General features: G+C 44.0%; 42 protein-coding genes. 21 read left to right on the plus strand and 21 right to left on the minus strand.

Annotated elements, in window-relative coordinates; all coding sequences use genetic code 11:
- Window positions 1-160: 160 nt before the first annotated feature.
- The 6 genes from HQR03_RS11765 (at window position 161) to HQR03_RS11790 (ending at window position 6,922) form a co-directional block, all read left to right on the plus strand.
- Window positions 161-817 carry a 2Fe-2S iron-sulfur cluster-binding protein gene (locus HQR03_RS11765; RefSeq protein WP_173240294.1) on the plus strand — a complete coding sequence of 219 codons (657 nt, stop codon included), beginning with the start codon at window positions 161-163 and terminating at the stop codon, window positions 815-817.
- Complete coding sequence (locus HQR03_RS11770; protein WP_173240295.1) at window positions 814-1,806, plus strand: FAD binding domain-containing protein; 993 nt, start codon at window positions 814-816, stop codon at window positions 1,804-1,806. The genes HQR03_RS11765 and HQR03_RS11770 overlap by 4 nt, the downstream gene beginning before the upstream one ends.
- Window positions 1,807-1,808: 2 nt before the next feature.
- Window positions 1,809-4,232, plus strand: a complete 2,424-nt coding sequence (locus HQR03_RS11775) for a xanthine dehydrogenase family protein molybdopterin-binding subunit (RefSeq protein ID WP_173240296.1) — start codon at window positions 1,809-1,811, stop codon at window positions 4,230-4,232.
- A gap of 93 nt (window positions 4,233-4,325) precedes the next feature.
- Window positions 4,326-5,645, plus strand: coding sequence for an XdhC family protein (locus HQR03_RS11780; RefSeq protein WP_173240297.1), 1,320 nt, complete (start codon window positions 4,326-4,328; stop codon window positions 5,643-5,645).
- Window positions 5,642-6,331 carry an NTP transferase domain-containing protein gene (locus HQR03_RS11785; protein WP_173240298.1) on the plus strand — a complete coding sequence of 230 codons (690 nt, stop codon included), beginning with the start codon at window positions 5,642-5,644 and terminating at the stop codon, window positions 6,329-6,331. The genes HQR03_RS11780 and HQR03_RS11785 overlap by 4 nt, the downstream gene beginning before the upstream one ends.
- 18 nt (window positions 6,332-6,349) lie before the next feature.
- Window positions 6,350-6,922, plus strand: a complete 573-nt coding sequence (locus HQR03_RS11790) for a GNAT family N-acetyltransferase (protein ID WP_173240299.1) — start codon at window positions 6,350-6,352, stop codon at window positions 6,920-6,922.
- 28 nt (window positions 6,923-6,950) lie between these two features.
- On the opposite strand, the gene HQR03_RS11795 is transcribed toward HQR03_RS11790, so the two are convergent.
- The 6 genes from HQR03_RS11795 to HQR03_RS11820 form a co-directional block, all read right to left on the minus strand.
- Window positions 6,951-7,622 carry a class I SAM-dependent methyltransferase gene (locus HQR03_RS11795; protein WP_173240300.1) on the minus strand — a complete coding sequence of 224 codons (672 nt, stop codon included), beginning with the start codon at window positions 7,620-7,622 and terminating at the stop codon, window positions 6,951-6,953.
- Between the two features lie 557 nt (window positions 7,623-8,179).
- Window positions 8,180-8,794, minus strand: a complete 615-nt coding sequence (locus HQR03_RS11800) for a hypothetical protein (protein WP_025650759.1) — start codon at window positions 8,792-8,794, stop codon at window positions 8,180-8,182.
- 40 nt (window positions 8,795-8,834) lie between these two features.
- On the minus strand, window positions 8,835-9,464 hold the full coding sequence (locus HQR03_RS11805; protein ID WP_025650758.1) for a hypothetical protein: 630 nt from the start codon (window positions 9,462-9,464) through the stop codon (window positions 8,835-8,837).
- A gap of 284 nt (window positions 9,465-9,748) precedes the next feature.
- Complete coding sequence (locus HQR03_RS11810) at window positions 9,749-10,504, minus strand: phosphate/phosphite/phosphonate ABC transporter substrate-binding protein (protein ID WP_025650757.1); 756 nt, start codon at window positions 10,502-10,504, stop codon at window positions 9,749-9,751.
- A gap of 3 nt (window positions 10,505-10,507) precedes the next feature.
- The gene (locus HQR03_RS11815; RefSeq protein WP_173240301.1) at window positions 10,508-11,002 is read right to left on the minus strand and encodes a PAS domain-containing protein; all 495 of its coding nucleotides are present in this window, start codon (window positions 11,000-11,002) and stop codon (window positions 10,508-10,510) included.
- 295 nt (window positions 11,003-11,297) lie between these two features.
- Window positions 11,298-11,660, minus strand: coding sequence for a roadblock/LC7 domain-containing protein (locus tag HQR03_RS11820; RefSeq protein WP_010201036.1), 363 nt, complete (start codon window positions 11,658-11,660; stop codon window positions 11,298-11,300).
- A gap of 665 nt (window positions 11,661-12,325) precedes the next feature.
- Here HQR03_RS11820 and gdhA point away from each other — a divergent pair.
- The 5 genes from gdhA (at window position 12,326) to HQR03_RS11845 (ending at window position 19,622) form a co-directional block, all read left to right on the plus strand.
- Window positions 12,326-13,672, plus strand: a complete 1,347-nt coding sequence (gene gdhA, locus HQR03_RS11825) for an NADP-specific glutamate dehydrogenase (RefSeq protein ID WP_025650755.1) — start codon at window positions 12,326-12,328, stop codon at window positions 13,670-13,672.
- Window positions 13,673-14,022: 350 nt separating this feature from the next.
- Window positions 14,023-15,915: a glycosyltransferase family 2 protein gene (locus HQR03_RS11830; RefSeq protein ID WP_173240302.1), complete on the plus strand. Its 1,893-nt coding sequence runs from the start codon at window positions 14,023-14,025 to the stop codon at window positions 15,913-15,915.
- Window positions 15,916-16,017: 102 nt separating this feature from the next.
- Window positions 16,018-17,229, plus strand: a complete 1,212-nt coding sequence (locus tag HQR03_RS11835; protein WP_173240303.1) for a glycosyltransferase — start codon at window positions 16,018-16,020, stop codon at window positions 17,227-17,229.
- Between the two features lie 113 nt (window positions 17,230-17,342).
- Window positions 17,343-18,593, plus strand: coding sequence for a hypothetical protein (locus tag HQR03_RS11840; RefSeq protein ID WP_173240304.1), 1,251 nt, complete (start codon window positions 17,343-17,345; stop codon window positions 18,591-18,593).
- 51 nt (window positions 18,594-18,644) lie between these two features.
- A complete protein-coding gene (locus HQR03_RS11845) occupies window positions 18,645-19,622 on the plus strand; it encodes a glycosyltransferase family 2 protein (RefSeq protein ID WP_173240305.1) in 978 nt (325 codons plus the stop codon).
- A gap of 177 nt (window positions 19,623-19,799) precedes the next feature.
- Here the strand turns inward: HQR03_RS11845 and HQR03_RS11850 are convergent, their stop codons facing one another.
- Window positions 19,800-20,663 (minus strand): hypothetical protein, encoded by an 864-nt coding sequence (locus HQR03_RS11850; RefSeq protein WP_173240306.1) that lies wholly within the window; start codon window positions 20,661-20,663, stop codon window positions 19,800-19,802.
- A 241-nt stretch (window positions 20,664-20,904) separates the two neighbouring features.
- On the opposite strand from HQR03_RS11850, the gene HQR03_RS11855 reads away from it, so the two are divergent.
- Complete coding sequence (locus HQR03_RS11855) at window positions 20,905-21,549, plus strand: PepSY domain-containing protein (protein ID WP_173240307.1); 645 nt, start codon at window positions 20,905-20,907, stop codon at window positions 21,547-21,549.
- 323 nt (window positions 21,550-21,872) lie between these two features.
- On the opposite strand, the gene hutI is transcribed toward HQR03_RS11855, so the two are convergent.
- From hutI to hutU, 5 genes are all read right to left on the minus strand, one after another.
- A complete protein-coding gene (hutI, locus tag HQR03_RS11860) occupies window positions 21,873-23,180 on the minus strand; it encodes an imidazolonepropionase (RefSeq protein WP_173240308.1) in 1,308 nt (435 codons plus the stop codon).
- 38 nt (window positions 23,181-23,218) lie between these two features.
- Window positions 23,219-24,283 carry a formimidoylglutamase gene (gene hutG, locus HQR03_RS11865; protein ID WP_173240309.1) on the minus strand — a complete coding sequence of 355 codons (1,065 nt, stop codon included), beginning with the start codon at window positions 24,281-24,283 and terminating at the stop codon, window positions 23,219-23,221.
- Between the two features lie 101 nt (window positions 24,284-24,384).
- Complete coding sequence (hutH, locus tag HQR03_RS11870; RefSeq protein ID WP_173240310.1) at window positions 24,385-25,947, minus strand: histidine ammonia-lyase; 1,563 nt, start codon at window positions 25,945-25,947, stop codon at window positions 24,385-24,387.
- Between the two features lie 140 nt (window positions 25,948-26,087).
- Window positions 26,088-27,479 carry a YjiH family protein gene (locus HQR03_RS11875; protein ID WP_173240311.1) on the minus strand — a complete coding sequence of 464 codons (1,392 nt, stop codon included), beginning with the start codon at window positions 27,477-27,479 and terminating at the stop codon, window positions 26,088-26,090.
- 67 nt (window positions 27,480-27,546) lie between these two features.
- Window positions 27,547-29,256, minus strand: coding sequence for a urocanate hydratase (hutU, locus tag HQR03_RS11880; protein ID WP_173240312.1), 1,710 nt, complete (start codon window positions 29,254-29,256; stop codon window positions 27,547-27,549).
- Window positions 29,257-29,560: 304 nt separating this feature from the next.
- Between hutU and HQR03_RS11885 the strand changes: the two genes are divergently transcribed.
- From HQR03_RS11885 to HQR03_RS11900, 4 genes are all read left to right on the plus strand, one after another.
- Window positions 29,561-30,325, plus strand: a complete 765-nt coding sequence (locus HQR03_RS11885) for a UTRA domain-containing protein (RefSeq protein WP_173240313.1) — start codon at window positions 29,561-29,563, stop codon at window positions 30,323-30,325.
- Between the two features lie 361 nt (window positions 30,326-30,686).
- Window positions 30,687-31,523: an amino acid ABC transporter substrate-binding protein gene (locus HQR03_RS11890; RefSeq protein WP_173240314.1), complete on the plus strand. Its 837-nt coding sequence runs from the start codon at window positions 30,687-30,689 to the stop codon at window positions 31,521-31,523.
- On the plus strand, window positions 31,523-32,260 hold the full coding sequence (locus HQR03_RS11895) for an amino acid ABC transporter permease (protein WP_272487621.1): 738 nt from the start codon (window positions 31,523-31,525) through the stop codon (window positions 32,258-32,260). Before HQR03_RS11890 ends, HQR03_RS11895 begins: the two co-directional genes overlap by 1 nt.
- Window positions 32,261-32,329: 69 nt before the next feature.
- Window positions 32,330-33,073, plus strand: coding sequence for an amino acid ABC transporter ATP-binding protein (locus tag HQR03_RS11900; RefSeq protein ID WP_173240315.1), 744 nt, complete (start codon window positions 32,330-32,332; stop codon window positions 33,071-33,073).
- Between the two features lie 113 nt (window positions 33,074-33,186).
- On the opposite strand, the gene HQR03_RS11905 is transcribed toward HQR03_RS11900, so the two are convergent.
- The 5 genes from HQR03_RS11905 to HQR03_RS11925 all read right to left on the minus strand — a co-directional run bounded on the left by HQR03_RS11905 (window position 33,187) and on the right by HQR03_RS11925 (window position 37,693).
- On the minus strand, window positions 33,187-34,140 hold the full coding sequence (locus HQR03_RS11905; RefSeq protein ID WP_173240316.1) for a DMT family transporter: 954 nt from the start codon (window positions 34,138-34,140) through the stop codon (window positions 33,187-33,189).
- Window positions 34,141-34,438: 298 nt separating this feature from the next.
- Window positions 34,439-35,173, minus strand: coding sequence for a lysozyme inhibitor LprI family protein (locus HQR03_RS11910; RefSeq protein WP_173240317.1), 735 nt, complete (start codon window positions 35,171-35,173; stop codon window positions 34,439-34,441).
- A gap of 18 nt (window positions 35,174-35,191) precedes the next feature.
- Entirely contained in the window at window positions 35,192-35,839 is a 648-nt protein-coding gene (locus tag HQR03_RS11915; RefSeq protein ID WP_173240318.1) for an anthranilate synthase component II, read from the minus strand.
- A 72-nt stretch (window positions 35,840-35,911) separates the two neighbouring features.
- Window positions 35,912-37,330 carry an anthranilate synthase component I family protein gene (locus HQR03_RS11920; protein ID WP_173240319.1) on the minus strand — a complete coding sequence of 473 codons (1,419 nt, stop codon included), beginning with the start codon at window positions 37,328-37,330 and terminating at the stop codon, window positions 35,912-35,914.
- Between the two features lie 87 nt (window positions 37,331-37,417).
- Complete coding sequence (locus HQR03_RS11925) at window positions 37,418-37,693, minus strand: Trp family transcriptional regulator (RefSeq protein ID WP_102093040.1); 276 nt, start codon at window positions 37,691-37,693, stop codon at window positions 37,418-37,420.
- Window positions 37,694-38,192: 499 nt separating this feature from the next.
- On the opposite strand from HQR03_RS11925, the gene HQR03_RS11930 reads away from it, so the two are divergent.
- Entirely contained in the window at window positions 38,193-40,280 is a 2,088-nt protein-coding gene (locus HQR03_RS11930; protein WP_173240320.1) for a TonB-dependent receptor domain-containing protein, read from the plus strand.
- A 154-nt stretch (window positions 40,281-40,434) separates the two neighbouring features.
- The gene (locus HQR03_RS11935) at window positions 40,435-41,835 is read left to right on the plus strand and encodes a PepSY-associated TM helix domain-containing protein (RefSeq protein WP_173240321.1); all 1,401 of its coding nucleotides are present in this window, start codon (window positions 40,435-40,437) and stop codon (window positions 41,833-41,835) included.
- 17 nt (window positions 41,836-41,852) lie between these two features.
- On the opposite strand, the gene HQR03_RS11940 is transcribed toward HQR03_RS11935, so the two are convergent.
- The 4 genes from HQR03_RS11940 to HQR03_RS11955 form a co-directional block, all read right to left on the minus strand.
- A complete protein-coding gene (locus tag HQR03_RS11940; RefSeq protein ID WP_173240322.1) occupies window positions 41,853-42,623 on the minus strand; it encodes an iron ABC transporter ATP-binding protein in 771 nt (256 codons plus the stop codon).
- 58 nt (window positions 42,624-42,681) lie between these two features.
- The gene (locus HQR03_RS11945) at window positions 42,682-43,767 is read right to left on the minus strand and encodes an iron chelate uptake ABC transporter family permease subunit (protein ID WP_173240323.1); all 1,086 of its coding nucleotides are present in this window, start codon (window positions 43,765-43,767) and stop codon (window positions 42,682-42,684) included.
- A 96-nt stretch (window positions 43,768-43,863) separates the two neighbouring features.
- Window positions 43,864-44,949 carry an ABC transporter permease gene (locus HQR03_RS11950; RefSeq protein WP_413775342.1) on the minus strand — a complete coding sequence of 362 codons (1,086 nt, stop codon included), beginning with the start codon at window positions 44,947-44,949 and terminating at the stop codon, window positions 43,864-43,866.
- Between the two features lie 82 nt (window positions 44,950-45,031).
- Window positions 45,032-46,084, minus strand: coding sequence for a siderophore ABC transporter substrate-binding protein (locus HQR03_RS11955; protein ID WP_173240324.1), 1,053 nt, complete (start codon window positions 46,082-46,084; stop codon window positions 45,032-45,034).
- Window positions 46,085-46,591: 507 nt separating this feature from the next.
- On the opposite strand from HQR03_RS11955, the gene HQR03_RS11960 reads away from it, so the two are divergent.
- From HQR03_RS11960 to HQR03_RS11970, 3 genes are all read left to right on the plus strand, one after another.
- Window positions 46,592-47,494 (plus strand): TonB family protein, encoded by a 903-nt coding sequence (locus HQR03_RS11960; RefSeq protein WP_173240325.1) that lies wholly within the window; start codon window positions 46,592-46,594, stop codon window positions 47,492-47,494.
- A gap of 82 nt (window positions 47,495-47,576) precedes the next feature.
- Window positions 47,577-48,260 carry a MotA/TolQ/ExbB proton channel family protein gene (locus tag HQR03_RS11965; RefSeq protein WP_173240326.1) on the plus strand — a complete coding sequence of 228 codons (684 nt, stop codon included), beginning with the start codon at window positions 47,577-47,579 and terminating at the stop codon, window positions 48,258-48,260.
- Window positions 48,261-48,335: 75 nt separating this feature from the next.
- On the plus strand, window positions 48,336-48,737 hold the full coding sequence (locus tag HQR03_RS11970; protein ID WP_173240327.1) for an ExbD/TolR family protein: 402 nt from the start codon (window positions 48,336-48,338) through the stop codon (window positions 48,735-48,737).
- Window positions 48,738-49,043 lie beyond the last annotated feature (306 nt).

Here is a 49,043-nt window from a genome sequence, read left to right on the forward strand (position 1 = left end):
AGTGTTTCATAACGTTCTGATATGTAGGAGTTGAAGTTTGAAATGCAACACGGCACATCTTACTCTTCAACTCATTCTTTTAAAACGTTGCACTTCTTATTTGAATCTAGGTTATATAAGTAACGATAATTTAATATTCATCTGCCAGCGAGAAGCCAGCATGTCTACCTTGACGTTAACGATTAATAAGCAGGATTATCAGCTTGATAATCTCGATCCGCGCACGACATTGCTCGATGTCTGCCGCCAACATTTACAAATCACCGGACCAAAAAAAGGCTGTGACCACGGTCAATGTGGCGCCTGTACCATCCTCATTAATGGTGAGCGCGTGAATTCATGTTTGACCTTAGCGGTCATGCACGATGGCGATGAGATTACGACGATTGAGGGGATTGGATTGCCTGAGTCGTTATCTGAGTTGCAACAAGCCTTTAAAGATCATGACGCTTTCCAGTGTGGTTATTGCACCCCTGGGCAAATCTGTTCAGCGACGGCATTGATAGAAGAGGTCAAACAAAACTGGCCAAGCCACGTTACTACTGACCTGCAAAATCCTGATGGCCTCCTAGTACAAGAAATCGCTGAGCGTATGAGTGGTAATGTCTGTCGCTGCTCCGCTTATCCCAATATCATCAAAGCCATCTCACAAGTACTTGAAAATGAGATGTCAGAGTCTGCTGCCCAGACCAATGACACCTCTACACAAAATTCAAGCGTAACAGGTATTTGGTCACCGCCGCCAAGCGAGGCTCAGTTCCATAAAGCCTCAGCGAATAACAAAACAATAACAGGCAAGGCAGGAGACCACTCATGAAACGTTTTGAATATAGCCGCGCTGATGCACCTAAGCAAGCAGCAACCTCTGCTAGCAGCAAAGACGCTTCTTTCATCGCAGGTGGTACTAACTTATTAGATCTCATGAAACTAGAGATCGAAACCCCAATCAAACTGGTCGATATCACTCGTTTAGAATTAGAGCAAGTAGAAACGACTGCCGATGGTGGTTTACGTATTGGTACGCTTGTGACCAATAGCGATTTGGCCGCGCATCCTGAGGTGATTGCAAACTATCCAGTATTGTCCCGAGCTATCTTGGCAGGAGCGACTGGTCAGCTACGTAACAGAGCGACAACGGGCGGCAATTTTTTGCAGCGTACTCGTTGCTATTATTTTTATCAAACAGACAGCGCTTGTAATAAACGTGAACCGGGCACAGGATGTCCTGCTATCAACGGGGAGAACCGTACCCTAGCTGTCTTAGGTACCAGTGATTCATGTATTGCTCAGCACCCATCCGATATGGCAGTGGCAATGCGCTTACTGGATGCCACGATAGAGACAGTTAAAGCAGATGGCTCGACTCGCGCTATCGATGTCAAAGATTTTTATTGTTTGCCAAAAGACACGCCGCATATCGAAAATGTGCTAGAAGCAGGCGAGCTGATTACTCATGTTGTACTACCTGCCCCTATTAAGGGCATGCATACCTATGACAAAGTGCGTGATCGCGCTTCTTACGCTTTTGCACTGGTATCTTGTGCCGCAGTCATCGATGCTGACGACAATGGCAACCTAAAGACAGTACGTTTGGCGTTCGGCGGCATCGGTACCAAGCCATGGCGTAATGAAGAGGTTGAGGCACTATTAATGGATACCGATGGCAATAGCGATGTTATCACGCAGGCCGCTGATCTATTATTGCATGATGCCAAAGGTAATGGTCAGAACGACTTTAAAATACCGTTGACGCGTCGCCTACTAAAACAAGTTATTCAGCGCGCATTAGCGGGCAAGGGAGCATAATCATGTCATTATTGGACTCAGTACTTCCAGCAGAATCGACCAAAAAAATGACCATGGATAAGCCTGTTGACACTTTGTTTGACAAAACGGCAAGCAAACTGGTTGGTAAACCCATTAACCGTGTTGATGGCTCATTAAAGGTCAGTGGTCAAGCGCCTTATTCGGCAGAGATTCATTTAGAAAACCAAGTTTATGGCGTCTTGGTTGGGGCAACTATTGCTAAAGGTGAGGTGGAAAATATCGATAGCAGTGCTCTAGACGATATTCCCGGTATCATCAAAGTGGTGACCGATCCTGAGCATTTCTTACGTAATTCACAACAAGGTGGTGAAAAAAAAGCACCCAAGCAAGGCGCGAGCGAGATTTTCTACCATGGTCAGCCGATAGCGGTGGTGATTGCTGAGACTTTTGAGGCGGCAACAGAAGGCGCAAACGCTATCAAAGTGACTTATAAAGACGAAACTGACCAAGCCGCTTTAGACTTTACCAAAGAGCTGCCCAATGCTCATGATGTTAATGAAAGAGAAGGCTCCGATAAAAATTCTGAACAAGGCGATCCAGAGCACGGGCTTGCTAATGCTGCGGTAACCGTTGATCGCGTATATCATACCCCAAGCCAAAACAGCTCGGCTATGGAGCCGCATGTGACATTGGCACATTGGGAAGATGATAAGCTCATTATGTATACCTCTAATCAGATGATAGCGTCTTGTAAACAGCAAGTCATGGACGCCTTAGACTTAAAGAAAGATCAAGTGCAACTGATTGCCTATTATGTCGGTGGCGGTTTTGGCAGTAAGCTGGGCATCGCTCCAGAGTCAATTGCGGCAGCGATTGCGGCAAAAGAGCTTGGTCGCCCTGTGCTGATTACTATGACGCGTCCGCAAGTAATGGAAGCGACGGTAAGACGTTCAAACACCCGTCAGCGTATCGCTATTGGCTGTGATGAAAATGGCATTATCGATACTATGATTCACGATACGGTGACTAGCAATCTACCTGAAGAAGGGTTTTTTGAGCCGACGGCATTGTCTACTCATTATTTATATCGTGGTGAGAACCGCCGAGTAAACTACCAAAAAGTAGATATGAACCAAGTGTTATCAGGCTCTATGCGTGCGCCGGGTGAGGCGGTGGGTTTGATTGCGGTTGAATGTGCCATGGACGAGCTAGCCTCACAGCTGGACATTGATCCAATCGAGCTGCGCCGCCGTAATGAGCCTGAAGAGGACCCTACCGAAGAGATTCCTTTCTCCACCCGTCAGCTAGTCGCTTGTATGGAGAAGGGCGCTGAACAGTTTGGTTGGGATAAGCATAATCCCAAGCCTGCCAGTCAATTAGAAGGTGACTGGTGGATAGGTACAGGCATGGCGGCGGCTGCCCGTGGTAACCAATTACAGCCATCTGAAGCACGTGCAACCCTACAGGTAGATGAGTCAAAAGCACTTGGTATCAAAGCAGTTATCGAGACAGACATGACAGACATCGGTACAGGGTCTTATACGGTGTTTTCTCAGGTAGCGGCAGACCTGTTAGGACTGCCTATCGACCATGTTGAGATGAAACTAGGTGACAGTGCATTGCCACCAGCATCAGGCTCAGGTGGCAGTTGGGGTGCTGCGAGTGCGGGTAGTGGTGTCTATCTTGCTTGTGAGCAGCTGCGTGAAATGCTAGCAGAAAAAGTTGGTCTGTATCCTGACAACATTCAGTTAGACAATGGTCAAATCAAGAAAACAGGCGAGCATGCTTTAACGGCAATGGAAGCTGCCAAAAAGAGCGGCCAATCATTTGCTGACAGCACTATTGATAAGCTATCGCAAACCACAGGGCTTTCGCTATCAGGACAGTCAGCATCACAAGAGTATGATTTTGATAATACAGAGTCTTATGCGCTTGCGGATGTGGTCGCTGACTATGATGAGCAAAAAATCACTGCCAAAGGCCAGATAAAACCGGGTAAGAACGGTAAGAGCCATCGCCAAGCCTCTTTTGGTGCGAACTTCGCTGAAGTGGCGGTTCATAAAGTCACTGGTGAGATTCGGGTGAAACGTATGACAGGTGCATTTGCCGCTGGTCGTATTCTGAACCACAAAACTGCAACGTCGCAATGCTATGGCGGTATGGTGTTCGGTATTGGCTCAGCGTTGATGGAAGAAGTGATTCATGACAAACGTGACGGTCGCCTATGCAACCATGACCTTGCTGAATACCATGTCCCCGTGAATGCCGACGTACCGCAGTTAGATGTCATTTTGGTAGAGGAAGACGATCCTTATACCAACCCGATGCATATTAAGGGAATTGGTGAAACAGCGATTTCCGGTGCTGCTGCTGCCATTGCCAATGCCATCTATAATGCGGTTGGCGTACGAGTTTACGACTTTCCGATTACGCTTGATAAATTGCTAGCTGAGATGCCAGAGTAATTTTCTATAGAAGTTGTTGTATTAAAGAAACCCGCTTAAGTAGCGGGTTTTCACAACTTGAGTATTTATAATACAAATAAAGTAAGAGGCGTTATGAATCAAATCGCTGACATTCTTAAGCTGGCAGGCGAGGCCGCTCAACAAAACGTTGATGCTGTATTGGCGACAGTGGTGCGTACTGAAGGTTCAGCGTATCGGCGTGCTGGCGCGATGATGCTGATTTGCGCGGATGGACGTTCGGTTGGTATGATTAGTGGGGGCTGCCTTGAGCCGCACATCATCAAACGCGCCTTTTGGCTCACTCGCAATGGCGCTAATGTCCAAGTTTATCAAACGGGCGATGATATTGAATACACCAAAAATGGCGAAGCGAAAGCAGCTGCTAAAGAAGAGACGTCTAGAGACGATTTTTTAAATGTTGATTTCCATGATGAGCCAGATCTTGATTTAGACGAGTTGAATTTTGGCTTAGGATGTAATGGACGGGTACATGTTTTGTTTGAGCGCTTAACGACAGCGACGGCGCTTTTGAATGTTATTGGTCAAGTTCGAGGTACGCAGCAACCCGTCACGATAGCCACATTAATTCGCTCTGCTAGTCGCCAAAAATCAAATCCTGAACTGCAAATCGGTATGCGCATTAATTTGGATAATTATACCGAGTCAGAACAAATTACGACTATAGGCGCTAATGGTATTGGCACTAGTAACAGCTTAAATCAAGCCGGGTTTGATGTTTCAAATACTCTTTTCAATACGGTCGAAAACCTAGCTCAACATGAGCTTGGTGATAAAAACGCTGAATACGTGGTCATAAAAAGTGAAGACAGTAAACATCTAACCACAGAGTGGCTGGTGCAAAGATTAGAGCCACAAATCCGTTTGCTGATTTGCGGGGCAGGCAATGATGTGATGCCGCTGGTCACCATGGCAAAATTGCAAGATTGGCATGTCACCGTTGTAGATAGTCGCGCGCAATACGCCACACGTATACGTTTCCCGCAAGCAGATGAAGTGCTGCCGTTATCGTTGGAAGATACGGATACTTTGCTAAAGCTCAGTCATAACGCTGCTGTGGCACTGATGTCACATAGCCTCAGTCAAGACCGTGCTCGCCTTGCGGTACTATTGACACGTGCCAATCACTATAAGTACCTTGGGCAATTGGGCCCGCGCTATCGTACCGAACGTTTAATTGAAGAAATCAGCGCCACTAAAGTCAATCAAGCGAATTTATCGGCTGGCATAAGTAAATTACATTATCCTATCGGCTATAAGTTAGGTGGCGATGGGCCCGAAGCTTTGGCGCTGGGTATCATGGCGCAGATAAATGCAGTCATGCACGAACAAACGCCACCAGCTAAATGTGTAGATTTAGCAAATAGCAATATAGCTATGATGAGTCAGGCATGATGACTCAAAAGCATGCTGTTATTATTTTAGCAAGTGGATTAAGCCAGCGTTTGGGTCAAGCGAAGCAACTACTCTGCAAAGATGATGAGCCATTAATCCGCTATATGACCAAGCTTGCATTAGCGACTCAGCCGCAAGCCATTATCATTGTTATTCCTGAAGATAATCCATCAATAGCCAGTGCGATTACCGAGTTAGCTACTCAGCATGCCATTGTTAACACGGTAATGAATCCAATACCCAAAATGGGTATGGCGCATAGTTTATATCTGGGTATTGAGGCGTTAGTTAATCTTGACGACAGTCTTATTAAGCGTGTTTTGATAATGGGGATTGACCAAGTACTGCTAGATGAAGAGCATTTGCTAACCTTGCTAGCAGGCACACAGATGGTGGTTGCAAGTGGCTATAGTAGTTTGAGACATTGGAGTAATGGGCAGGATTTAGATAAAACAGCCGATACTGAAACTTTTAAAAAAGATATCATCGGATTGCCTTTAGCGATTGATTACGAGTTGCTAAAACAATGGCAAGCATCGTTAACAGGAGATAAAGGGCTGCGTTACTTAATTAGAGGACTGCCTTCTAGCCAAATAAGTACCGTGAATGAGCATCAGCTCAGCTATGATATTGACACGCCTGAGCAACTGACTTATGCCAAGCAACAAGGCTGGCTTGATACATAATCACAGATAGAGGCTTCAATGACAAAGGTGATAGAAACTAAACGTCTTTATTTGAGACAGTGGCAGCCAGCTGACTTTGGGGTGTTTGCTGAAATGAATGCCGATCCAGAAGTCATGCGTTACTTCCCCAAGCTATTGTCGCCAAAATTGAGCGATGTAATAGCCAATAAATGCCAGCAGCTGATTGCAGATAATGGCTGGGGGTTTTGGGCAGTGAGTGAAAAAGACGGCCCAAAAGCGGACAATAGCTTTATTGGCATGGTGGGTTTAAATGCAGCTCATGCGGATATGTCATTTGCGCCTTGTGTGGAGATTGCTTGGCGGCTGCATAAAGACTATTGGGGACAGGGTTACGCCACTGAAGCCGCGCGTGCAGCGCTGAAATTTGCTTTTGAAGTTCTAGCACTTAACGAGGTCGTCGCTTTCACCGCAGTCATTAATAGACACTCGCAGCTTATCATGCAGCGCCTTGGCATGGCGGATACACAGGAAGATTTTTATCACCCTATGCTTGATGCTAAACACCCACTTGCCAAGCATGTGTTATACAAAATAACGCGGCAGCAATGGCAAAACACTATCGAAAATTGACTGTATTTATAATTACCATTTATAGGATTTACTTACTATTATCCCGCGAAAACGTCAAAATATGCCCTTTAAATGGCAAGTCAAGATAAGTGGTATTCTCGGGCTTGACGTGTTGACTGCTAAAACCATATTCAAGCATTTTATTGGTTAGCTTGTTTTTTCGGCCACGCCCAGGGTCTACGACGATGACCTCACATTTTGGTAACGCATGACGTTCGATAAATTCAGCCAAAATATCAATATGTTGGTCTTCATAGAGTAAATCACTACCGATAATGATATCAAACTTGCCAAGATGGCTATTGTCCTCTGACCAGTCCAAACGCTCAAAGTTAATCTCTTTATTGTTATTCAAGGTGGTATTGCGATCAAGGAAGTACTCAACTGTCGGATGATAGTCGGTCGCCGTAATGTCTGCATGCCGATGATTGAGCAGCAGGCTCGATAATGCCATGCCGCAGCCAACCTCCAAGATACGCTTGCCCGCAATATCATAATCGAGCATGTGATTGGCCAATACCAAGCTTGACGGCCAAATCACGCCAAACATCGGCCAAGAAGCCGAGCAAATACCTAGGTTAAGCGCCTCATCGTCAGGGTCGCTAAATTGTTGGTTGTCACGTAAGGTGCAAATATGGATATCGGTGTTGCCAATTTCAATCGTTTGATAACGCACGCGCACAGTGGTCAGCGAAGTCATAAACTGTCCTAAAAAATAAGCAAGAATGCAAGCTTTGGCAGAGGGTGCCACTTTCAATGAGGGGAAAAGCTGTTGGGTAGGGTTTGCAGCGTTTAAATCTTGGGGAGGTGATAAGCGTCAAGTAAAAGAATAGGTAGAAAAAATATTCTCATTTGGACGATGATAGTATGACCTAACATTTGACAAGTTGTTGTTAATTCTGAGGAGGTTATTCTTACTAATTACCGATTAGCTAACTAATTATCAAATATTTAGTAGCAATTAGCTATAGTCAAAATATTCTAAAACGTGACGGTATTGCTGATATCAATTTTTTGTAGCCTCTGTCTGCGCAGGCACAGCAAGCAAGAAAAGTTGATATCAGCAGTGCATGATGGTTCGATATTACTTTTCACTCACTATATGACACGTTGAACATAGCGCAAGCGTAGAAAAATAGCTTATATAAAAAGTGAATAGTGCTTATTACTTATTACTTATCCTAAGGCGCAGCAATAGAGGCGAGGTATCCAGCCTAATACGTTAGATTGTGACCCGCTTAAAGTCAGGCAGTCACTTTAATTCAAAAATCTTAGTCCAGACGTTTTTAATGCCCAGACCAACTCCACAAAGGCACGACTATTGGTCAGAGGCTCACCATCGATGATGAGTACATAACCTGAACCATCAATCCATAAGAATACAAAGCTGGTCTCAGGAATCAACAAGTCTACTTGCTGAAAGAACGAAATCGCTTGGCTTTCTACTGCCCAGCCGCGTTGCTTCTGGCGTAGCATAAAGCCTGAAAAGTCAGCCGCCGCCACACTTAGCATATCTGCTTCTTCTTGACTATAGCCAATCCGAGCAAGACAAAACCCTTCATCAGAGCCAATGGCTGCTCGGCGCTTACCAGATAAGCTCGCTACCACGTAGGGTAGAAATTGATCCAAGGGCAGATTGGGCGCGGGTAAAAACAGAGACAGCTTTTCAATCCAACCTTGTTCAATAAAGCTTTGTAACCACCCGTCAGAGTAGCGTGCTAGCCAGTCAGCAGCCAGTAGTGTCTGCTCATAGGATAATAAATCCTGTAAAGACAGCTGCGCATCGGTCGGCTCGTTTTGTGAAAATGCCTCAAAAATACCGGCTGGGGTTAAGGTCAGATAGGTTTTATCAGCGTTTAAGTAAGAAGACATAGCGGCTACCGTTGTTGGGAAGTTTTAAATAGGCGATAAGTTAAGTTTTGATATTCTGGCCGTTAGTTTGGTCAAGGCGTTGCTGGCAATGGTTCCAACGTTCATCAAACTGCCAATCGCTTTTGCCTAAGCGAAACCAAACTAATGAGAAGGCAAGGCGATCATGGCGCGCGATACAGTGGGCAAAGAACTCATTTTCGATTTGCTCAATCGTGCCCCAGTCTTGATTATTGCGTGCTTGCATCAGCTCAGTGGTGATGTCTTTTGCAATCTCTTTGGCATCATCGCTACTGATACGCAAACGCTTTGTCTGCTCGTTCAGCGATGGCGACACCAGCACGCTCCAACGGGTCGCCAGCATACTATTGCGCTGAATATAGCTTTTTTTATTAATACAGTCGCGAAAACCCTGCTCAACCTGCGGATACAGGCGGTCTTGAATACGAGTAAATAAATTGGTCACATCGTAAGGAATGTCATACCAGCAGCCATAAAAAAAGTCCGCCACAGCACCTTGTAGCGGTTCTTTCTCGTTTAATAACAGTGCTGCATTGATACGTTGTTCGTGAAAATACCGATTATTGGGCGCCAAGAATACCTTGCGCGAGTAAAAACGAAACACCTTGCGCGCGGCCATCTCACTTTCTTTAATAAGGTCTACATCAGACATAATGGTGTCCTTTAGGTCATCGCTCGCACTCGAGTGCCATAGGCGATAACCTAACTAAGCAAAATAAAACCAAGGTGAAGCAGAATGCTAAGCAAAACACTAGATAACATACTAGGGCGTGTCTTCAACTCATTCGATAGTCATCTAAATGGGCTAAAAATGGCTAAATCTTGCCAAACATCGTCAAATAGCTGGTTAATATCCCGATATTATCTGCGCTATTTTTTCTTGTTTGACGGCAATTTATCTCATTTTTATCACCATTTTTGAAATGAAGACATGCCCTAGTCAAGCAAGGTCTGCATCAAATCTATCATAAACTCAGCGTCTTCTTCACTCATAGGCTCAAATCCTTCAGGCATACCCAGTTCAGCCAGTGCTTCTTGACCATCGTCATCCTTATTAAAATTCAGGACGGCATCGGTGATCGCTGCGGCATCGGCAACATCGTCTTTGATTAATAAAACGTGACTGATATCTGCCAAATCACTTTCGATAAGTACCGATAGCTGGGTTTTGGTCAGACGTGAAAAGCCATGGAAAATCTCTGCCAAAAAGAACGCCGCTTGGACCTCCCCTTTAATGACTTTGCGCGCGGCGGCTTGGTAGGTTTCGGTGACATCCCAATTGAGATCCGAATCTTCTATATCAACCGCTTCGAGTAAACGTAAGCCAATCAGCTTAACATCACGGTTGTCCGCCATCGCTACTGTCGCGCCAGCACGGATATCTTCTAAACGATTGATATCGCTATTTGCCGCTGCCGCAATGACCATTTCATCCGATTTTCCGATAGGGCGGGCAATAGCACGGTAGCCTTGCTCGCGTATCAGCGCCGCTGCATCAAAGGGATTGGCGTAAATGACATGGACGTTGCCTGCTTTGATAAGGGCTTCTTGTTCAGCATACGACGTCGGTGTGTTGAGATGCATATGAATACCCGCACGCTTTTGCATAAGGGTGTTAAACATATGCCAACCGGCAAAGCGCTCAGGAGAAAAATCAGGGGCGATTAATAAGTTATACGTGGGTTCACTCATGATTTAGCCTTCCTCATTTTGTTTCATTTCAGCATACTGAGCCATTGCTGCATCAATCTTGCTGCGTGATGGCTTACGGCGGACCGAGGTATAACCCACCGTTTCGCCGTGACGAATATTAGGCACGACCGTGGCATATACCCAATAATGGCTGCCGTCTTTGCATAAGTTTTTGACGTAACCGTGCCATTTCTGCCCAGACTCAGCGGTATCCCACAAGTCTTTATAAGCCGCTTTAGGCATGTCAGGATGACGCAAAATATAGTGCTGTTTGCCGATTAACTCGTCGACATTGTAGCCACTAATCTCGACAAAGGCGTCGTTGACGTGCGTTAAAATGCCGTCCAAATCTGTACGCGAGATGATAAGCTTGCCGTCTGGGTAGGGGCGTTCAATACCAGTATCATAGACAGTACGCGATGTACCATCGTGATAAGTCAGCATGATTTGTTCTGCAGGTAACTCAGGTTTTTGTGCATCAGGGAGTGGAGAACCCATCGTAATCTCCTTTATTTAACGTTGTATTCATAAGGGTTAAAAAGCGGATTTGGTGTGTTAGCGGTCGATAATAGAATGAATGATAAGCCAGATATTTTTTATTGTTCTAATAAGTTCATCGCTCATCTCTTCTCTCATCATTGAAGCCTTTCATATAAACAGTGTGCACTACCTTAAATAGTTTTTATAAGACATAGCACCAATTTTAATTTAGAGTAGGACGGATAACTTGCTATCTCTTGTTATCTATAGCGATAACCATAACGCGGCATCGACAGTGCTTTATGCTCACCAATTAGATGAGTTTGGCTAGGGCTTCTGAGGCGCGCTTGATATCCAAGAATATCAAACCAAGCTTGGCATTGGGTTTTGCCATAATGGTCAAGACAGCCTCATCTCCTGAGGACGTCATGATGACATAGCCTTTTTCACCTTGAATCATAATGCGATCGATACTGCCGCGTGCGAGCTCACGACCTGCGCGGTCACCCAAGGATAAAAGCGCGGCTGACATGGCGCCAACGCGATCTTCATCAACGCCCGTTGGTAAGGCTGAAGCAATCATCAGACCATCGTTAGAAATAAGGGCAGATGCTTCTACATCGGCTGATGAGCTGTTTAGGTCTTCCAAAATCTGCTGGAATGAATCTGTACGCATATCGCTTTCTCTGTACTGGTGGTTGGTATGTATTTGTGAACGAGTGGCGTTAGCCAAAATATCCTTGCTTTAAGAAGGGCATTACAATTCCTTACTAATAATATTGATATACGATTATGCCAATAAAAGAGGTATTTTCTAGATATTTTACTGCTTAGTGGTCGATTTCTACTTTTTATCACTATCTCTGATATAGATTTTAATAAAATATTGAATAGTTATTTATTTTTATACCTCATTACCACTGATTTAACGTTTTTTAACAAGTGAATTGTGCGATAGATTCTTTTCGTTAAAAAGGTTTAGTGATAAGCGAATAATTGCTGCTCATCGTTTGACTATGGAGTACAAACAAAAACCTGCCGCATTAACTATACTGAAAAAAGTCACATCACTTTTCATGATGGTGATATTTACTAGACTTATAGACCCTAAAAATGATATATAGATATGAGATAAAAATAGTTGTTACCTATTAGCTATGCATTTAACCGATTATTTATAGAAGACAAACAGTTGGCGTTCAATCCCATTAGTTTTTATACCGACCTGTGTATAGGAGCGTTTTAATCCCACATCGGCGTTTATAATCCTATCGTTTGCTAGCAAATGATAAGACGTGGATGTATATCAACAGATCACAATTTTTACCTTAAGGAAGCTATATGAGTATCAGTCAGGCCATCGAAAAAATCGAAGAACGTTATGCCCATCAACCTGAATTCGTGCAAGCGGTAAAAGAAGTTGCGCTTACCATCGCACCTCTGTATGACGCTCATCCAGAATATGAACATTTAAAGATATTTGAGCGTTTGGTTGAGCCTGATCGTATTATTTGCTTCCGTATTAACTGGGAAAATGATCAAGGTGAAGTGCAAGTCAATCGTGGCTGGCGTGTCCAGTTCAGCAATGCTTTAGGCCCGTACAAAGGTGGCGTTCGCTTCCATCCTACCGTCAACCAATCCGTATTGAAGTTTTTGGGCTTTGAGCAAATCTTTAAAAACGCCTTAACAGGTCTACCAATGGGCGGCGGTAAAGGTGGTGCTGACTTTGATCCTAAAGGTAAGTCGGACAGCGAAATCCGCCGTTTTTGTTATGCCTTTATGCGCGAGTTGCATCAGTACGTCAGCAAGGACATTGACGTACCAGCAGGCGATATCGGTGTGGGTGGACGTGAAGTCAGCTATATGTTTGCCATGTATAAAAACTTGACTCGCGAGCACGGCGGTGTCTTGACTGGTAAAGGCGTTGGTTTTGGTGGTAGCTTAATGCGCACAGAAGCGACAGGCTACGGCGCGGTTTATTTCTTAGAAAATATGATGGCTGCGCAAAACGAAAACATCAAGGGCAAAAAAGTGCTGATCTCAGGGGCGGGTAACGTCTCACTGCACGCCGCCGAAAAAGCGAATATGCTAGGCGCAACCGTACTGACAGTATCTGACTCACAAGGTACGTTGTATGATGAAAAAGGCATGGATCAAGAAAAAATTGATTGGCTAAAAAATCAAAAAGCACAAAGCAAGCCACTGTGTGATTATGTTGATGTTTATGGTGGTGAGTGGTTTGCTAAGCAAAAACCATGGCACATCAAAGGTGATATCGCTATCCCATCAGCGACACAGAACGAAGTCAACGAAGATGATGCTAAATTAATGGTTGAAAACGGCATCAAATATATCGCTGAAGGCGCTAACATGCCATTGACTGCCGAAGCTGTTGATTATATTCGTCTGCACCGTGTCCACTATGCACCAGGCAAAGCGGCTAACGCTGGCGGTGTGGCAGTATCTGGTCTTGAGATGTCACAAAACTCAGTGCGCCAATATAAAACCTTTGAAGAAATCGATGAGCGCCTAAAGCGTATTATGAAAAATATTCATGATTGTGCCGCTGAAGCATCAGAAAACTATGGTCAGACTGATGATGGCTATATCGACTATATGGCTGGCGCCAATATCGTGGGCTTCAAGCGCGTGGCTGATGCGTTATGTGCCTACGGTATCTTGAACTAACTTTTGGTATCTCGAACCAACTTTTAGTATTTTGAGCTAAAAGGACAGTTTGTCTTAGTTCGCTTATTGAAATTTTAAATACCGCTTTTATTTCTAATAAGGGCGGTATTTTTTTGTTTGAAATTTTTTTGCCTTTTTCGACAGGACGCTCACTAAAGTTTTTTGGCTTATAAGTACCTAATTTATAAATGTTTTTACATGTTTTACTTGAAGTTACATTAATCTATTTTATTAGACAGATTATAAGTAATCATTATTAGTCCTTTTGACTATTATCAATTCTCTAGGCTTATTTTAGCTTACCTAAAGCTGTTACCTACAGTATCGATATGTTCATCAAAGGATTAACCATGACCGTCAATAAGGAAGTCTATACTGGTACACGCTCAATTTTTTTGAGCTCACTTCCTATGATGGAAAATAGGCTAAGCGCTTATTTATTTAGCGATGGCATCTTTAACGATCGCATTCTTGGCAATAGCATTGTTAATGACTCTAAAAACGATTTCAATCCTTTAATGATTGACTTATTGAAATCTGCCGTACCAAAAATTGAACGATATAAAGTTGGCTTATATAAAGACAGTGCGTTAAAAGGTAATCGTGTTCTAAAAGATTATAATGGCAGCATGGATGGCTATGCTGATGTTGCGGGCTATTCTAGAGACACTCTAAATATCCATACTGGGCGTTCTTATACCTCAGAAAATCCTATACGCTTAAGTTTCCAGCTGATGACTCGTGCTGAGCCGGCAGCAATGGTCATTGAAACGATTAAGTCGTTGTTAGCTATCAAAGCGGACGATGATGAGATTTTAATTGTCGATAATAATAATACCCAAACGTCTCTATACGAGCCATTAGCACAGTTCTGTGCCAGTCTTGATGCGCGTCATAATGTACATTTTTATCATATCGATTCAGTCGCAGGCTTTAAAGCAGGCGCGCTTAATTTAGCGTTGGGACTCATGGATCCTAATTGCAGTCATATAGTAGTAGTCGACAGTGATTATCAGGCGTTACCGCAGGCGCGAATATCAATTGCAAATGCTATCGAACGCTATCCGTCTCATGCGCTCTTGCAATTTCCGCAGTTTTATCGGGACGCAGGGCGAGTCGATATTCATAGCGAATTAAATCATTATTTCAATCATCATTTATACCGTCCATTCAACCGTAAACGTGCGCTATCAACAGGGACTTATGCGGTTATTCGTCGTCGCGCGCTACTAGATTTAGGCGGCTGGTCAGGCGCATCAATTACCGAAGATGCGCAGATGGGTGTGCTGATGCATGGTCGCGGCTTGCGCAGTCAGTTTGTCCCTGAGGTTATCGCGACAGGACTGCTACCCACTACCTTGCACGACTTGATGAGCCAGCGGCGACGCTGGATCTATGGCAATATGCAAGTGCTTAATACTTATTTTTCTACGGCGTCAAATTCGTCTACGGCAAGTTTATCTACAAAAAAGAAAATTAGTGAGCGCCTAGCGTACATGGGTGCACACTTATCTCAGCTTAGTGCTTGGGTCAATTTTACCGGTATCTTTATCGTATTGCAGCTATTGACGCTACTCATTATTACGAGTGCGCTACTATTCAGCACCAGTTTAAATATTTATGCTTTGCTTGCTCCTTTATATATCGTGTATGCGAGTTACGCCATATTTTTGGGTAGGCGTTTATGGGCATATATGCAGGATAGGGCACCGCTCAATCAGCAAACTAGCAATGGAGCTGCGCCAAGCTTAAGTAATCGTTTGCGGGTTTGGGCTGTGCATCTGAATTTTTGGGAGTTGGGCGCTTTATCATGGTGGCCAGTACTATGGGGACAAAAGAAGCCGTTTATCTGTACGCCGAAGCAAGAGTTGATACGTACGCGAAAATCAGTTTATGTTGCCAATTTAATGGCGATGCCTAAAGTATTGCTAATGTTAAATATAACCACAGCCATAATTGTATCGCCATTTTCCCTGTTATATTCACCGCTACTATTTGGCTGCGCCGTGATGGTTTGTATTCTAAAAGTATGGGCTGCCAAGGTGATGCTGGATAATTACAGCTATGAAGAATATCAGGTTGCAAATAAAAAGGTAGCTGCTGAGACCTTAATTACTAAAAACCTCAGTGCTAAAAGCTTCGTTACTAAAAACTTGTCTCAGCCGCACATGATTAGTATTGCTAAATCAAAAGACAAACCTTTGACGTCTTCATTTAAAGATGACAATGCTGTTAATTTTTAACAACATTAATTTTAATCTCTACAATTTTTATCTGTACCTAATGACTGTCATTCAACTCATATTTAGTTAATTTATACTTAATAAATTCATATTGGACTTGTTATGCTATCTAGCCCTACTGTCGATATATCAAGTATTACTGCTTACCGTGATGCTAGCGTAATAGATACTCCTGTATTGCGCATTGCCATTATTGCGCATTCTCTATATCCAATCGCGCAGCCATATGCTGGCGGTCTTGAGATGATTACCGAGCTTATATGTGATGAATTGGTCGCTCAAGGACATGAAGTGTTGCTCTATGCGCATGCTGATAGTCAGACTAATGCGACACTCGTGCCCTTTATGACGCGCACGCAGTTTGATGCGTTGGTCTATGACAATGAGCATGATTCATTAGGTATGAGTCGCGAAGAGTTGTATCAGTATTTGGTCTATCAGCAAGCCATGCGCGATATCATCAGTCGTGATGAGCAGGGCATGATCGATGTGGTGCACAATCACAGCTTGCACCATATACCGATGATGATGGGACAGGCATTTGGCGCGCGTTTTTTTACCACCTTTCATACGCCGATTTTCCCGCAGCTGCGCTTAGCATTATTGACACTACGTCAAGGCACGCAAACCCAGTTCACCGCGATTAGTGGTCATCAGCAGCAGTTATTTGCTGAGTTCGTGCCTTCTCATGTGGTCTATAACGGTATTGATGTACAGTCATTTGATGCCAATACAAACCCAATTGAAGACGAGATTTACTTTTGGTATGGGCGCATTTGTGTGGAAAAAGGCACCCATTTAGCGATGGAGTATTGCAAAGCGGCCGGCAAGCGCCTCATTATTGCAGGGCCAAAAAGTAATGAGGAATATTTTGATGAGTACGTTGCACCGTTACTAGAAGAAGATAAAAACGCTGGGTCTTTATTCGATTACGTCGGTCATCTGAGTAAAGATCAAATCAATGAACGCTTAAGCCAAGTGACTGCTATGCTATTTACCAGTACATGGGACGAGCCTTATGGCTTAACGCTGGCTGAGAGTTTGGCTTGCGGCACGCCAGTGATTGGATTTGATGTTGGTGCGAGCAGCGAAATCATCACGTCATCGACTGGTATTATCGTACCTAAAATGGACAAAGACGCTTTCATTCAAGCTTTTGCTGATATTAAAAGTATTTCTCGCATGGCATGTCGTCTTCGTGCTGAACAGTTTTGTTCCGTTGCTACGATGGTCGATGGTTATCTGCGGCTATATGAGCAGGCTTTGGAAAGTGGTGATAGTAATAGTGCTCAGATTCAGGCCTTGTCTTTCTAGATGATACTTATGATTCAAGTTCTAGCCTACTAAAATTTTCTAAAATTAACAGACTAACTTCACTAGCTATTTAAGCGTCAGTTTTTAAACAGTAAATTTTGGGAAATCTCCTTATGCGTATTGGCTATTATGCCCATCATCATGGTTCAGGTCACTGTCGCCAAGCAGATAAATTGGCTGCTCTACTGCCGCCTAAATTACGCTCGCAGATGACAGTGTTTACCAGTTTGCCTAATGATGGTTATCACTTTAGCGCGATAACTGATGAGCAAATCGTACGTTTAAGCGCTGAGGATCAGCTACCAGAAGATGTACTACTAGGGCGAGCTGGAAAATATTGGCAGCCAAGTAGTTTGCATTATTCACCAGTAGGTAATCGTAATGTGCAGACGCGCAGTTGGCAGCTACTCGATGAGATTCATCAGCGTCAGATTGACCTGATGATTATCGATGTCAGCGCCGAAGTCGCTATGCTGTGCCGTGCTGCTAGTGTGCCTTATTTATACGTAAGACTGGCAGGCGAGCGCGATGATATGCCGCACTTGAACGCCTTTGCTGGCGCGCTGGGATTATTAGCCCCTTATCCAAAAGCGCTTGAAGCGGCAGCAACGCCGGACTGGGTACGCCAAAAAACGTTATATCTTGATTTCATGCCCAATAAGACGGATGAGCTGTTAACGTTTACCGCCTTTATAAATAAGCTCATGACGCTCACTACTAGTAGTAGTATTCATGAGCGGCTTTCATCTTTGGATAATAAACAAAAAATAGCTGATACTACAATCATAACGGTTATCAAAGGTTACGGTGGGCACGACGCAATTGATGCCAAGCTGCCCGAGCTACGCCGTGCATTACCGAATGCATTGATTATATCACTTGGACCTATTAACGACGAGGCACGACATTGTGTTGATATTGCTGCTCACGTAAATGATGTGACGCCATTTATTGCCTATAGTGACCTGCTGTTGATGGCGTGTGGTTTGAACGGTATTGCGCAAGCTTATGACTATGCGACGCCGCTCGTGGTGTTGCCAGATGAGCGTCCGCATCGTGAGCAGGAAGTCATGGCAGAGGCGCTGATTGAGCAAGGTCGCGCTTTGAGTTGGGCGCAGTTCATGGCTCAAAATTCAAGTTTGGGTAGTCAGGATATACCGTCTTTTTTATCAGTTAACGATAAGTCAATTAGCAATGAATCGATTAGCAATGAGTCAATCAACACTGATAAGACCGCTCTAACGGATAATCAAGATAATACGCCAGCGCAAAAATTTATGGATAGCATTGTTGACTATACTTCCGTCAAAGCTTGGTTTGAAGAATGGTTATTGCCACAATTGGGCCTAAAACCTGAAAGATAATAAGAAACCTGAAAAATAAGAGGTTTTATAATAATAAGAGCAAATATTTCTATGACAACGACAACCAAAGCGCAAGAGGCCACTCATGCCACTACTCCCGTTAGCGTGCCTTTAAGCGTCATTACTACCTGCTACGGTCGCAATCGGCATCTCTACAACCTACTCGGTAGCTTGGAGCAGGGTAGTGTCAAACCAGCAGAAGTTATTATCGTTAATGATGACGCTGAGCCTGAACGTCTGGCAGCATACGATTTAAATATCATTAAGATAGCAACGACTACAGCGACTGAGAATGGACTAGCAATTAGCGCATCATTTGATATCGGTCGTAACCGTAACCTTGGAGCGGCGCGCGCCACGTATGATGCCATGATTTTCTTGGATGTAGACTGTATCGTCGCGCCAACCTTTATTGAGCAGCTATATAGTAAACTTCAAGCACGTCCCAACGCCTTACTGATGGGTCAACCGCGTTATCTGACGCGTCCTTTGACGGATAATGAGGGTAGACAGCTACAACAAGGTAAATTAGCAACCGACTTTTTAGACAAGCTGTCTGTATTTAACCCTTATCGGGATAACTTTGATTTACAACATCAGGGTACGTCTATTAAACAGACGCAAGACTATGGTGCGTTTTGGAGTCTTTGCTTTGCTATTATGCACAGTCAGTTTGAGCAAATTGGTGGCTTTGATACGGATTATGTCGGCTATGGCGCTGAAGATACGGATTTTGCTTTTATGGCGCGCGCGTTAAATATCGATTTTTATTTAACTGATGATGTGATTTACCATCAACAGCATAGTGTCTATAGACCGCCGCTTAATCATTTGGATAGTATCGTTATCAATGCCAATCGCTTTTATGAAAAATGGCAACATTGGCCGATGTCAGGATGGTTAGCAGAGTTTGCGCAGTTGCAATTGATTCGCTGGCAAGACGAGCAAACAGTACCGATTAGTATTAATCGACAGCCAAGTGAGGTTGAGATTAGAGCGGCTCATTATCCGGATGCGCCTTATGTGTAGATATATAGTCGATACTAAATAAAATAGATACACTGCATTAATACGCTAGACTGGTACAAATTTCTTTTGCGTGCTGTGCCTGCGCAGATAGAGGCTGCAAGAAATTTATCCCAGTCTCGCTATATCAGTTTTAAAGTGAATCAACTATAAGTGTTTAATCTTATTAGTAGTGTTCTATTAATACTGACGAATAATCTCGACGCTATTAGGTGGCGTGGCAAGCTCTTGTCTCTCAAACGCCCAATTATGGCCATCCCAAAAGTGCACTGTTTTATCATCATTATTAAAGCCCAACATGACTATCGATAGCGGAGTTACAGCGTTCTGTCGCTGCTGCACATGTAAGCGCGCTGCTAATAATAGCCGATATAACAGAAACCCTGAGGTCGGTGCCGATGAATGGATATTAGCAAAAATAGGATAATCTGCCACCACGCTATGCTGCTCCGATAGCACGCGACAATGCTCATCGCTATGCAATAAATGATTTAGCAGTTCTGGAATCTCTAGTACTCGGCTGGCTGTTATCGGATCATCGTTAGGGCTGGGGTCATCGCTTGGTAATGGAAACTGGTAGTCAGTATTCCCAAACAAAATGCCAAGTGGTGCATGCTTGGCCATATCGAGCATGGCTGTCAAATTATTACTACGCGGCGGCATGCCAAAATGCAATAAACTATCGCCGTTTTTTCTAAAGAACAACAGTTTTGGTAGATCTTTAGCGCTAGGATGATGAGCAAAAAATTCAGCATGAATAAAGTCGTTAAACAAAACCAGCATATCTGTCGGCTGCAACAGTGCCTCTAAGCTCGCTGTATCTATTGAAGGGTTATTTGCTATTAATACAATCCGTTTGCTCTGCAACATTTGCTCTTGAATGATAAGCGGTAAGCTTGCAAAAGCTAATGCTGACTCAGTATCAAAACAAGAAGCATCAAAACAAGAAGTATTGAAATCAGCAATAATGTCAAAATCAACGCCCGTTAAAGAGTGATAAGTATTATCGTATAGTGAGTCTGTTAGGTGGGACGTATTTAGCATAGAGGCTTAAATGACCTAAGTAGAAAGATGAAGTAACATTATAAAAAACGGAGTAACATTATACCTTATCTCTACTACAATAGCATTACCTAAGCGCATGATAATCATAGTAAATAGGTAACTATTGGACAATGTTTTACAATACATTAGAGCTACATTACGCTACCTTTTTGTCTCATATTTATCCTTATATATCCGTATCATAAAAGCAATTCCATAATGGCTATAAGGATAAAGAGATATGAGTAATATTATCAAAAAACTTCAACTGACTACATTGGGCGCTTGTCTAACTTTAGCATTGAGCGCAGGTGTAGTGAGTACAGCTGTTAGTGCTGCCAATCATTCTGACGAAGTGAGTGCCGCTCAAGCAGCGAAAATTAGCCTAAAGCAGGCGATTACTACGGCGAGCAAAGAAGCTTCCGGTACTTTGATTAGCGCAGAGTTTGATGAAAATGATAGCGATGCTGAGGGTGATGGCGGTGTCTATGAGCTGGAATTCAGTACTAATACCACTGGTTATGAAATCAAAGTTGATGCTATAACTGGCAAAGTCGTAAAGTCTGAAACCGAAAATTTAGATAAAGATGATGTCACTAGTTATGAAGTTCAACAGCAAGCAAAAATCAAGATTATGGATGCTATCAATACTGCGGAAAAACAAACCAGTGGTCGTGTCTTAGAAATTGAATTCGAAAATGATAATGATTATGCTGACCATCAGACCTACTACGAAGTTAAAGTACTAAAGGCTGATCAAATTGTTAAACTGAATATCGATGCCGAAACAGGTACTGTATTTGAACGTAAAACTAAAGATACTGATGCCAATAGTAACGGCAATACTAACGTGAACACTGATGCTGCGGCAGACGTAGAGTTATAACGCTCACTACAGGGTTTAGTTATTCATAGATAGTTGATACTAAATAAATATGTGAGGTTATGATATGGAACTGGTATAAGCTCTTTTGGCTATCTTTGCTTGCACAGATAAAGGCTGCAAAACTTATATTCTAAGAGCATGCATCCCAGCTCCACTGAACCGTTTTATATTTAACTGAATATATTTAGCTAACTATATTTGAACTGGCTATATATCGAACTGACTATGTGATAGTAACTTGTTAATTCGATAGCCAATAAAGAAGCCCCAATCATTCAATGATTGGGGCTTCTTTAATTATGCTAAATGTTTATGGTCATTCGCTATACCGTCTCGCGCCATTTACCTTGAACCATAATACCTGCAATAGGGTTTAATCCCATCTGGTATGCTAAATCAGCAGGGCGGGCGATATCCCATAATGCTAAATCAGCATCGTAACCCACTTCTATTTTGCCTTTTTTGGCTAGACCTAATGCTTGTGCCGCATGAACGGTTGCGCCTGCCAATACTTCTTCAGTAGTGAGATAAAATAATGTGCAGCCCATATTCATCGCTAATAACAGCGATGTTAATGGGGAAGTACCGGGGTTGCAATCTGTTGAAACGGCAATCGGAACTTGGTGTTTACGCAATGCTTCAATCGGTGGCAACTTAGTATCACGTAGCGTATAAAAAGCACCTGGCAATAGCACGGCTACCGTGTTGCTTGCGGCCATTTTTTTAATATCGTCTTCCACTAAGTGCTCAAGATGGTCGCTTGATAATCCTTGGAATTCTGCTACCAAAGCACTAGCGCCTATGTTTGAGAGCTGCTCGGAATGCAACTTCACTGGCAAGTCTAACGAACGAGCCACTTCAAAGACGCGCTTGATTTGCTCAGCAGTAAAGGCAATGTTTTCGCAGAAGCCATCGACCGCATCGACCAAACCCTCGCTATGCAAGATTGGTAACCACTGACAAACTTGTTCGATATAATCATCCGCGCGGTCCTTATATTCAGGCGGTAAGGCATGGGCGGCCAAATAAGTGGTGCTGACATGAATATTATGTTTGTCACCGAGCGCGCGGGCGACCTTCAGCATTTTACGTTCACTTTCTAAGTCCAGTCCATAACCAGATTTGATTTCAATACTGGTCACGCCTTCTTTGATGAGCGCGAGCAGGCGTTTTTCACTTTGCGCAAACAATTCTTCCTCATTCGCTGCGCGGGTGGCGCTAACGGTTGAGACAATGCCGCCACCTTGTGCCGCGATATCTTGATAACTGGCACCTTGCAATCGTGCTTCGAACTCGTTGCTGCGGTTGCCACCATAAACGATATGGGTATGACAATCGATGAGTCCAGGCGTGACCCAGTTGCCATCAACGTCTTTGATTTGATCGTTTTTATAATGAGTAAGATGCGGCTTTATTTGCTCATGCGTACCAACCCATGCAATTTTGCCGTCTTTGATACCGATAGCGGCGTTCATTAACTGACCGTAAGGGGTGCTTTTTTCTTGGTTGTCGCTATAAATATCAAAGCCGTATTGTTTGGAGAATGTAGCGAGATTAGCATTGATAATCACGTTATCAAACGAGGTCATCGTGGCGCTATCGGTAGAGGTCTGTACGGTAGAGGTAGTCATAATAGGCTCCTGCTAGGCGCTGGGTAGTTGTAAACCAGCTATAAGGTGAATAAATGCTGCTCAATGATGGTTGCTAATAGTCGAGCGGCGACTTTGCAGCTGCGTTGGTCAGTATCATAAGTGGGGTTGATTTCAGCAATGTCGGCCATTTTTACTTTGCCTGATACCATGATAATCTTGACCGCACGCTCAACGAAACTAAGTGCAATGCCATACGCTGCTGGCGCACTGACACCAGGCACCACGCTTGAGGGCAAGCAATCCATATCAATAGTTAAGTAGATCACATCAACTTGGTCGATAAAGGTCTCAATTTGATCTGCAATTTTTTTCCATTTTTTATTGGTGCAGTCTTCATCACTAATAATATGTACGCCTAACTGCTCAGCGCGGTCGAAGAGAGCAGCAGTGTTGGAAAACCGACTAACGCCGATACAGCAATAATGAAACGCTTGCTCATGATCAGTAAGATGTTCTGCGATTTGACGAAATGGTGTACCAGACGTTGCGACATCAGACTGACGAATATCAAGATGCGCATCAAAGTTAATAATGCCAATGCTAGGTGTAGATTTGCTAGGTGTAGATGTTTTATGGGTTGTGGCGTCTATCTGCTGTAACGCTTGCCACAGTCCCAAAAAACTACCAAAGGCAATCGCATGACCACCGCCTAAACCGATAGGCAGACCGCCTCGCTTAATAATATCACTGACGACATCCGCGTAGGTTTGCTGGGCTTGCTCAAGAACTTGCGCGGCAAAACTATCGCTATCGTGACAATGAATATCACCTGCATCACCAAGCAAGGTTGGCATCTCACTATCAAAGCGCTGTTGCAGCTCAGCGATAATGGGCAATGCCGCAAATGCGCTACGAATCAAAGGCGGCGCTGCTCTGGCACCCACGCGTCCTTGATTGCGACGCACACCTTGATCACAGGCGAAACCAACCAGCCCAATGCGCTGCCCTTTATTATCAAGAGTAGCAAACGCATAAGGCTGCGCTAGTTGATACCAATAGCGGGCACGAGCAGTCTCAAACGGCTCAGCACGTCCTGTCCACCGACTCATATCAGCTGCGGTATGGCTAACGGCTATTGTCATTGTTGACCTCCTTTCATAATATAAAACCTGACTCTCAATTTAGTATGGCTTACGCCAATAAAGCTAGATGGTTGAGAGTGGGTTTTATATATAAAATTTTGCTATTTAGACTCATACCAATCACTACGCAGTGACTGCCAATATTCGGTGAGCGTACCATCTAATACCAGCTGCTTTGCCGCTTCAATATCAGGGGCTAGGTAGCGATCTTTATCATAAAAAGTGACTTGCTCGCGTAGTTTCTGATGCGCTGTCTGTAACGCCTCTGAAGTATCTAGTCCACGATGGAAGTCGATACCTTGACCAGCAGCCAATAGCTCAATGCCGATAATGGTGGCGGTATTTTGCGCCATCTCATATAGGCGGCGCGCACAATAAGTGGCCATCGATACGTGGTCTTCTTGGTTGGCAGAAGTTGGAATGCTATCAACGCTGCCAGGATGGGCGATAGACTTGTTCTCTGAGGCTAGCGCCGCTGCAGTCACGTGTGCAATCATAAAGCCTGAGTTTACCCCAGCATTATCAACTAAGAATGGCGGTAAGCCGCCTGATAAGGTTGCATCAATCAATAAAGCCACACGGCGCTCAGACATAGACCCAATCTCAGCAATCGCCAAGGCTAAAATGTCTGCAGCAAAAGCAACTGGCTCAGCATGGAAGTTACCACCTGAGATAGCCACTGGGCCGTCATCATTGTTAAAGATAAGTGGGTTATCGGTTACCGCATTAGATTCAATTAATAAGGTTTTTCCTGCTTGATTAATAATATCAAGGCAAGCACCCATGACTTGTGGCTGGCAGCGTAAGCAATAAGGGTCTTGTACCCTATCGTCTTGTTCACCATCATGGGAGGCGCGAATAGCACTGCCTTTAATGAGCTTACGATGCGCTTTAGCGATTTCAATTTGACCATGATGACCACGCACTTCATGAATACGTGCGTCAAATGGGGCATCCGAGCCTTTGGCGGCATCGATAGACATAGAGCCGACGATGGTGGCTGTCTCAAGCAAGTCACGCGCTAAGAAATAACCGCGCAATGCTAATGCCGTTGAGACCTGTGTACCATTGATAAGGGCAAGACCTTCTTTGGCTGCAAGGGTAATGGGCTCAAGACCATGCTGCGCTAATGCCTCAGCAGCGGGTACTTTTTTGCCGCCAACATAGACATCGCCTTCGCCCATCATGGCCAGCGTCATATGTGATAAAGGCGCTAAGTCACCAGAGGCGCCAACGGAGCCTTTTGCAGGAATATTTGGGGTAATTTGATTGTTAATTAAGCCAAGTAAACTATCTACGACCTCGCGACGGACACCAGATACACCTTGCGCGAGGCTGGCGACTTTCATGACCATAATCAATCGAACCACACTGTCTGGCAATGCTTCACCCGTACCGACTGAGTGAGAAACGATAAGGTTGCGCTGCAGTAACTCAAGCTGATCATCACTGATACGGGTTTTTGCTAATAGGCCAAAACCGGTATTGATACCGTAAGCGCTCTTATCACGCGCAATGATGGTACGTACATCTTCATGCGAGGCATCTATTGCCTTATAAGCACTGTCAGGTAGCGTCAATATGACAGGTTGCTCATAAATATCGCGCAACATCTCAAAGCTTAATTGGCGCGGGTGTAGGGTTAGTTTTTTGATATCAGTCATGCGAGTTATCCTAATTTTATGAGCTATATTAATTGTATTTTTTGTTGTCTATACATTTTAGTTTATGCGTTGTTGTTTATAAACCGTTAAAAGCTATGTTGTCTAAATTTCTTTAACTAATCCCGCTTGTTTAAATTGTCTTAACCAATCCAACCCAAGTACATAGCCAACTGTCCAAAAGGCGCAGCCAATAAGATACTAAGTACCACACGCTCAAACCAAATAATGACCATCTTGGGTACTGACAGCGGAATTTCAGTTGCCAATACACAAGGAATCATCGCTGAAAAGAACAGCACGCTACTAATCGAAACCACTCCCGCCACATAGCGAGTCAATACTTCAGCTTCCGTTAGCAGGAGGGCAGGCAAGAACATCTCAGCCAATCCCGCTGACATGCCTTTGGCAGCAACTAGTGGCTCAGGCATACCAGTTACCCAAGTGAATGGATACAACAGCAAACCTAACGCATCAAAGACAGGCGTATATTTGGCTAGTAATAAACCCGTTAACCCTACCGCAATAATCGAGGGTACAATCGCTGCCGCCATCGTCACCCCATCGCGAAAGTTCGACCACATAATTTGTTTGAGGTCAGTTGCACGGCGTGAGGTAGCTAGTCCTAAATGATACGCTGCTGCTAAGCGATTGCCTTGTTGGTGGTCTAAGTCTGGACGGCTGGCGCTATCATCAAAACCTCGAATAGGTGGAATACGTGCGGTAATGGCAGTGACAATAAAGGTAATAATCAGTGTCGACCAAAAAAACAGATTCCAAAACTCCATTAGACCAAGGGTCTTAGCAACGATCACCATAAAGGCTGCCGATACCGTAGAAAACCCAGTAGCAATGATGATGGCTTCACGGACCGAATATTGATTTTGCAAAAAGACCCGATTGGTAATGAGCAGTCCAATAGAGTAACTACCAACAAAGGACGCAACGGCATCAATCGCCGATGAGCCGGGCGTTTTCCAAATTGGCTTCATAATAGGTTGCATGAGCACCCCAAACATCTCCAGCAAGCCAAAACCGAGCAAAAAAGCGAGGATTAATGCGCCAATAGGGACAATCATGCCAACTGGTAATGCCAGTTTTTCAAACAAAAACGGCAACATGTCCTTTTCCATGATGATAGCAGGCGCCATATCAGTGATATACATGATGGCGAGTACTAGCCCGATAATCTTAAAGGCGGTTAATATCATATTGGTGATATTTTTACGCCATGAACCATCGTAAATAGGCTTACCAACACCATAAATCATCAGTAGAAATAGCAGAAACACAGCAAGGGTGTGCTGCTGAGTGACCAGATAAGTTGCCCCATGATCAAACAAAATCGTGCTCTTTTCACCAATAGTAAAAGGCACAAAGAACATCACCAAGCCAATAGCACTAAATACGATTAGCTGTATCAGCGCGACAGGTTTGGACAGCAGCTTTTCAGGCGGCGGGCTAGCAGGTGCTGGACTGTCTAGAGGCGTTCTAGGCACGGAGCTGCCTGGGGGCAAAATATCACGTTCAGACATATTATCATCCTTGATAAAGTGTTGATGATGTCCCTATATCATTTGGGCATATAAGGACAAGGGCAAGCTATTTAATCATCGGTAGATTTAAGCCATATTCTTTGGCTGTTTTGATGGCCAGCTCATAGCCCGCATCCGCATGACGCATCACACCTGAGCCGCAATCATTGACCAGTACTCGCGCCAAGCGCTTGGCAGCCGCATCTGTGCCATCGGCGACGATGACCATGCCAGAGTGCTGCGAGTAACCCATACCCACGCCGCCGCCATGATGCAATGACACCCAAGTGGCACCGCCTGCGACATTGAGCATGCCATTTAATAATGCCCAGTCAGATACAGCGTCCGAGCCATCTTTCATACTTTCTGTTTCACGGTTGGGGCTGGCAACAGAGCCAGTATCTAAATGGTCACGACCGATAACGATAGGACCTTTCAACTCACCATTTTTAACCATTTCGTTAAATGCCAAGCCTGCTTTATCACGTTCACCAAGACCTAACCAGCAGATACGCGCTGGCAAGCCTTGAAATTGAATACGCTCTTTAGCCATGTCTAGCCAGCGATGAATATGCTGATTTTCAGGGAACAACTCTTTAATTTTTTGATCGGTTTTGTAGATATCTTCTGGATCACCTGATAATGCGACCCAGCGGAATGGACCTTTACCTTGGCAAAACAGCGGACGAATATAAGCAGGGACAAAACCCGGGAAATTAAAGGCATTTTTTACCCCTTCATCAAAGGCAACTTGACGAATGTTATTACCATAATCAGTCGTTGGGATACCCATTTCTTGTAGATCTAGCATGGCCTGCACGTGTACGGCACAAGATGCAGCAGCATCTTTGGTTAAGGCGGCATGTTGGTCTGGATTTTCTTGTGCTGCTTTCCATTCTTCAACTGTCCAGCCACTTGGTAGATAGCCATTAATCAAGTCATGCGCTGAGGTTTGATCAGTAACCAAGTCAGGTTTTATCTCGCCTGCATTGGCGCGCTTGACCATCTCAGGCAAGATATCAGCCGCATTGCCAAGTAGCGCGATAGAGACGGCTTCACCTGCGTCAGTATGCTGCTTAATCAGCTCATAAGCATGGTCAAGGTTGTCAGCTTGCTTATCGACATAGCCTGTACGCAAGCGAAAATCAATACTAGACTGCTGGCACTCGATGTTTAGAGAAGTCGCACCAGCAAAGGTCGCGGCTAATGGCTGTGCCCCGCCCATACCGCCCAGACCAGCGGTTAAAATCCAACGACCCGCCCAGCTACCGTCATAATGCTGACGACCCGCTTCCACAAAAGTCTCATACGTACCTTGGACGATGCCTTGCGTGCCGATATAAATCCAGCTACCAGCAGTCATTTGACCGTACATAAACAGGTCTTTGCGATCGAGCTCGTTGAAGTGCTCCCACGTTGCCCAACGCGGTACAAGGTTGGAGTTGGCAATCAATACGCGTGGTGCGTTTTCATGTGTTTGAAACACGCCAACCGGTTTGCCTGATTGCACCAATAAGGTCTCATCGTCTTCTAATTCTTTGAGTGACGCTAGGATTTGATCATAGCTTTCCCAGTTACGGGCTGCACGTCCGATACCGCCATACACAACCAAGCTTTTTGGGTTTTCGGCCACATCAGGGTGTAGGTTGTTTTGCAGCATGCGATAAGGCGCTTCGGTCAGCCAGCTTTTGCAATTTAATGTGCTACCAGTCGGCGCGGCGATTTCGCGGCTCTCATCACGGCGGGTAGGTTTGTTGCTATCGGTATCAGTAGTCATGGTCAAATCCTTATGAAATCTTTTTAGACAATAAAGTAATCAAGGTAAGCGTTTTACAGTCAGTCTATAAATTCGGCGAAATATCGATTAGATGACGCAGATTTTTAGCACTACTGTAAAGTTGTATATACAAATTATCAAAGATTATTTTCACACGCAAGTACTTTTTTATAAATGACTCAATTATTTTTGTGAGTGTTTTGGCAGATAGACAGAGGTGAAGGGGTTTTGCTGAGGTTCATGAAGTTATCTCGTGATATTATGGCCTCATTATTATTGATGAAACTAACGGTTAAAGACGAATATGACAAAGACGATTCCAGCCTATCAGCGGATTAAAAATGCCATATTGGACAATATCCATTCCGGAAAATGGCAGGCGGGCAATGCAATCTCTACCGAAATGGCCTTGGCAGAAGAGTTTGGGGTATCGCGTATGACGGTCAATCGTGCCTTGAAAGAGTTGAGTGAAGAGCGGGTATTGGAGCGCCGCCAAGGGTCGGGGACATTCGTCGCCCAGCAGCAGTTCAATCATACCTTTGTAGAAGTGCGTAATATTGCTCAAGACTTAAAATCAGCCAATCGTGACTATCAGGCACAAGTGCTGAGCAAACGCGCTATTACCGCGAGCATGTTAGATGATGAAATGCGCCGTAAATTTAGTATTGATGAAGCAGTCTTGCATTCTGAGGCAAATGAAGCTGATAGCACTATTAATAGCACCGAGGCGGCTATTTTATACGAAGTAAAAATCATTCATTTCGCGGATGGTCAGCCGATACAATTTGAAGAGCGTTGGGTCGATGCGACAAAAGTACCAGCATTCATTGAGCAAGATTTTAGCATGGTGAATACCAGCGACTACTTGATTGCTGAAAGTCCACTCGAGCGCGGTAACTATACCATTCGCGCCTTAGCAGCACCTGATGAGATAGCTAATGCGCTACAGATTGCACCGCAGTCACCGACGTTAGTGCTACGTCGTCAGACTTATTCGGCAGGGAAAGTATTGACCTTTGTAAAGATGTGGCATGCTGGCGATCGTTATCAATTCTCAGGTGCACTCTAACAATCTTACGCATGCTCACTGTTTTTGTACGGTTATTCTTACCCAATTACGATAGTATATAACTTAGCTACGATTTGATTTTTAAGTTTGCTAGGTAGCTGGCAACAGCCATTAGCGCTGACTAGCCATTGTGATTAAAGGTAAACGTTACTGTAAAATGCTTAAAAATTATATTTAATACCTAAAAGTAGTATTGAAAAACAGACTTACTATCCTCAAATTGAGCAACCAAAGACACAGATAATAGCGTACAGGTTTTATCGCTATCTCTGTATGTCATAATTTAGCCGTTTTTATTTGGCTTATATATTTTGCTCTACTTATATTTTTGCATTATTCATTTATCCTATAAGGACGCCTTATGAAACGTCGTAACCTTTTAGCCCTTGCCGCCAGTACTGTATTGCTTGCCGCTTGTGGTCAGTCTAGCACCAATGAAGCCGACACCAATGCGACAGATAGTGCTGCGACTGGTGGTTCAGATTTGCTACAACGTATCAATAATGGCGGCACGATTAACGTCGGTACCGAAGGCACCTATCCGCCATTCACTTATCATAATGAGAGCGGTCAGTTGACGGGTTATGACGTCGAAGTGACGCGTGCCGTTGCTGATAAACTAGGCGTTGATGTTGAGTTTAAAGAAACTCAGTGGGATGCGATGCTGGCAGGTCTAGACTCAAAACGTTTTGATATGGTCGCCAACCAAGTTAGCTTGACCACGCCTGAACGTCTAGCCAAATATGACAAAGCCACCGCTTATAGCTGGTCAGGTGCTGTGGTGTTAGCGCCAACTGATGACAATCGTTATAGCTCATGGGAAGCGTTAAAAGGTTTGCGTTCAGCACAGTCACTGAGCAGTAATTATGGTGAGCTGGCAGAACGCTATGAAGCCGAAGTTGTCCCTGTCGATGGTATGGCGCAAGCGATTCAATTGGTCAAACAAGACCGTGCTGACTTTACAATGAATGACAATCTTGCAATATTAGACTATCTAAAAAAATTCCCAGACAGCGCGCTTGAGATTAAATTGGTGGCTCCCGCTAGTGAGCAGACTGGTTCAGGATTAGTCTTGATTAAAGGCGATGATGCCGTCGTTGCAAAACTAGACGAAGCAATGGCCGCATTAAAAGCGGATGGTACATTGACCAAGCTGAGCGAAGAATTCTTTGGTGCTGATATAAGTCAACAAAAATAATGCTAGCGTCTATAACCTCATTGCTGGCTGAATTACTGGCATTGTTGCCATTCATGGACCCTGCTCGGGCGCAAATTGTCATCAATTCGTTTTGGCCAATGCTCAAAGGCGGTATCTATTATTCGATACCGCTGGCATTGATATCCTTTGCGATTGGTATGGCAATTGCGCTGTCGGTAGCGCTCATTCGTATCGTCCCACGCGCTGGCTGGTTCCATGAGATTGTTTACCGGCTTGCGCGTATTTATGTGTCTGCTATTCGCGGTACACCCATGCTCGTGCAGCTGTTTATTATCTTCTATGGATTACCCAGTGTCGGTGTTAAGCTCGATCCGTTTCCTTCAGCGATTATTGCCTTTTCATTGAATATCGGTGCTTACGCCTCGGAGACGGTACGTGCCTCGATTTTATCTATTCCAAAAGGTCAGTGGGAAGCAGGCTCAACGGTCGGGTTAACCTACCTACAAACCTTCCGCCATGTAATTTTGCCACAAGCGCTTAGGGTATCGGTACCACCGTTATCTAATACTTTTATTAGCTTGGTAAAAGACACCTCATTAGCCTCATTGGTGCTGGTCACGGAGCTGTTTAAACAGGCTCAGATTATCACCGCACGTAACTATGAGTTTATGTTGGTTTACACCGAAGCGGCAGTGATTTATTGGGGTATTTGTTTATTCCTAACCTTTATTCAAGGTAAGCTTGAGACCAGACTTGATCGCTACGTGGCGAAATAGCTAAGTACGAAATAGCTTTTTGACTGATTGCAGAACAGCTTTAGTATCATCCGCACAACAGGAACCTTTATGATCAAAGTCACCAACATTCACAAAGCCTTTGGCAGCAATCAAGTGCTCAAAGGCATTGATTTGACCATTGAAAAAGGCAAAGTCGTGGTGATATTAGGGCCATCAGGGTCTGGTAAAACCACTTTTTTACGATGCTTAAATGCGCTAGAAATTCCAGATCAAGGCGTTATTGCCTTTGACGACGGCAGCTTGACGGTAGATTTTGCCACTAATCCTAAGAAAAAAACCTTGTTGGCGCTGCAACGTAAGTCGGGCATGGTGTTTCAGTCTTATAATTTATTCCCGCACAAATCCGCGCTTGAAAACTTAATGCTTGGCCCGACAGTCGTACAAGGACAAAGTAAAGCGCATGCTCGTGAGCAGGCTTTAGTATTATTGGAAAAAGTTGGTCTGTCGGACAAAGCGGATCTTTATCCGTTTCAGCTGTCTGGTGGTCAGCAGCAGCGTATTGGTATTGCCCGTGCGCTTGCGATTGAGCCGTCATTATTGTTGTTCGATGAACCAACGTCCGCGCTTGACCCTGAGTTGGTACAAGATGTCCTTGAGACGATGAAAAAATTGGCCTCAGAAGGTTGGACAATGGTGGTAGTCACGCATGAGATTAATTTTGCTCGTGATGTCGCTGACCATGTAGTTTTAATTGAAGATGGTGTTGTTGTCGAAGAAGGCAGCGCTGAGCAGATGTTTGAGCTATCAACGCATCCACGTACGCAGGCATTTTTGCAACGTATAGAGCAGTAAATACGCTTGTTTTTAAGTAAACGAAGAAACAAAAAATCCCCAATCATGATGCCATGGTTGGGGATTTTTTTATCGAAATAAATGGGATGTATCTCAAATGGACAGACAGTAAACTATACCTTCTGTCGTTGTTTTAACCAGCGAGGTACGCGAGTGGCGGTACCGTTCAACACAGCATTTAACAAAGCCGCCAGCAAAATAAGTGCCACGCCCAAATACTGAATCCAAGACAAAGATTGATGCAGTAATAGCACTGCAAGTGCAATTGCAGTCAATGGCTCAAAAATCGTAAATACCGATGCACGAGTGGCGGGCAGTTTTTCCAATGCCTTCATATATAGCCCAAATGGCACGACGGTACCCAGCAGTGACAATCCTAAAACATAGCCCCAAGTCATTAAGGGCAGACTCACTAGCTGCTCATAAGTGTTATAGGTCTCAGGCAAGAGCAGGAGTACGCCAGCACTAATGATAATGGAAGTGAAAAACACCAGAGGGGCAGGGTGAGCATAATGCATCGCGCGCTTGCCTAATACGCCATACAACGAATAACACATCCCTGCTGATAGACCGAGTAAAATCCCCCAGTTAACTTTTGCTTGCTCACCTAGCATCGTTAAGCCTACGCCAAACACCGCCATCAATGCTAGTAAAACTGATTTCCGAGTAATAGACTCACTCAGTAAGAACTTCGAAAATAATAAACTAAATACAGGCGCGGTATAGAGTAAGGCAACGGCAGGGCCAGCACCGACATAACTGACCGCAAAAAAATAGCAGACCGACATGCCAAGGACACCTATCAACGACTGCATCGCCAGTCCAAGCCACTGTTTTGGCTGTAATTTGATAAGGTGTGGCCACAGTGTTGGTAGCATGGCTAAAATGATAAAGGCCGCCGTGACGATACGTAATATGGTTACTTGCCAACCACTAAATCCAATTTGGTTTAGGTAAGTCGAGAATATACCCAATGTACCCCAACAAATAGCAGCCGTGATGATTTGAATGGTGCCTAGCCATGATTGATGCGAATGGTTCGTCATTCCGTTGTCGATGTTTGCCATACTGTTTTCTTCTTACGATCTAAGTGACACAAGATGTTGTAAGATTGCTATTGATACAATCTCTCCAAGCAATACTGAAATAAGAAAAGACAACCTGATTAAAGGCTGTCTTTTGTTTGTTCTTTTGAGTCTATCACTAAAAGATAATAAGTGGCTACTAGGTCGTGTGCTAAATTCAGTCAATAGTCATTTAAATGGCTAAAAAATGGCTAGTGTTTGCTAAGTAACCTAAACAATATCGAATAATTGGCTGATATCATATTTGTGTCCGCATCACTTTCTTATTTCTATAGCTCTGTTAATCAATCCATAAAAAGAATGTTTGCTCTCGGAGAGCATTTCGCTGAATAAAGCACACTTTTTCCAATTGGGTTCTTGGTAAATGATCCGTATCAGCCCCGCAGTTTTTTGAGCGCTGTTTTATCCACTGAGTCTGCTCTTTTTTAAGATTAGCCGCCATATCCTCACCGTACAGGCGTCTGACTTCATTTCGCGTTACTCTGTAGCTTTCATTCAATGCTTTATCAGACGTGTTATATATCTGATCAACCAAATCAGCTTGTGATGCTAATGGCAGATAAATCTCGTTTTCTTTGTAGGTGGCACTATAGGTATCGACTGTCCATTTACTTCTTATAGATATCTCATGGTTCGAGGTATCTATAAACCCATCAAAATCTTCGCCCTCAAAGGTATAACCCTGAAATCGACACGGGGTCACGCCATCTTTACATAAGCTATGCTTGGTTTCCGCAGAGTAGTATTTGACAGCGTAGGGCGACTTACTAGATTCTGGTGTTGTCTGCAATAGTCGTCCTAAATCGGGAGCGACCAGTAGCATATTGTTGCAAGTAACGCTTCCTTCTGCACATCTCTCATAAAGGTTAAGACGTTGGCCTTGGATGTCCATGCCCATGGTAAAGTTTGCCTGTACAGGAGCTACAGCCGAACTGACAGATGTCACTAGCGTTAAGCTCAAGAGCAACGCAGTACGTCTGAGTAAGCTGGAGGTATTTAGGCTTGAGCTAGACATGGAGACGGCCATATAGGTTTATACCTGTAGCAAGAAATTACTCAGCAATCGCTTAGCGCCTTCAGTGGCAAACGACTCAGGGTGAAACTGCACACCTTGGATTGGGTACTCTTTGTGCGCCAGTCCCATAATCTCATCACCAGTCAATGCTGACTCAGCAAAGCTCAATTCAGCACGGCTATCATTGGCGACTACCGAGGTAATCGTCAGACAGCTTGGTATCGTGTCGGCTTTTACCACCAGTGAGTGATAGCGCATGATCTCAAGCTCTTGTGGTAAGCCTTGATAGATACCTGAATTATCATGGCGAATTGATGAGACTTTGCCATGCATCGGTACACTGGCGCGTACCACGTCACCGCCGAACACATGAGCAATGCCTTGCATACCCAAGCAAACGCCTAATAGCGGCACAGTTTTGCCTAGTTTCTCAATGACCTCGCTACAGATGCCAAAGTACGCTGGATCATCAGGGGAGCCAGGACCAGGTGAAATAATGATTCTATCAAGATTCATCGCTTCTACGTCTGCTAAAGTAATTTCGTTATTGCGTTTAACGATGACGCTGGCTTCTTCATCACTGTCTAAGGTTTGCAAAATCTCACCCACATATTGGTAGAGATTGAAGGTAAACGAGTCGTAGTTATCGATAATTAAAACATTCATGGGTCATAAACTCTTTTGTAAAAATAGTGCTAGGTAAAATATGGTCAATTTATTCAGTACGTTTAGCTTCAATTATGATTGCATAAAGCTGTCTAATACGACTTTCATTGCCGACAGTTTACGCTGAATCTCTAAGTACTCATCGGCTGGGTTTGAGTCGTAAACGTTACCGCCGCAAGTTTGGGCGTAGGCAGACTCGCCATTGATAAACAGACTGCGAATAGGAATGGCAAAGATACAATCACCATTAAAATTGAACGAGCCTAATGCACCGCCATAAGCACCGCGACCATCTGGCTCAAGCTCATTAATCACCTTAATGGCTTCTACTTTAGGTGCGCCTGATAGCGTACCAGCAGGGAAGTTGCTGGCAAGCGCACTAAACATATCTTCGTTAGGATGCAGGATACCAACGATTTCAGAAGAGATATGCTGTACGTGAGAGAAGCGTTTGATGTCCATCAAGCTACGTACTTTTACCGTACCAAATCGTGCCACACGGCCAATATCATTGCGATGCAAATCGACTAGCATGTTGTGCTCGGCAATCTCTTTGTCATCGTTGAGCAAGGCGCGGGCAAGCTTACGGTCTTCGATCACATCTGCACCGCGCTTGGCAGTCCCTGCTAGCGGATAGGTTTCCATTTCACCCTGGCGCAAGCGAAATAGCAGCTCAGGAGAAGCGCCAATAATGCACTGCTGCGCAAATTTCATAAAGTACATGTGCGGTGATGGATTGACAGCGCGCAGTTTTTCATAAATCGGCATTTTGTCACCGGCAATACGATATTTAGATTTAAAGCCTACCTCGCACTGAAAAATACGCCCAGCGATGATGTCTTCTTTGACTTGCATGACGACATTGGCATGCTCTTCTTGGCTCATGCCATCACCTAAAAATTCAACACTAGGCGCTTCATAGCTAGGCGTTGGCTCATCGAGTAGGGCTTTGATTTGCTCGATGCGGTTTTCTTGTTGAGCAGTTGGGTAATAAAAGTAAAAGATTTCCCCGGTCATCTTATCCAGCGTCAATCCATCTAGATACACGCCAAACTTAAATGGCTCAAAGTCTTCACTGGCTTTTGCATTGAGACTAGGTTCAAAGAAATTCACGCAGTCATAACCCAAATACCCGACCAGACCACCGCTTTGATCACGGGCAATAACATGCTGCGGAGTTATGTCACGCAGCAGTTGATAAGGGTTGTCGGTTTGATAATGGCTTGTCTCAGCGGTTTTATTATCCGTGATAGCGAGCGTATTACGGTCTAATGCGGCGATAGTGGTCACAGGGTCAAAACCGATGGCGTGATGACGTGAAATATGACTGTCTTCACCCAATGACTCGAGCAAATAACAGGTGTCGAAAGCGCTTTCGATGCGTTTGAATAGCGCAAAAAAATCGATATCTTGCGTGAGCTTGATACGTTGTGGTTTGCTTGGGATATCGATAGGTGCAGGTTGGGTATGTATGGGCGTACTAGCAGTCATAATAAAGTCCAAAATGGTTCAAATATGTGTCAATCAACAATTAATAAAGTAATGAGTAAAAGGGTAGACGGTATTGGGATCGGTGTTCTAAGCGCGTTCTCTATGGGTCGCAAGCAATGCACTCACATCGTGGCTGTGCATGGCTCTAGCACCGCGAGAGACAGTCGCGATACCAACGCCTAGTTGCTCAGAGATGTCACGCTGCGTGATACCTCGATCAAGCAAGTCAAAGATACGAATACGGTTAGCAATGTCGTGCTGCTCTTTATCCGTCAGCAGGGCACTGAGTAGCTTTTCAATCTCTTTGCTATCAGTACAGTTTGCCAGATGACTCAGTAAGCTGTGATAAGGGTCAGTACTCATAATTTATCGTCTTATAATCAGTCGTCTTAATCAAAAATAGCCAGGGTAGCCATGAAGCTCTCGGCTTGTATCAGCATTCTAGTACAGTAGTACAAGAAATACAAGTGATGAGCTAAGTTAATAGCAGCCTGCTATAGACGTGATGAGTTTCTACGCCTTATCGCATATAGCCTTAATAGTTATTCAGACTCATGCTGAATAACATATTTACAGTTAGTATCGAAGCATTTTTGCGCTTTGTCAGCATATTAAAAGCTAAAATTGAGGATTTATTATATTAATTATTGCCAAATTGTTAATACTTCGTTATTATGCCTCTCATTATTTAAACGCTAATTATTATCATTAACATTAATCATGTTATTCGCACGATGAGTTAAGTGTTTTAAGGTATTTAATCTTCTGGTGGGCACTATTTTAAAGGTTGTTTGACGATAGCCTTTAAAAATAATTCTAAAAATTCTAATTTCTGACAGTAAACAAAGTGAGTAAATGTGTTATGCGCGAAGTAAAGTTATCTAGTCAATTGACAGTATTGTCTATCGGTGTCGCCGCTGTATTGTGGACGCAAGCTGCCAGTGCCGCAACGGCAGCAGATATGCCAAACACGACATTGCAGACTATTACTGTAACAGCAAATAGCTCAGTACGTGACGCTGTACAAGAAGACTCTGTCTACATAGATGACTACACCCCAGCTGCACAAGCCAGCCATTTGAGCGATTTTCTGGACGTTGTACCAGGAGTGAGCGTGGGCGGTACCTCATCGGTCAACCAACGTATTCGTGTACGTGGTCTTGATGATACCAATCTAAAAGTAACAATTGATGGCGCACGTCAAGAAGGCGCATTGTTCTACCATATGGGTGATGTCACTATTGATCCAGATCTGCTAAAACAAGCAGAAGTATCAGTGGGCAATAACTCAGTGACGCTAGGCAATGATGCTATCGGCGGTGCGGTTGCTTTTGAGACAGTCGACGCGGCAGATTTACTCAAGCCAGGTCAAAAGGTAGGTGCTAAGCTGCATACAGGTTATGCTAGCAACAATGATGAACTGCTAACTTCTGCCACTGTATATGGTGCGCCAACAGAAAATATTGATTTACTGGCTTATTATGGCAAACGCAATGCGGACGCTGGTGAAGACGGTAAAGGCCGTAAAATCCAAACGGAAGACAGCGAAGGCGAAAACATCCTATTAAAAGCTGGTGCTTATGTCGGCAGTGATCATCATGTAGGCGCTAGCTTTAGCCGTACCGAAAACAAAGGCAAATTCCCATTACGTCCAGATTTTCCTGCTGGTGGCTGGAACCCAATCATCCCGCAGGAAGTCAAACGTGATACCTATGCGCTTGACTACACATATAGTCCTGCCAACCAATTGGTTAATGTAGACGCTAATGTATATCAGACTAGCACGCAGATTTTGCGTAACTCTGATGGCGAACCTGGGTTTGAGTTTGATGCAGAAGTCCAAACCACAGGCGCAAAAGTACAAAACACCAGTATCATCGATAGCAGTATCATCAATGGTGTGCCAGGGGTTCATAAGTTCATCGCTGGAGTTGAGCATTACAAAAAAGAATCTGAGATGACACGCGACTTTGGTAATGCGAGCACCGATGAAGCAACCAATACGTCTGTATATCTAGAAGACCAGTGGCAAATGGGTAAGCTTAGCTTAACGCCAGGCGTCCGTTATGACCGTTATGAGTCTCCAGAGTATGTATCTGCTGGCAAGACTTACGACAATGTCGTTGGCGCATTGGCTGCTAGCTATGAGATTGCACCGCGCACCCAGCTATTTGCGAGCTATACGCAGTTATTTAATGGTCCAGATCTTAGTCAAGCGATCTTTAATTCCGACGGTGTTGATACCTATGTGAACAATGACCTAAAAGCAGAAGAAGGTGATAATGCAGAAGTCGGTATTGCGACAACGCTGCGTGGTTTGACCATGGCTGATGACTCTTTAAAACTGAGTGCTAAGTACTTTGAAACCAATATCGAAAACTATATTGAGTTCGTACGTGCAGGTGGCAGTAGAACTGGTATGAATTGTACCACTGGGCAACTAGGTACAAGTGCTGCCCCTGAAGCCTGCCAAGGTGTCATCAATAATGATGAAGATTTCAAAATCAAAGGTGTAGAGCTATCAGCCGATTATCGCGCAGATAACTTCAACATGGGTCTAAGCTATGCTCGTGCACGTAGCAAAGGCGAAGATACAGGTTACAATATCTCTTCTGTCAGTGGCAGTGGCTCTGAGTCTGGCGATAAGTACATGGTCAACTTGGGTTACGCTCCAACCAATACTACTGAGCTTGGCTGGCGCAGTACTTATGTCGCCGATGTGACACCGAATACCGCTGGTGATGACAACGAAAAACCAGGCTATGATGTGCACGATATCTTCATGACTTACACGCCAACTCAAATCGAAGGTTTGAAGGCCACGCTAGGTGTATACAATATCTTTGATGAGACTTATGCAAGCCATGCGTCACGTAACTCTATCGATGATGCCTATACTGATTTTGAAATGGGACGTAATATCAAAACCTCTTTAACCTATCAGTTCTAATTGCACTGCTATTGGTAATGTTCAAAAAGTCAGCTGTCTTTATATGAGAGCTGGCTTTTTTATTGTCAGTAAATGGTGAAGTATGTGATAGCAATCATGCAAAATCTCTTTTAAATACTAATAAAAATAACCAATGAATAAAGAATCAAGACTAATGACCTCTCTTTCATTTAATGTGCGCCAAACCTGCCTATGGATCCATCGTTATACCGGACTTGCGATGGCCGCTTTTTTAATTATCACTGGTGTCACAGGTATGCTACTGGCATTCCATAGCGAGCTTGATGATATGTTCAATCATGAGCTGACCCATATTGAAGCGCAACAAACGCCGCCACTGTCGATTGCCGCGCTGCATGACAAGGTAATTGCTACTTATCCAAAACAGACATTTTCGAGCATGCCAACCTCGATAGCACCTGATAGAGCCGCGGTATTTTCGGTAGATAGAATGCGTGGCCCCCAAGCAAAATCTCAGCCTAAAGCCCCTTTTCAAGAAGTGTATATCGACCCCTTTAGCGGTGAGATTATCGGTACGCGAGATAAGGATGAATGGGCATGGCGTAATGCCATGTGGAAGGTGTTTTGGCTACACCGCGATCTGTTGATGGGTGATATCGGCAAATTAATACTGGGTATGGTGGCGTTAATTTGGACAATTAATTGTTTCATCGGCTTTTATTTAACCTTCCCAAGAGCGCTTAAGTTTAGTAAAGCCAATCAAGATATTCATAAAAAGACCACTAGAAAAAAACGCGCTTCATTCGTGAAGCGTTGGCTACCGGCTTGGAAAATTCGCCGTAAAACCAATACTTTTAAATTCAATTATGATGTGCATCAAGCGTTCGGGTTATGGCTGTGGCTGATGCTATTGGTCATTGCATGGTCGAGTGTCGGTTTTAACTTAAGATCAGTTTATCAGCCTGTTATGCAAGCAGCGGTAGGGCTTGAGCCAAGAGAAGGGCGACCCACAGCCAAAGCAAGCAGCGAACCAAATTCTAAACCTGAAGCTCAGACTGCATTAAAGCTTGGTCGTAGTGCAGAACAAATGAATGGGGCAGATGACACATTAGCCATAATCTCGCCGTTCAATGAACCACTTAGGGATGACAATATACATGCTCACGTCGTTACCAAGTCCAATAGCATTGCTTATTTAAGCAGGCAGGCCGAGATAGCCGCACAAGAAAATGGCGTCAGTGTCCAGCAGCTATTGGGCATACGCTGGGTAGACGAAGACGAACAATGGCAAATGCGCTTTAAAACGGATAAGGATATTGGTACTCACGGCGGTGCTTCCTCTATCACTATCGATGCCGCAACAGGTAACGTTGCACGTGTTAATTTTGGTTATCAAAGCTCATTTGGTAATAAGACAGACCAATGGCTCTCAACATTGCACATGGGGCATATCAGTCACGGTATCGGTCATGTGCTATATCAAATATTTTTAGCATTGATTGGATTAGCGGTCGCGGTTTTGTCCGGTACGGGTGGCTATTTATGGTGGAGAAGTCGCCAACAACGTTTAAAGATTCTGCAAAAATTAAGATAAAACTGATGTTTATACCTTTAAACTGTATCTATAATTACTGGCCGACCTTGGTGATTTAATACCGTCACATCAACGTTATATAAATCTTTCATCGTCTCTTGGGTGATGACATCGGCAGGTTTACCAACTGCCATTACTTTACCTGCTTTCATGGTGACCACCGTATCGGCAAATTGCGCCGCTTGATTGATATCATGCAGGACGATGACCACGGTTTTTTGCTGGCTATGACTCAACTCGCGCAGCTCACGCATCAAGCGACCAGCGTGGTACATATCCAGATTATTCAGCGGCTCATCAAGCAAGAGATATGGCGTATCTTGGCAGACAATCATCGCAATCAGCACGCGTTGCCGTTGCCCACCAGACAATGTTGACAAGAAGCGCTCGGCTAATGGCTCAAGCTCAAAGCGTTCGATAATATCTTGTACTTTTTGCTCATCGTTTGCGGTTGGTTGCCCCTGATGATAGGGGTAGCGCCCAAACATCAGCAGCTCATGCACACGCAGTCGCCCTTGTACTTGATTGTCTTGTCCGAGCATCGCTACTGTCTTAGACAAGGTTCGCGCATGACAGCTAACAATATCACGTTCCTCATTATCTACCGCAAAACTTACCTGTCCTGACTGTAGCGGTTGCAAGCGTGCCATCACCGAAAATAAGGTCGATTTACCTGCGCCATTGGGGCCAATTAAAGCAATCACTTGTGAGGGTGGTAAAGACAAGGTAATGTCATGCAGGATTTGTTGTTTGCCAATATGGTGGGAGATATTATCTAGTTTAATCATAATCGTCTTATTTTAAAAAATCTTAGGGCTTTCTTTGTTAACAGTATCAGCTAAGCGGTCATACTGAACGGCGCTGGGACATAAATATCAATGCCAAGAACACGAGGCCACCTGCTAGCTCTATCACAACGGACAATACGCCTGCCATATCTAGCACTTGCTCAAAGAGTGTTTGACCCAGTACCAGACAAATCATGGCAACCAAACTGACCAATATCAGCCGCTCAGTGTGATACATATGTCGTGCCATACGATTGGTCAGTGCACAAACCAATAGACCAAAGAAAGTCACTGGGCCGACCAATGCGGTAGCCGTGGCGACTAGCACCGCGATAACAGTTAATAGGCCAAATGCCAGACGTTGATAGTTGATACCAAGGTTAATGGCTTGTGCTTGACCGAGCATCAGCACATCACACTGATAACGCCAGCGCCAGACAAACACCGCAGTGACAGCACAGATAAATAGACTAATACCCAATAGCTGAGGATTGACGGTATTGAACTGTGCGTAGCTAGCAGACTGTACGACCACAAAATCATCAGGGTTAATCAGCCGTGCAATGAGTGCTGATAAACTGCGGAACAACACCCCAAAGATAACGCCTACCAATATTAGCCGCGTCAAATCCTGACTGCTTTTAGAAAATAATAGCTTAAATAATAATAAAGATGCCCCAAACATCAGGACAATCTCTAGCGTGAACTTGGCAATAGGATCGAGACTGGTAAAACTAATCGCCCCTAAAAAGAAAACCAGTAAGCTCTGCAACAGAACATAGAGTGAATCAAACCCGAGTAGAGAGGGCGTTAGAATTGGATTGTGAGTCAACGTCTGAAATAATAACGTCGACACGCCAATCGCATAGCCAACCACCATTAGTGCCAGCAATTTTTTGCCGCGTAATGGTAGCGCAAAGTCCCAATAGCCATTGACATTGAGTGTCATAAACAAGGTCATCGAGATAATTAGAATAATAGCTGCTATAGATTTTGGATGGGCAACTATCCATGCCCAAAGCTTTGCCAAATGACATTGTGCAGCGGCTGAATACTGACCATCTGTTGAAGATGAGTTATCTATCGCTGTGCTGGTTTTGGTAGCACCAGTCTTGGTAGAAGTAAGCTTAGTTGATGAGAACATACAAAAATCCTATGGTGCCAAGCTTATCTAATAAGGCAAAAAATGAACGACGGTAAGTGAGTGTTGAAAACTAATACACAGTTAGTGAACATAGTGCTACTGCTCAGCTGGCGCTCGTAATAACAGCCATAAAAACAGCACCGTACCAACCACACCAAAAATAGTGGCGACCGGCACTTCAAATGGATAGCGAATAGAGCGTCCGATAATGTCGCATAGCAGCACGGCTGAAGCACCAAGTAGGGCAACTGCTGGCAAGCTGCGACGTAACTTATCTCCCATTATGCGGCTCACAATGTTTGGCACGACCAGTCCAATAAAGGGAATCATGCCCACAGTCACGACCACGACAGCGCTCATCATGGCTACCATACCCACGCCAATCCAAGTAACCTGACGCTTACTAATACCTAAGTTTAAGGCGATATTGTCACCCAAACCGACGATGGTCAGCTTGTCGGCAATAATATAAGCCAGCACACACAGTCCACCCGTTAGCCACAACAGCTCATAGCGCCCTGCCAATACGCCTGAAAAATCCCCAAACTGCCAAACACTAAGCATCTGTAGCGATTCGGTTTGATAGGCGATAAAGGTAGTGACGGCTTCAATAATGCCGCCAAAGACAATACCAATCAGTGGAATCATCAAAAAATCAGTGGGCGGAATACGGTGAATGAGCAGCATAAATAGCATCATGCCAAAAACGGCAGCGATGGTTGCCACGCCCATTTTGACAATGAGCGCACTGGCAGGGAACAGCAGACTGACTACCAGCAAACCAAGTGCAGCGCTCTGAGTCGCACCAACCATAGATGGCTCTACAAAGCGGTTTTTTAGTACTACTTGGATAATCATCCCAGCCACTGCCATCGCAATACCAGTCAAGATAATGGCGATGGTACGCGGTATACGGCTAACCAATAACAATGAGCTATCGGAGTTGGCACTCTGAGTCAGCAGGCTCTGCAAGATACCTGACCACGAAAAGTCAGCCACACCAATAGATAAGCTCAATAACACCAAAAGCCCCATAAGAATGAGGCTTGCTGTATTGATGAACCACGGTGGTATGACAGTACGTCGATGTAACGCATTGCCAGTACCGCTTTGCCAGCTTGACGCTGATGGAGCAGTACTGGATTTGAGCCTAGCATGAGTACGGTGTGAAAATAACGACATAATCTCTACTGGCTTAAAAATGAGCAGGGTTAACGGTAATAATTACCTACTTGAGCAATCATCGTTTGTCTAGAAAACGACATTATTTAGCGTTAGTAAAAGCATCTTTAATCGTCGTTAGATCCTGCATCCACTGGTAGTAACCGCCAAATGCTAAGTAAGAGTCTGGGCTCAGATAAACCACTTGCTGCTTGCTCCATGCATTGCTCTGAGCAACCAATGGATTGTCTAATACGGCCTTGGCACCAATACCGTCTTCACCAATTGCAGCACTACGGTCGATGACAAATAACCAATCAGGATTGGCTTTTTGGATATATTCAAACGATATTGGCTGACCATGAGGCGCATCGGCAATTTTGTCATCTGCCATTGGTACACCCAATACGGTATGGATAAAACCATAGCGAGATTTGTCACCATAGGCTGACATTTTATTGCCATTGACCATGACGACTAGGCCAGTGCCTTTATTTTCTTTTGTTAGACTTTTGGTCTCAGTGATGAGTCCATCAATGTTCTGTTGTAGCTTAGCGGCTTGATCGCTTTTACCAAACAATGCACCTAGATCATGCAGGCGCTGTTTGCTTGACTCATAGATGTTAGCTGTATCAATACTCATGTCTAACGTTGGCGCGATACTTGATAGCTCGTCGTATTTTTCTGCCATGCGTGAACCGACCAAAATAGCTTGTGGCTGCATTGCATTCAACGCTTCAAGATCTGGCTCAAATACAGTACCTACCGATTTTGGATCAGGCTGTGTTTCTGAATGTAGATTCTTTAGTAATAGGCCACCAGGCATACCATCGACCGCCACATCTAGCGCGGCCAAGTCTTGCATCAATGTCATGTCATAAACGACAAGTGGCGATGGGTTCATGGCTAGCTCAACATCACCTTTTACGGTATTAACCATGATTTTTTCAGCAGATACAGCATCGTTATTAGCAACGTTCTGTGATTCATCAGCCGTTGGGTTTTCGGTTTTGGCGTCTGCTGGCTCAGAGTCGTTAGATTCAGGTGAGCTACAACCTGTCACACTGATCGTAGCAACCAGAGCGGTCACCATGGCAGTCAGTAAAGGGCGTTTGAAAAAAGGAGTAGAGCGGTTAGGCAATAAAATAATAGACATAAATAACTCGGTATATCAGCTGGTTGGACAAAGTATGTATCAAGTAATTGGCCATATAAAAATAAAAAGAGCTTGCTTAGTGTGATGCTTCACACCATACAATTCTCGACAGTATTACTTTTAACGTTATGATTTTTTATTGGTTGTTTTTACGCTTAGGTATTAAGACGTTTAACACGCCCTAATATCTTGTAACCTTATAAGATGAATAATCGATCAGGGGCTATGATAGATTAATTGAGACTCATTATCAATACAAATGATAATGGTTTTTATTACGTCACTGTATTTATGAGTTGTGACGGCTTTGGCACAATAAGTCTGCATAGCGATATTTGAGAAAGGCTGATTGAATGACTAAGTAGGTTTTGCTTTTTAAATAACGGTAAATGATTGGCTTATCATTTGCCTGCTAAGCAAAATTATTATAAATTTATTATTGATAATAATTATCGTTTGCATTATTATCTACGCCATTCTACCTCTGTTAATTAATATTAGGGTGTTATGAGTTCAACGGATTTAGCAGCGCCATCACGCAAACTGTTACTCACGGCTATTATGATAGTTGTGGGTCTGCATGTGTTGACGGTAGTCGCCTTAGCGGCCATCAAAACGCCTGAGTTGAAAATCGATAAAAAAGAAACACCGCCTATCGAAATAGAGCTGGTTACGCCACCACCTGTTGAGGTTGAAGAGATAAAGGTGGAAGAGGAAAAACCTGAACCAGTTAGGAAGCTTGATACTAAGCCTAAAGCGAAGCCAGTTACTGCGCCTAGTACTGTAAAACAGACTAAAACTCCCAAAGATTCAAGTAACAAAAAATCACCAGCGCCATCACCTAGCAATAATAATCCAACTGATGAGCTTCCATCTGAAAGTATAAATAATAAACCTGCTGATAATGAGAAGCCAAATCTGGGAGGAGTGGTAGATAATAGTACGACTACTGTTATCAAAGTAAACAAGCCTACTGCTCAAAAACCTACAATTGATACTAGTACAAACAGTAACCAAGGTGTAAACAAGCCAAGTAGTGTTGGGGATGGCTCAAAGAATACTGGAGGCGGTAATGAAGGTGGTAATCAACAAGAAACACAATCACCTGTGGATACAGGTCCAGTAAGTTTCGGCGCTAGTGAAGCCAGCTGGCGAAGTGAGCCTCAACTTGGTTTCCTCGCGAATGAAAGAAGCCTTAAAAAGAAAGGAAGTATATCAGTAACAGCAGCAATCACAGTGGATGAAAAAGGTAATATTACGAAAGTATCTATCTCTCCAAGTACAGGTATCAGCAGCGTAGATAATAAAATTATAAGAGCTATAAAGAAAGCTAAACTGACCCCATTTATACGCAATGGGGTAGCGGTGAGAGGTAGGGTGTCTGTGCCTGTTAGTTACGTAATATCTTGAATATATTGATTATTTACATCTAACGTTATAAAAATAATGATCGATATCTTAAGCCATAATACAAAAGACGAAGGAGTCTGACATGGACTTTATGCAATACTGGCAAATCAGCGACATGGTGACAAAAACTTTGTTCTTTTTGTTGCTTGCTTTATCTATACTTTCTTGGGTGACTGGCATTATTCGTGTGCTACAAAGCCGCAAATTGGCCGCCAATGTTGCAGATGATTTGAGTCAACAGATTCAAGTAAAACAGGGTGAGATGATAGCAGCAGATGCCTCTACTCGCCGTTTGGTTACTGAACAGATTTTGCTCAAGCATATTGGTCGTTACCGTTTTGCCAGCGAGCGCGGTTTACCTATTCTTGGGACGACAGCAGCAATTGCGCCATTTATTGGTTTGTTTGGGACGGTATGGGGTATTTTCCATGCGCTGCATAATATTGGTGTGAGTGGTCAAGCGGGTTTGGGACAAGTAGCAGGGCCAGTCGGTGAGGCACTTATCATGACAGGGCTGGGTATTGCCGTGGCGATTCCAGCCGTGGTGTTTTACAACCTTGCCGTACGTATCAATCGCCGCATAATGTATCAAGCCAATGACAGAGCGCATGATTTATTGGCGCAGTCTGCTAAGTTAGCCTCAACACCGCAGCCACATAAGAATCTGGGGGCAGTCAGTGCAAAGCCGCCCAAGCCGACGAAAGATAATAGCTTACATACACAGCAACCAGAACATTATCCCAGCTCAGCACCATCACAGTCATAAACCAAAGACAGCAAAACTAAAAACGAGCGACAGTGTTAAGTGTACTGAGTACAACTAAAGGTAGCGAGGACAATAATGGCATTTCAATTGGGTGATGATGACAGTCAAAGTATGAATGAGATGAACCTCATTCCACTTATCGATATCATGCTGGTATTGATGATTATATTTCTATTGACGGCGACCGTCCTCAATCCGACGGTGCCATTAGAGTTGCCAAAGACCAGTGCTGAGGTCAATGAAACACCGCCAGAAGCCATTCAAATCAGTATCGACAAGGATGCAGGGATATTTTGGGACAGCGATCCGATTAGTATGGAAGCGCTTGAGGTACGATTACAACAGCAAAGTGCTGCGGGTAAAGACCCTTCTGTGCAACTACGCGCTGATAAAGACAGTCGATACGATACCGTTGCCCAAGTATTGGCGGCTGCCAGTCAGGCTGGACTCAGCAAAATAGCCTTTGTTAACGAATAATCTGTAGAAGTAAGTGATTGAAAAAAGCAGCTTCTAAAAGAACAAACTAGCAATGTAAACCAGCAAGCTTAGCAATAAGAAAACAACCAAGACCATAATAAGAATAATTAAAATTATAAATTTTTCTCCGACCTCGCTAGGGCAACCTTGCGAGGTTATCTTTTTGCTGATTACCTGTTTTCGATTGTACAATTGGGTGTAATGGACATTATTCATGCTGGCGTAGGGTCTAACGCTATATACTGTCTATATTTGCAAGGAATCAAAGCCATGAATCAAAAAACTGCCCTTTTTGTCGTGATAAAC

Origin of the sequence: Psychrobacter okhotskensis (genome assembly GCF_013248965.1) — a bacterium.
GTDB lineage: Bacteria > Pseudomonadota > Gammaproteobacteria > Pseudomonadales > Moraxellaceae > Psychrobacter > Psychrobacter okhotskensis.

Coding starts and splice junctions, on each gene's coding strand:
- HQR03_RS11930 (WP_173240320.1), top strand. CDS start 38,193: ATGCGCGAAGTAAAGTTATCTAGTCAATTGACAGTATTGTCTATCGGT.
- HQR03_RS11820 (WP_010201036.1), bottom strand. CDS start 11,660: ATGCGTACAGATTCATTCCAGCAGATTTTGGAAGACCTAAACAGCTCA.
- HQR03_RS11885 (WP_173240313.1), top strand. CDS start 29,561: ATGACAAAGACGATTCCAGCCTATCAGCGGATTAAAAATGCCATATTG.
- HQR03_RS11765 (WP_173240294.1), top strand. CDS start 161: ATGTCTACCTTGACGTTAACGATTAATAAGCAGGATTATCAGCTTGAT.
- HQR03_RS11845 (WP_173240305.1), top strand. CDS start 18,645: ATGACAACGACAACCAAAGCGCAAGAGGCCACTCATGCCACTACTCCC.
- HQR03_RS11780 (WP_173240297.1), top strand. CDS start 4,326: ATGAATCAAATCGCTGACATTCTTAAGCTGGCAGGCGAGGCCGCTCAA.
- HQR03_RS11970 (WP_173240327.1), top strand. CDS start 48,336: ATGGCATTTCAATTGGGTGATGATGACAGTCAAAGTATGAATGAGATG.
- hutI (WP_173240308.1), bottom strand. CDS start 23,180: ATGACTACCTCTACCGTACAGACCTCTACCGATAGCGCCACGATGACC.
- HQR03_RS11895 (WP_272487621.1), top strand. CDS start 31,523: ATGCTAGCGTCTATAACCTCATTGCTGGCTGAATTACTGGCATTGTTG.
- hutU (WP_173240312.1), bottom strand. CDS start 29,256: ATGACTACTGATACCGATAGCAACAAACCTACCCGCCGTGATGAGAGC.
- HQR03_RS11850 (WP_173240306.1), bottom strand. CDS start 20,663: ATGCTAAATACGTCCCACCTAACAGACTCACTATACGATAATACTTAT.
- HQR03_RS11815 (WP_173240301.1), bottom strand. CDS start 11,002: ATGGGTTCTCCACTCCCTGATGCACAAAAACCTGAGTTACCTGCAGAA.
- HQR03_RS11940 (WP_173240322.1), bottom strand. CDS start 42,623: ATGATTAAACTAGATAATATCTCCCACCATATTGGCAAACAACAAATC.
- HQR03_RS11775 (WP_173240296.1), top strand. CDS start 1,809: ATGTCATTATTGGACTCAGTACTTCCAGCAGAATCGACCAAAAAAATG.
- hutH (WP_173240310.1), bottom strand. CDS start 25,947: ATGACTGATATCAAAAAACTAACCCTACACCCGCGCCAATTAAGCTTT.
- HQR03_RS11855 (WP_173240307.1), top strand. CDS start 20,905: ATGAGTAATATTATCAAAAAACTTCAACTGACTACATTGGGCGCTTGT.
- HQR03_RS11945 (WP_173240323.1), bottom strand. CDS start 43,767: ATGTTCTCATCAACTAAGCTTACTTCTACCAAGACTGGTGCTACCAAA.
- hutG (WP_173240309.1), bottom strand. CDS start 24,283: ATGACAATAGCCGTTAGCCATACCGCAGCTGATATGAGTCGGTGGACA.
- HQR03_RS11805 (WP_025650758.1), bottom strand. CDS start 9,464: ATGTCTGATGTAGACCTTATTAAAGAAAGTGAGATGGCCGCGCGCAAG.
- HQR03_RS11795 (WP_173240300.1), bottom strand. CDS start 7,622: ATGACTTCGCTGACCACTGTGCGCGTGCGTTATCAAACGATTGAAATT.
- HQR03_RS11950 (WP_413775342.1), bottom strand. CDS start 44,949: ATGTCGTTATTTTCACACCGTACTCATGCTAGGCTCAAATCCAGTACT.
- HQR03_RS11915 (WP_173240318.1), bottom strand. CDS start 35,839: ATGAATGTTTTAATTATCGATAACTACGACTCGTTTACCTTCAATCTC.
- HQR03_RS11920 (WP_173240319.1), bottom strand. CDS start 37,330: ATGACTGCTAGTACGCCCATACATACCCAACCTGCACCTATCGATATC.
- HQR03_RS11960 (WP_173240325.1), top strand. CDS start 46,592: ATGAGTTCAACGGATTTAGCAGCGCCATCACGCAAACTGTTACTCACG.
- HQR03_RS11840 (WP_173240304.1), top strand. CDS start 17,343: ATGCGTATTGGCTATTATGCCCATCATCATGGTTCAGGTCACTGTCGC.
- HQR03_RS11905 (WP_173240316.1), bottom strand. CDS start 34,140: ATGGCAAACATCGACAACGGAATGACGAACCATTCGCATCAATCATGG.
- HQR03_RS11770 (WP_173240295.1), top strand. CDS start 814: ATGAAACGTTTTGAATATAGCCGCGCTGATGCACCTAAGCAAGCAGCA.
- gdhA (WP_025650755.1), top strand. CDS start 12,326: ATGAGTATCAGTCAGGCCATCGAAAAAATCGAAGAACGTTATGCCCAT.
- HQR03_RS11935 (WP_173240321.1), top strand. CDS start 40,435: ATGACCTCTCTTTCATTTAATGTGCGCCAAACCTGCCTATGGATCCAT.
- HQR03_RS11810 (WP_025650757.1), bottom strand. CDS start 10,504: ATGAGTGAACCCACGTATAACTTATTAATCGCCCCTGATTTTTCTCCT.
- HQR03_RS11955 (WP_173240324.1), bottom strand. CDS start 46,084: ATGTCTATTATTTTATTGCCTAACCGCTCTACTCCTTTTTTCAAACGC.
- HQR03_RS11875 (WP_173240311.1), bottom strand. CDS start 27,479: ATGTCTGAACGTGATATTTTGCCCCCAGGCAGCTCCGTGCCTAGAACG.
- HQR03_RS11890 (WP_173240314.1), top strand. CDS start 30,687: ATGAAACGTCGTAACCTTTTAGCCCTTGCCGCCAGTACTGTATTGCTT.
- HQR03_RS11785 (WP_173240298.1), top strand. CDS start 5,642: ATGATGACTCAAAAGCATGCTGTTATTATTTTAGCAAGTGGATTAAGC.
- HQR03_RS11830 (WP_173240302.1), top strand. CDS start 14,023: ATGACCGTCAATAAGGAAGTCTATACTGGTACACGCTCAATTTTTTTG.
- HQR03_RS11900 (WP_173240315.1), top strand. CDS start 32,330: ATGATCAAAGTCACCAACATTCACAAAGCCTTTGGCAGCAATCAAGTG.
- HQR03_RS11835 (WP_173240303.1), top strand. CDS start 16,018: ATGCTATCTAGCCCTACTGTCGATATATCAAGTATTACTGCTTACCGT.
- HQR03_RS11790 (WP_173240299.1), top strand. CDS start 6,350: ATGACAAAGGTGATAGAAACTAAACGTCTTTATTTGAGACAGTGGCAG.
- HQR03_RS11925 (WP_102093040.1), bottom strand. CDS start 37,693: ATGAGTACTGACCCTTATCACAGCTTACTGAGTCATCTGGCAAACTGT.
- HQR03_RS11800 (WP_025650759.1), bottom strand. CDS start 8,794: ATGTCTTCTTACTTAAACGCTGATAAAACCTATCTGACCTTAACCCCA.
- HQR03_RS11965 (WP_173240326.1), top strand. CDS start 47,577: ATGGACTTTATGCAATACTGGCAAATCAGCGACATGGTGACAAAAACT.
- HQR03_RS11910 (WP_173240317.1), bottom strand. CDS start 35,173: ATGTCTAGCTCAAGCCTAAATACCTCCAGCTTACTCAGACGTACTGCG.